General features: G+C 58.5%; 46 protein-coding genes and 1 pseudogene. 19 read left to right on the top strand and 28 right to left on the bottom strand.

Going from position 1 to position 49,449, the window contains the following annotated elements:
- Positions 1-507: 507 nt before the first annotated feature.
- From ACFOFO_RS07460 to dacB, 4 genes are all read right to left on the bottom strand, one after another.
- Positions 508-894: an ankyrin repeat domain-containing protein gene (locus ACFOFO_RS07460; RefSeq protein ID WP_390327900.1), complete on the bottom strand. Its 387-nt coding sequence runs from the start codon at positions 892-894 to the stop codon at positions 508-510.
- Positions 895-1,039: 145 nt separating this feature from the next.
- Complete coding sequence (locus tag ACFOFO_RS07455; protein WP_390322723.1) at positions 1,040-2,131, bottom strand: M48 family metallopeptidase; 1,092 nt, start codon at positions 2,129-2,131, stop codon at positions 1,040-1,042.
- Complete coding sequence (locus tag ACFOFO_RS07450) at positions 2,128-3,375, bottom strand: YjgN family protein (RefSeq protein WP_390331278.1); 1,248 nt, start codon at positions 3,373-3,375, stop codon at positions 2,128-2,130. The genes ACFOFO_RS07455 and ACFOFO_RS07450 overlap by 4 nt, the downstream gene beginning before the upstream one ends.
- A 488-nt stretch (positions 3,376-3,863) precedes the next feature.
- Entirely contained in the window at positions 3,864-5,261 is a 1,398-nt protein-coding gene (gene dacB, locus ACFOFO_RS07445) for a D-alanyl-D-alanine carboxypeptidase/D-alanyl-D-alanine endopeptidase (protein WP_390322722.1), read from the bottom strand.
- A 428-nt stretch (positions 5,262-5,689) separates the two neighbouring features.
- Between dacB and ACFOFO_RS07440 the strand changes: the two genes are divergently transcribed.
- Entirely contained in the window at positions 5,690-5,980 is a 291-nt protein-coding gene (locus tag ACFOFO_RS07440) for a co-chaperone GroES (protein ID WP_390331277.1), read from the top strand.
- Positions 5,981-6,133: 153 nt separating this feature from the next.
- Positions 6,134-7,786 (top strand): chaperonin GroEL, encoded by a 1,653-nt coding sequence (gene groL / locus ACFOFO_RS07435; RefSeq protein WP_390331275.1) that lies wholly within the window; start codon positions 6,134-6,136, stop codon positions 7,784-7,786.
- A gap of 191 nt (positions 7,787-7,977) precedes the next feature.
- On the opposite strand, the gene ACFOFO_RS07430 is transcribed toward groL, so the two are convergent.
- The gene (locus tag ACFOFO_RS07430; protein ID WP_390322721.1) at positions 7,978-8,304 is read right to left on the bottom strand and encodes a hypothetical protein; all 327 of its coding nucleotides are present in this window, start codon (positions 8,302-8,304) and stop codon (positions 7,978-7,980) included.
- 108 nt (positions 8,305-8,412) lie between these two features.
- Between ACFOFO_RS07430 and ACFOFO_RS07425 the strand changes: the two genes are divergently transcribed.
- Together ACFOFO_RS07425 and sbcB are read left to right on the top strand one after the other, a co-directional pair.
- Positions 8,413-8,940 carry a hypothetical protein gene (locus ACFOFO_RS07425; RefSeq protein WP_390331273.1) on the top strand — a complete coding sequence of 176 codons (528 nt, stop codon included), beginning with the start codon at positions 8,413-8,415 and terminating at the stop codon, positions 8,938-8,940.
- A gap of 65 nt (positions 8,941-9,005) precedes the next feature.
- Positions 9,006-10,469 carry an exodeoxyribonuclease I gene (sbcB, locus tag ACFOFO_RS07420; RefSeq protein WP_390322719.1) on the top strand — a complete coding sequence of 488 codons (1,464 nt, stop codon included), beginning with the start codon at positions 9,006-9,008 and terminating at the stop codon, positions 10,467-10,469.
- Between the two features lie 58 nt (positions 10,470-10,527).
- On the opposite strand, the gene ACFOFO_RS07415 is transcribed toward sbcB, so the two are convergent.
- Positions 10,528-11,586: a gamma-glutamyl-gamma-aminobutyrate hydrolase family protein gene (locus ACFOFO_RS07415; RefSeq protein ID WP_390322718.1), complete on the bottom strand. Its 1,059-nt coding sequence runs from the start codon at positions 11,584-11,586 to the stop codon at positions 10,528-10,530.
- Between the two features lie 495 nt (positions 11,587-12,081).
- Between ACFOFO_RS07415 and ACFOFO_RS07410 the strand changes: the two genes are divergently transcribed.
- The 7 genes from ACFOFO_RS07410 (at position 12,082) to ACFOFO_RS07380 (ending at position 18,141) form a co-directional block, all read left to right on the top strand.
- On the top strand, positions 12,082-12,480 hold the full coding sequence (locus ACFOFO_RS07410; RefSeq protein ID WP_390331272.1) for a hypothetical protein: 399 nt from the start codon (positions 12,082-12,084) through the stop codon (positions 12,478-12,480).
- A gap of 66 nt (positions 12,481-12,546) precedes the next feature.
- The gene (locus ACFOFO_RS07405; RefSeq protein WP_390322716.1) at positions 12,547-13,068 is read left to right on the top strand and encodes a hypothetical protein; all 522 of its coding nucleotides are present in this window, start codon (positions 12,547-12,549) and stop codon (positions 13,066-13,068) included.
- Between the two features lie 321 nt (positions 13,069-13,389).
- Positions 13,390-14,781, top strand: coding sequence for a class II fumarate hydratase (gene fumC, locus ACFOFO_RS07400; protein WP_390322715.1), 1,392 nt, complete (start codon positions 13,390-13,392; stop codon positions 14,779-14,781).
- Between the two features lie 86 nt (positions 14,782-14,867).
- A complete protein-coding gene (gene ypfJ, locus ACFOFO_RS07395) occupies positions 14,868-15,758 on the top strand; it encodes a KPN_02809 family neutral zinc metallopeptidase (protein ID WP_390322714.1) in 891 nt (296 codons plus the stop codon).
- Positions 15,759-16,236: 478 nt separating this feature from the next.
- Positions 16,237-17,343 (top strand): substrate-binding domain-containing protein, encoded by a 1,107-nt coding sequence (locus ACFOFO_RS07390; RefSeq protein ID WP_390331270.1) that lies wholly within the window; start codon positions 16,237-16,239, stop codon positions 17,341-17,343.
- Between the two features lie 144 nt (positions 17,344-17,487).
- Positions 17,488-17,703, top strand: coding sequence for an RNA-binding S4 domain-containing protein (locus ACFOFO_RS07385; RefSeq protein WP_390327898.1), 216 nt, complete (start codon positions 17,488-17,490; stop codon positions 17,701-17,703).
- A 141-nt stretch (positions 17,704-17,844) separates the two neighbouring features.
- The gene (locus ACFOFO_RS07380) at positions 17,845-18,141 is read left to right on the top strand and encodes a hypothetical protein (RefSeq protein ID WP_390322712.1); all 297 of its coding nucleotides are present in this window, start codon (positions 17,845-17,847) and stop codon (positions 18,139-18,141) included.
- A gap of 176 nt (positions 18,142-18,317) precedes the next feature.
- On the opposite strand, the gene ACFOFO_RS07375 is transcribed toward ACFOFO_RS07380, so the two are convergent.
- The 5 genes from ACFOFO_RS07375 to ACFOFO_RS07355 form a co-directional block, all read right to left on the bottom strand.
- Positions 18,318-18,581 carry a hypothetical protein gene (locus ACFOFO_RS07375; RefSeq protein ID WP_390322711.1) on the bottom strand — a complete coding sequence of 88 codons (264 nt, stop codon included), beginning with the start codon at positions 18,579-18,581 and terminating at the stop codon, positions 18,318-18,320.
- A gap of 155 nt (positions 18,582-18,736) precedes the next feature.
- A complete protein-coding gene (locus ACFOFO_RS07370) occupies positions 18,737-20,128 on the bottom strand; it encodes a sodium:proton antiporter (RefSeq protein WP_390327895.1) in 1,392 nt (463 codons plus the stop codon).
- A gap of 607 nt (positions 20,129-20,735) precedes the next feature.
- A complete protein-coding gene (locus ACFOFO_RS07365) occupies positions 20,736-22,889 on the bottom strand; it encodes a putative bifunctional diguanylate cyclase/phosphodiesterase (RefSeq protein ID WP_390322710.1) in 2,154 nt (717 codons plus the stop codon).
- A 332-nt stretch (positions 22,890-23,221) separates the two neighbouring features.
- Complete coding sequence (locus ACFOFO_RS07360; RefSeq protein ID WP_390322709.1) at positions 23,222-23,425, bottom strand: YjfB family protein; 204 nt, start codon at positions 23,423-23,425, stop codon at positions 23,222-23,224.
- A 164-nt stretch (positions 23,426-23,589) separates the two neighbouring features.
- Positions 23,590-25,014: an aminotransferase-like domain-containing protein gene (locus ACFOFO_RS07355; protein ID WP_390322708.1), complete on the bottom strand. Its 1,425-nt coding sequence runs from the start codon at positions 25,012-25,014 to the stop codon at positions 23,590-23,592.
- A gap of 175 nt (positions 25,015-25,189) precedes the next feature.
- Here ACFOFO_RS07355 and aptA point away from each other — a divergent pair, with 175 nt between their 5' ends.
- From aptA to ACFOFO_RS07335, 4 genes are all read left to right on the top strand, one after another.
- Positions 25,190-26,545, top strand: a complete 1,356-nt coding sequence (gene aptA / locus ACFOFO_RS07350) for an omega-aminotransferase AptA (RefSeq protein WP_390327894.1) — start codon at positions 25,190-25,192, stop codon at positions 26,543-26,545.
- Between the two features lie 187 nt (positions 26,546-26,732).
- The gene (locus ACFOFO_RS07345; protein ID WP_390322707.1) at positions 26,733-28,262 is read left to right on the top strand and encodes a CoA-acylating methylmalonate-semialdehyde dehydrogenase; all 1,530 of its coding nucleotides are present in this window, start codon (positions 26,733-26,735) and stop codon (positions 28,260-28,262) included.
- A gap of 356 nt (positions 28,263-28,618) precedes the next feature.
- The gene (locus ACFOFO_RS07340; RefSeq protein WP_390322706.1) at positions 28,619-29,359 is read left to right on the top strand and encodes a substrate-binding periplasmic protein; all 741 of its coding nucleotides are present in this window, start codon (positions 28,619-28,621) and stop codon (positions 29,357-29,359) included.
- A gap of 31 nt (positions 29,360-29,390) precedes the next feature.
- Positions 29,391-29,522 carry a hypothetical protein gene (locus ACFOFO_RS07335; RefSeq protein ID WP_390322705.1) on the top strand — a complete coding sequence of 44 codons (132 nt, stop codon included), beginning with the start codon at positions 29,391-29,393 and terminating at the stop codon, positions 29,520-29,522.
- 26 nt (positions 29,523-29,548) lie between these two features.
- Here the strand turns inward: ACFOFO_RS07335 and ACFOFO_RS07330 are convergent, their stop codons facing one another.
- Positions 29,549-30,844, bottom strand: coding sequence for an acetyl-CoA hydrolase/transferase family protein (locus ACFOFO_RS07330; RefSeq protein WP_390322704.1), 1,296 nt, complete (start codon positions 30,842-30,844; stop codon positions 29,549-29,551).
- A gap of 331 nt (positions 30,845-31,175) precedes the next feature.
- Here ACFOFO_RS07330 and ACFOFO_RS07325 point away from each other — a divergent pair, with 331 nt between their 5' ends.
- Entirely contained in the window at positions 31,176-31,628 is a 453-nt protein-coding gene (locus tag ACFOFO_RS07325) for an Hsp20/alpha crystallin family protein (RefSeq protein WP_390331269.1), read from the top strand.
- Positions 31,629-31,881: 253 nt separating this feature from the next.
- Positions 31,882-32,493 carry an NAD(P)-dependent oxidoreductase gene (locus ACFOFO_RS07320; RefSeq protein WP_390331267.1) on the top strand — a complete coding sequence of 204 codons (612 nt, stop codon included), beginning with the start codon at positions 31,882-31,884 and terminating at the stop codon, positions 32,491-32,493.
- Positions 32,494-32,637: 144 nt separating this feature from the next.
- Here ACFOFO_RS07320 and ACFOFO_RS07315 read toward each other — a convergent pair whose 3' ends face one another.
- Positions 32,638-32,889 (bottom strand): hypothetical protein, encoded by a 252-nt coding sequence (locus ACFOFO_RS07315; protein WP_390322702.1) that lies wholly within the window; start codon positions 32,887-32,889, stop codon positions 32,638-32,640.
- A 28-nt stretch (positions 32,890-32,917) separates the two neighbouring features.
- Here ACFOFO_RS07315 and ACFOFO_RS07310 point away from each other — a divergent pair, with 28 nt between their 5' ends.
- The gene (locus tag ACFOFO_RS07310) at positions 32,918-33,673 is read left to right on the top strand and encodes a hypothetical protein (protein ID WP_390322701.1); all 756 of its coding nucleotides are present in this window, start codon (positions 32,918-32,920) and stop codon (positions 33,671-33,673) included.
- 99 nt (positions 33,674-33,772) lie between these two features.
- Here the strand turns inward: ACFOFO_RS07310 and ACFOFO_RS07305 are convergent, their stop codons facing one another.
- From ACFOFO_RS07305 to ACFOFO_RS07235, 15 genes and pseudogenes are all read right to left on the bottom strand, one after another.
- A complete protein-coding gene (locus ACFOFO_RS07305; protein WP_390322700.1) occupies positions 33,773-34,636 on the bottom strand; it encodes an alpha/beta hydrolase in 864 nt (287 codons plus the stop codon).
- A 383-nt stretch (positions 34,637-35,019) separates the two neighbouring features.
- Positions 35,020-35,400 carry a tautomerase family protein gene (locus ACFOFO_RS07300; protein WP_390331265.1) on the bottom strand — a complete coding sequence of 127 codons (381 nt, stop codon included), beginning with the start codon at positions 35,398-35,400 and terminating at the stop codon, positions 35,020-35,022.
- A gap of 176 nt (positions 35,401-35,576) precedes the next feature.
- Entirely contained in the window at positions 35,577-36,002 is a 426-nt protein-coding gene (locus ACFOFO_RS07295) for a cupin domain-containing protein (RefSeq protein ID WP_390322698.1), read from the bottom strand.
- A gap of 600 nt (positions 36,003-36,602) precedes the next feature.
- Entirely contained in the window at positions 36,603-36,746 is a 144-nt protein-coding gene (locus tag ACFOFO_RS07290) for an SOS response-associated peptidase family protein (RefSeq protein ID WP_390322697.1), read from the bottom strand.
- 108 nt (positions 36,747-36,854) lie between these two features.
- Positions 36,855-37,784 carry an electron transfer flavoprotein subunit alpha/FixB family protein gene (locus ACFOFO_RS07285; protein ID WP_390322696.1) on the bottom strand — a complete coding sequence of 310 codons (930 nt, stop codon included), beginning with the start codon at positions 37,782-37,784 and terminating at the stop codon, positions 36,855-36,857.
- Positions 37,785-37,872: 88 nt separating this feature from the next.
- Positions 37,873-38,618, bottom strand: a pseudogene (locus ACFOFO_RS07280) (electron transfer flavoprotein subunit beta/FixA family protein).
- 214 nt (positions 38,619-38,832) lie between these two features.
- Positions 38,833-39,339, bottom strand: a complete 507-nt coding sequence (locus ACFOFO_RS07275) for an FUSC family protein (protein WP_390331263.1) — start codon at positions 39,337-39,339, stop codon at positions 38,833-38,835.
- A gap of 198 nt (positions 39,340-39,537) precedes the next feature.
- Positions 39,538-40,818, bottom strand: coding sequence for a TRAP transporter large permease (locus ACFOFO_RS07270; RefSeq protein ID WP_390331261.1), 1,281 nt, complete (start codon positions 40,816-40,818; stop codon positions 39,538-39,540).
- Positions 40,815-41,387, bottom strand: coding sequence for a TRAP transporter small permease (locus ACFOFO_RS07265; RefSeq protein WP_390331260.1), 573 nt, complete (start codon positions 41,385-41,387; stop codon positions 40,815-40,817). Before ACFOFO_RS07265 ends, ACFOFO_RS07270 begins: the two co-directional genes overlap by 4 nt.
- 129 nt (positions 41,388-41,516) lie before the next feature.
- A complete protein-coding gene (locus ACFOFO_RS07260) occupies positions 41,517-42,521 on the bottom strand; it encodes a TRAP transporter substrate-binding protein (RefSeq protein WP_390331259.1) in 1,005 nt (334 codons plus the stop codon).
- Between the two features lie 92 nt (positions 42,522-42,613).
- The gene (locus ACFOFO_RS07255) at positions 42,614-43,459 is read right to left on the bottom strand and encodes an HpcH/HpaI aldolase/citrate lyase family protein (protein WP_390331258.1); all 846 of its coding nucleotides are present in this window, start codon (positions 43,457-43,459) and stop codon (positions 42,614-42,616) included.
- A 16-nt stretch (positions 43,460-43,475) separates the two neighbouring features.
- On the bottom strand, positions 43,476-44,831 hold the full coding sequence (locus ACFOFO_RS07250) for an MmgE/PrpD family protein (protein WP_390331256.1): 1,356 nt from the start codon (positions 44,829-44,831) through the stop codon (positions 43,476-43,478).
- Positions 44,832-44,856: 25 nt separating this feature from the next.
- Positions 44,857-46,035: a CaiB/BaiF CoA transferase family protein gene (locus ACFOFO_RS07245; protein ID WP_390322693.1), complete on the bottom strand. Its 1,179-nt coding sequence runs from the start codon at positions 46,033-46,035 to the stop codon at positions 44,857-44,859.
- 11 nt (positions 46,036-46,046) lie between these two features.
- On the bottom strand, positions 46,047-47,213 hold the full coding sequence (locus tag ACFOFO_RS07240) for an acyl-CoA dehydrogenase family protein (protein WP_390331255.1): 1,167 nt from the start codon (positions 47,211-47,213) through the stop codon (positions 46,047-46,049).
- A gap of 50 nt (positions 47,214-47,263) precedes the next feature.
- Positions 47,264-48,118: an HTD2 family dehydratase gene (locus tag ACFOFO_RS07235; protein ID WP_390322692.1), complete on the bottom strand. Its 855-nt coding sequence runs from the start codon at positions 48,116-48,118 to the stop codon at positions 47,264-47,266.
- A 134-nt stretch (positions 48,119-48,252) separates the two neighbouring features.
- Between ACFOFO_RS07235 and ACFOFO_RS07230 the strand changes: the two genes are divergently transcribed.
- On the top strand, positions 48,253-49,200 hold the full coding sequence (locus ACFOFO_RS07230; RefSeq protein WP_390322691.1) for a LysR family transcriptional regulator: 948 nt from the start codon (positions 48,253-48,255) through the stop codon (positions 49,198-49,200).
- Positions 49,201-49,449: the final 249 nt, after the last annotated feature.

The raw sequence follows: 49,449 nt of genomic DNA, 5'->3' as shown, positions 1-49,449 counted from the left end.
AACAGACATCAGACCAACTGCGATAAAGATCGAATGGATTAACTATATTTGGCCGAGTGCTGTCGATGGCGGTCCCTATTACCAGACCTTGGGTGGACAGTCAGTATTCAGGTGCATGACATTAGCGCGCGCTCTCACTTTCCGAATCGCGTCTCCTGGACGGTGAGCAACTCAGCAATCTCGCGCAGGCCCATCTTCTCTGCTATCTCCCGCGGTGTTTCACAGTCGTCGATTCGTGTCCGCAGGCGCGGGTCCGCGCCGGCTTGCAGCAGGAGTTCCACCGCCCGCAGATTGCAACGGGCTGTGGCAAATCGCATATTCGAGGCACGCCCCGATCGTCAGCGGCATTGGGCCGTTCGGTACGCTGGCCGGATCATCGACAGCGGCCCGCAAGGCGGCTAGATCACCTGCGCGAAAGGCGGCATCGATCTGCTTGAACTTCTCGTATTCCGCACATCGCTCAGCGTCTGACTTCATCTTGTTGTCGATTGCTTTTTCGTCGATTATTCACGGTTTTGGCTGCAAGTCCACTGACAACTCCTGCATGCGGCGCTCCGCAGCAAGATCATAGGCTGTCTTGTCCGAGAAACCCGGACACCCCGTTCCGCGTAGTGAGAGATCGGCCCCGGCTTGCGCAAGAGCGCGGGCAACTTCCACCTGTCCGGCAATGACGGCGAGCATCAAAGCACTTAGCCCATACTTGGCAGTGATGTCCAGCTTGGCCCGATGAGCGATGAGTGTTTCGACGACTTCGCGATAGCCGGCATGGGCGGCCAGCATCAGGCCCGTCTGTCCATAGCAATTGCGGGCATTCACATCTGCACCTTGTCCTAGAAGTTCAAGGGTGATCGGAAGGTCACCGCGTTTTATCGCAGCTTCCCAAAGGGTGTTCACAATCAACGACTCCCGACCACAGCAATGCCTTTCAGTTCATCGGCACAGTGGCCAATACGCATCCCACGACCGCGGAAGAACTCACCTTGATATTAATGCGCTGTGCGCGGATTTCGCGGCAAAAAACTTAGCACTGCACAATCCCTTACCGGCGATCCGCCGCCTTCAGTCGCGCAATGCGCTCATCGTCGCTCGGATGGGAGCTGAAATACTCGAGCGGCGACACCGCTTTCTCCTTCCGCTTGCCTTTCGCCTTATCCGAACCTGGTGCGTGCTGCTGCTCATCCTGCTTGGACTGGTCCGCACGCCGTTCCGCCGTATGCATTTTTTCGAACAGATCGGCCATCGGCGCCAGCGGCAGCCGGTTGGCATGCATCATGTCGATCGCATATTGATCGGCCTCCCTCTCAAAATCCCGGGAATACTTTTGATCGAGCAAAAAGGTCGGCAGCGCCGCCAGTGCCGTCGATACGTCACCGAGCATGAAATGGATCGCAACGCCGACGCCGACGGTCTGGAACACGCGCCGTAGCGAGTGGCGCTGTTGCAGATGCCCCAGTTCATGCGCCAATACCGCCAGTACCGCCGGATCGTTACGCGCCAGCATCACCAACTGATCGGTCAGGATGATGGTGCCATTGGGGAGCGCGAAAGCATTCGGACCGATATTACTATGGCGAAATACCAGCTCGTATACCATTGCGCTGCCCTGCGACTGCGGCAGCTTCAATGCGGCAAAGCTTGCCTTCAAGCGGGCACGGTCGACCGGGTCCAGTTGGGTCGGCGACATGTATTGCGCATCGATCAGCTTCAGCTCTTCGTCGCCGATCTTTTTAGCGACCGAAGCCGGCGTGATGCGCGCCAGCTGCCCGGCAGCCCACGGCAAACCCCATTGATAGCTTGCCAGCAGCATGGCCAACAGGGCCAGCAGCGCGACCAGCGACAACGGCCAGTTATGCTGCCAGCGCACCACCCACGGATCGCGGTAACCATTTTTGGCCAGCAGTCGATCGAGCGCCGGATGCCACACCTGGATGAAGCCGTCGTCGGGAAAGCGCAGGATGCGTGGCGCCTGACTCAGGCGTTCCGAAATGGCCAGTTGCGACAGCTTCGCGCTGCGGCTGACACAGTCGCCTCGTATGGCCAGAATGCCTTTATGAATCAGCAGAACGACAGGATACTGCGTGGTACCCTGCCCGTCGAAATAGGTGGCGTGGATGAGGTCTGGGTTGCTCATAAGGCGATATCGAGGTCGAATAGATCGCCGGCTTCCTGTCCCATGGCGCTGGCGCTTGCGTGTGATTGATCGGACAAGAATTCTTCCAGGTCACCCTGTGGAATCAAGCTCATCTGTTCGACCCGGTACTTGATCAGGCGGATTGTCGCAAACGGCTTGTACAGGCCGAGTGTGAGGCTGATCAGCACCAGGTTCGACGCATGGATCCACAATAGGTGGCGCGCGCTGGCAGTGCTGCGGAACTGATGGTCGGCCAGTTCGGTCTGGTTCCAGATCAGGTTTTGCAGACGGCTCTCCAGATACGGCCGCACGAACAGGTAAAACACATAGGCACTGGCCAGCCCGAACAACAGGCCGAATAGCCAGCCGAATGATGTCGCCCGCAAGAATAGCTGCATCCTGGCGGTCATCGCGCCGAAGATGCCGGCCACGATGGCGCCGACCACGATAAAGCCGAGCGCCTTGGCATAAGTCTTGAAAAAGCTGCTGGCGCGCGCATGAAAGAAGAACGGCGATTGGCCGAAATACGCATGATCATGCTGGTAGCGCTTGAGCAGATAGTGCGCCAGCGGCACCGTGCCGCCCAGCACCAGCAGCGGCAGCAGCCCGCTCAACAGGATCACGCCGATGCTCGGCCGCTGCGCAAACGAGGTGACGACGCTCCACAGGAAGAACCCGGTCACCGCAAACACGATCGGAAACATGATCAGGGTCCGATAGGCTTCGCCCGCGGTACCGCGAAAATGAAAGCGCAGGCCGCGATAGCTCGAGTTGTACAGCTTGAAATGAAACGAACGCGCCAGCAACCACGGCAGCAGGCATAGCAGCACCAATCCGATCGTGGCCGCCGCAGCCAACGAAAACCCGAGCGCCGTCTTGTACGCCGCCAGCAGCGCCAACGCCAGGATCCGGCCTTTCAGGATTGCCTTGGGGTCGCCGTGATAATCGAAAATTGCGCCCGCCACGCTGGTATTGCGATAAAAATACTGCAATCGTCGCACCTTGGCCCAGGCCGAATAAACGCCGAGCGTCACGATCGACAGCAGCAGGTTCACCATCCAGATCCGGAAGTATTCGGCACCGCTGCCGGTGAATGTAAATCGCTGCGGCCCGAGAATTTTAGGTCCGGGCACCGCTTGCCGTGTTGGTACCGCTGCGCCATCGCTGTGTGCCGCGGTCGGTGTTGACGTTGGCGCCGGCGCTACGCCTGGCGGCCGCGTCACGTCGAAACCGACGAGTGCCATGTCGTTCATCCCTGCCCTGTCATTTTTTTTAGTTATTGAAGATTGCTTTTTTCTTAGCCCGCTGCGTCGATTTCTTAGATCCGACAGTTCCAAGGGTATCTCTGTTGGGACTTACGCAAAAAATGCGTCCTTTCGTAGGATGGGTGCAACCCATCATCCACATTCACAACGCGTGGCCGGATCCATCCCCTTTACATATAGTAGGGAGTATAGGAATAAACAGTGCTCTATCCGCATATAAACAAAGCACATTTAAAAATACTATAGCCAGTATCGAAAGATTGGCGAAACCCATCATTGACCGTCGAGGAAGAAAGATGGGTTCCACCCATCCTACTTTCTCGTTTGCGTAAGTCCCTGTCCATGAATCGGCGAGCGGGTCAAAGTCAAGGTCAAGCTCAAGGTCGAGTCGAGCAGAGGAATCGTACGAATTGTCGGTGAGCATCGGAGGCGCGAGATTGAGGAGTGTAGATTGATAGCGATACCTATCAGCCATGCTCGTAAATCCATTCCAGCAGCAAATCCTGCGCTTCCTGCCCACGAGCGGCGTTGGCATGATTGATCAGGTTCACCACCACGTAGCGCCGACCCGATGCCGCCAGCACATAACCGGCCAACGCCCGCACTTCACGCAACGTGCCGGTCTTGATGTGCGCGTAGCCTGCCACGCCCTGGTCCTTGAGTCGTCTGCGCATGGTACCGTCGTAACCGACCAGCGGCAGCGACGACATGAATTCCGGCATGGTCGGCCCGCGGAAAGCCGCCACCAGCATGCGGCCCATGGTGCCGGCCGCAATCCGCTCGGTACGCGACAGGCCGGATCCGTTCTCGATCACCAGATCCGGCGCATCGATATGCTTGTCGGCGAGCCAGGTCCTGATCACCTGCGCCGCGCGCTCGCTGGTGGCCGGCAATTGCGGCTGGCCGCTGGCCAGCGTCAGCAACAACTGGCGCGCCATCACATTATTGCTGTACTTGTTAATGTCGCGGATCACTTCAGGCAAGGTCGGCGACTGCCATTCGGTAATCAGGCTGGCGGCGGGCGGGGTAACGCCTTCCCTGACCTCACCGCTCAGGCTGCCGCCCAGATCACGCCACATCTGACGGAACACGGCATCGAAATATTGTGTATCGGTCATCGTGTACGGCAGCACATGCCAGCTCTGTTCCCCGCAGGACAGCGGAAAGACGCCGTCAAAACTGGCGCCGTCGCCCTGAATATTCGCGCGCAAGCGCCCCTGCCAGTCGTCGCATTCGCCATCGGTCAGAATCGGCGCAACCACCTTGTATCCTGCCAGCGGAGGGTCGAGCACCACGTTGACGTTGCCGTGCGCGAGGTCCGGTACAAAGCGCATACCAAATGATTTGTAATTAAGCAACAACGCGTCGGGACCGGCGTTGTAGGACTTCAACGGTTCGCCATCGAACTGTGCCGCATTGTGGGTGGCGACCGCAAACGCGCTGCGGTCGAGCAACAGATCGCCGCGAATATCGCGGATGCCGCGCGCCCGGATCTGGCGCAGAAACAGCCAGAAGTTCTCGATCACCAGTTTCGGATCGCCGCTGCCGCGGATGACCAGGTCACCCTGCAAGACCTCGCCGTCTTGCAGGCCATTGGCGTAGGCCTGGGTCTTCCAGGTAAAGGTCGGGCCCAGCAATTCCAGTGCGGCGTCGGTGGTAAGCAGCTTCATGGTCGAGGCCGGATTGAACGGCGTCGTCGTGTTAACCGCAACCACCGGGGCCACACTGCCCACTTCCTGCACAAAACTGCCCACCGCGCTGGGTGGGATGCCGGCGCGCTTGAACGCGGCCGCCACCACGCCGGGCAACTCCTGGGTCTGGGTCTGCGTCCGAGCAGCGGCGCCGGCCGGCCAGCCACAGAGCAAGATTTCAATCAGAAAAATACAAGCGGCGGCCTGAGATCTCGGGAATATTCGCATAACAATCGACAGTGAGTGAGCGCTGCATTATCCCACGCGAATATAAACGAACTGACAAGATTTGCACCGCAGTCTGGCTTCCGGGACCGCTCTTTTCAGCGCATGCCGGGACGGTGGCCAGAGCGTTTCTTGGCAACTACAGCGCCAAAGCAGACAGCGCGTTTGAACTTACTTCAACTCGTATTGAACATCGCACCTTGAAAATCCTTGTCTTCGTCCCTATAATTAGCACTCGTTAGGGGAGAGTGCTAATTCCTTCCCTGGCCTACCAGCTTTCCAGTGTGGCGTGTCCATTGCAGCCCGCACAGTGAAGATTGATTTGCAGCAAAGTTGCCGCAAGAAAACAATAACCCATTGAAATTAAAGGAGTTTTTATGAATCTTCGTCCTTTGCATGATCGCGTCATCGTAAAACGTCTCGACCAGGAAACCAAAACCGCTTCCGGCCTGATCATCCCTGAGGCTGCCGCTGAAAAGCCGGACCAGGGTGAAATCTTGGCGGTGGGCAACGGCAAGATTCTGGAGGACGGCAAGGTGCGTCCGCTGGCAGTGAAAGTCGGCGATCGCGTCCTGTTCGGCAAATATTCCGGCCAGACCGTCAAAGTCGGCGGCGACGAATTGCTGGTGATGCGCGAAGAAGACATCATGGCGATCGTTGAAAAATGACGCGGATGTCCAGGCGCCTGGCGCTTGGCAACAGCCACGTCGTCCCTGCCCTTCGGCAATCTCAGGATAAATTGGCCGACGGCCACGCAGGGATCCAGTGACTTTAAGCATTTAAGTTAAGCACTTTCCACGAATAATCTAGGAGTTACAAACATGGCAGCTAAAGAAGTTATTTTCGGCGACGCAGCGCGCGCCAAGATGGTTGAAGGCGTCAACATCCTCGCCAATGCAGTTAAAGTCACACTCGGCCCTAAAGGTCGCAATGTCGTTCTGGAGCGCTCGTACGGTGCGCCGACCGTCACCAAGGACGGTGTCTCGGTGGCCAAGGAAATCGAACTCAAAGACAAGCTGATGAACATGGGTGCGCAGATGGTCAAGGAAGTTGCTTCCAAGACCTCCGACAACGCCGGTGACGGCACCACCACCGCAACCGTGCTGGCCCAGGCAATCGTGCGCGAAGGCATGAAATTCGTTGCCGCCGGCATGAATCCTATGGATTTGAAGCGCGGTATCGACAAGGCAGTCACAGCGACTGTTGAAGAACTGGCAAAAATCTCCAAGCCTTGCACCACCACCAAAGAAATCGCGCAAGTTGGCGCTATTTCCGCTAACTCCGATTACTCGATCGGCGAGCGCATCGCTGAAGCGATGGAAAAAGTCGGCAAGGAAGGCGTCATCACCGTTGAAGACGGCAAATCCCTGAACGACGAACTCGACATCGTCGAAGGCATGCAATTCGACCGCGGCTACCTGTCGCCGTACTTCATCAACAATCCGGACAAGCAAGTCGCGCTGCTCGACAATCCGTACGTACTGCTGTGCGACAAAAAAATCTCCAACATCCGTGATCTGCTGCCGGTGCTGGAACAAGTCGCCAAGGCTGGCCGTCCGCTGCTGATCATCGCCGAAGACATCGAAGGCGAAGCGCTGGCAACCCTGGTAGTCAACAACATCCGTGGCATCCTGAAGACCTGCGCCGTCAAGGCACCGGGCTTCGGCGACCGTCGCAAGGCAATGCTGGAAGACATCGCGATCCTGACCGGCGGCCAGGTTGTGGCTGAAGAAGTCGGTCTGACCCTGGAAAAAATCACGCTGGAACAACTGGGCGAAGCCAAGCGCATCGAAGTCGGCAAGGAAAACACCATCGTCATCGACGGTGCCGGTGAGCATGCGGCGATCGAAGCGCGCGTCAAGCAAGTGCGCGTCCAGATCGAAGAAGCGACCTCCGACTACGATCGTGAAAAGCTGCAAGAGCGCGTTGCCAAACTGGCCGGCGGCGTTGCCGTCATCAAGGTTGGCGCTGCCACCGAAGTCGAAATGAAGGAAAAGAAAGCCCGCGTTGAAGATGCATTGCATGCAACCCGCGCTGCGGTTGAAGAAGGTATTGTTCCTGGCGGCGGCGTAGCCCTGCTGCGTGCACGTGCCAACATCAACATCAAGGGTGACAACCCTGACCAGGAAGCCGGCATCAAGATCGTACTGCGCGCGATGGAAGAGCCGCTGCGGATGATCGTCCAGAACGCCGGCGATGAGCCATCGGTCGTGGTCGCCAAAGTCCTGGAAGGCAAAGGTAACTTCGGTTACAACGCCGCCAACGGCACCTACGGCGACATGGTCGAAATGGGCGTTCTCGATCCAGCCAAAGTTACCCGTTCGGCACTGCAGAATGCAGCCTCGATCGCTTCGTTGATGCTGACCACCGATTGCATGGTGTGCGAGCAGACCGAAGACAAGCCATCTGCTGGCGGCATGGGCGGCGGCATGGGTGGTATGGGCGGCATGGGTGGTATGGACGGCATGATGTAATTCCGCAAGGAATTGCGTCGCAGCTTGTCTGCAACAGCAATGATGAAAAGCCCTGCGACGCAAGTCGCAGGGCTTTTTTCTTGGTCGGCGCCGATGGATTTTCCGCCTTGCGCCTTCCCGATTTTCAGGGGTGGACTGGTCCGGATCGATGCTTAGGTGCCGAGCCGGACGTTTTGATGTCTGATCACCAATTAAGCCTGCCAGACGCCGTAGCCAGCTTCGCGCAGACCGATCGCCAACTCCACTTCCATGTCACAGGCGCCGCCGTAGGGCATCGGGTTGTACATCTCGTACAGTGCGGGCAGCAGCCGCAGGCCATGCTCGAATACGTATTTGTTCGACTGAATCCCGGCCTTGTGCTTGTCGAAGCGCTGGTCTGGGCTGAGGCCCGTCATGCCGACGTAGACGCACGGCTTGCCGCTGACATAGTCCGGGTTGGCCTTCTTGAAGCGGGCCTCGTACAGCACGTCTTTCGATAATTCGACGACGTAGACGTTGTGGTGGTAGCGGCGGGCCATGGGTGCTTGGTGGGAGGAACAAATCTGCGCCGAACGCGCAGATTTTGCCGCGGCGGCGTACGAATGTAATAATTGTCGCCTATTGTCGTCCGGCGCAAGGCCATTGCCATGAAAAAAAAGACCTATTACTCATACATCATCCTGGACCAAGCCGTCAAAGAAAAGGTGCACGCCGTCATGATGTGCGCCAATAACCGCGAGCAGGCGGTCGGCTTTTTTCGCGCCACGCTGGGTCTGTACTACCTGTCGAAGATCATGGTCGAACAGGAGCTCGATTTCAAGAAGATCGACCAGGAGTTCAACGTTTTCATTTACCGCACCCTCGGCAAAGGGCATAGCATCACCAGCATCCTGCAGTACATGAGCAGCAAAAAGGTATTGTGGGTACTCGATGCGAAATCCTTCATCCCGACCTTTCTGAATTATTTCCCCGACATCCCGTTTCGCAATATTCCGCTGCTGCTGTCGATCAATCTGTCGGTCTCGAAGAAAATCTCCGGCATCGCGACCGCCGGACCGGTGCAGGACTGGACCCTGGAACAAACCAGGCGCATCGCGCAGGCCGAAAGCGGCGCAGCGCAGCAACCGGATGCGCCACCGGATCGAACCACCGACGACACATCGGCGCCGGCCTGATTGGCTCTTTGTCAATCGCTGCCACCACCATCACGCCCACAAGTCACGACTACAGAAATCAACCGATGCATACCTTCCTCTGGCACGATTATGAAACCTTCGGCATCAATCCGCGGCGCGACCGGCCGGCCCAGTTTGCGGCGATCCGCACCGATGCGGAACTGAACGAAATTGGCGAGCCGATCATGCTGTACTGCCAGCCGGCGCCGGATTTTTTGCCCGATCCGCAATCCTGCCTGATCACCGGCATCACGCCACAGCTGTGCCTGCAGCGCGGCGTGCCGGAGTATCAATTCGCCGCCACGATCGAGCAGGCGTTCGCGCAGCCGGGCACGATCGGGGTCGGCTACAACACGATCCGCTTCGACGATGAGGTGACGCGCTTCCTGTTCTGGCGCAACCTGATCGATCCCTATGCGCGCGAGTGGCAGAACCAGTGCGGACGCTGGGACATTCTCGACCTGGTACGCACCGCCTATGCGCTGCGCCCGGATGGCATCGTGTGGCCGACCAATGACGAAGGCCGCCCCAGCTTCCGGCTCGAACTGCTGACCGCCGCCAATGGCATCGGCCACGAGGCGGCGCACGATGCGCTGTCGGATGTGCGCGCGACGATTGCACTGGCGCGCCTGATCCGCGCGCGGCAACCCAAGCTGTTCGAATTCTGTCTGGCGCTGCACAAGAAAGATCGCGTCGCCGATGAGATCGGCCTGCACTTTGCGCCGGCAGCGCGACGGCCGTTTCTGCATGTATCGGGCATGTTCCCGGCCGAGCGTGGCTGCCTGGCGCTGATGTGGCCGCTGGCAGCGCATCCGACCAACAAGAACGAAGTGATCGCGTGGGATTGCGCATTCGACCCGAGCGAGTTGCTGGCACTCGATGTCGCGACATTGCGCGAGCGCATGTTCAGCAAGGCCGATGCGCTGCCGCAAGGCGTCACGCGGCTGCCGATCAAAACCATCCATTTGAATAAATCACCGGTGGTGATCAGCAACCTGAAAACCCTCGGCGCCGAGATGGCGCAGCGCTGGGGACTGGACCTCGCGCTTGGCTTGCAGCACGCGGCGACGGCCGCCGCGACACCGGCCCTGACAACCCGGATGGAGCCGCTCTGGCGCGAGGTATTCCAGCGTCCGGCCACCGCCACAGACATGGCATCACCGGACGTGGATGAGGATTTATACGGTGGCTTTGTCGGCAGCAACGATCGCCGCCTGTTGAATCAACTGCGTGGATTGACGCCCGAGAAACTGGCCGACGCCCGCGCCAGCTTCGACGATGCACGGCTGGAAGAGCTGCTGTTTCGCTACCGCGCGCGCAATTTCCCGCACAGCCTGTCGGAGCCCGACGCGCAGCGCTGGGAAGAGCTGCGCATCGCCCGTTTATTCGACGGCGAAGGCGGTGTCCGCAGCGTCGATATGTTGTTCGGCGAAATCGATCATTTGTCTGAAAACGCAGATCAGCGCGGCGAGGAAATCCTCGGTGCGCTGTACGACTATGTGGAGATGATTGCGCCGTCGCGCGACTAGCGCTGGCGGACGCAGCTCGGGCCTGCGTCCGCGAAAGCAGTCTTCAGAAGCGCGCCAGTCAAAACCGCGTATCGCGCGCCGCGCGCAGGAAGCGGTCCAGAATCGGCGTGCAGTCGAGCAGCTGATGGCCACCGGCGCGATGGAATTCAGGATGCCATTGCAAGCCCATCACGAACGGCGCCTTGCGGTAGCGCACCGCCTCGATGATATTGTCGGACGCCGACACCGCTTCCACCACGATGTCACGGCCCAGAGTCTTGACGGCCTGATGGTGGATCGAATTGACCAGTGGCGATGGCTGGTCGCCAAGCTGGCCGGCGAACAGGGTGCGCAATGACGATCCGGCCGGAAACTGGATCGCATGAAAATTACGGTCGTATTGCTCGCTGACATGCGCGATCGCGGCCGGCTCGTCGGTGGCGATGTCCTGGTACAGCGTGCCGCCGAAGCCGACGTTGATCAACTGGCAGCCGCGGCAGATGCCCAGCACCGGCTTGCCAGCCTCGACGAACTCGTGCAGCAGCTCCAGCTCATACATGTCGCGCGCGCTGTCGCCATTCCATTCCGGCCGCGTCGCCTGTTCCGAATACGATTGCGGCGAGACGTCGGCGCCGCCTTGCAGCACCAGTCCGTCCAGGTGGCGCGCATAATCGCGCAGCCGGATATTGCTCGGATGCAGCCGGCCCTTGGTATTGACTGTCGGAATCATCAGCACCAGGACGTCGCGCGACATCACCCATTGCGCGATCGATTCTTCCAGGTATTGCAGAGTCTTGCTGCGTAGCCCCCTGCCCTCCTGTTCCGGATGAAAGATACGCGCCGAGATGCCGATTTTCAGCGTGCGATGCGTGGCGCGCCGTATCGCCTGATCCGACAACGCCTTGATGCGGGCCGACACGATGCGCCAGGCATGCATCCATGGACCGTCGTTCAGGTCCTGATATTGGGGCGTTTCGGGGTTTGGTGGCGGCGCGCTCGGCTGCGGCGGAACCGCGGTTGGCTGTGGCGTCGCGCCCGGTGGGCTGGCCGCGGCGCCTGCAAGGGGGGCACCGTTGGTGGCCGAATTATTTGCGGGAATCTGGCCGCCGCTACTGTCAGGATTTTCTGGACTGGACATGGCTCTGGTCGCTTCGGCGAACATTGACGGAATCTCACGCTCCTGCCAATGTGTCAGCTGCACCGTATCAATTGAAGCTTCCTATTTTACGACGGTGCTGGTGGAGTATAGCCTGATTTACATTTGATTACATGCGCATATTGGCATATCGCCATTGCAGTATCTGCAACAATGGCTGCTGTACGGCACCGTGCACGCTGGTCCCGCGCCGGTTGCCGGTTCGGCGCACTGGTTCGACTTACTCGTCCTGCACCACGCTGGATCGGCTGCGCCTGCCGCCATCAGGCTCACGCCAAGCGCCATATCCGGCACCGATTGTTTCTGCCAAGATTCATCGGTTACGAATTGTTACTTGTTCTTTTATCTTGTCCCAAACCTGCAATACTGTAAGTAGGTTATAAGCGGCCTGGTCACGTTGTTTGGCCCTTGTGTTTAGGATTTGTTTGGACTGCTTTACAAGTATTTTTATTGCTATCGAGGTCTATCGTGAAATCGATGAAGTTGCTTAAAGTGCTGATGCTGGTACTGGCGCTGCTTGGTACTGCCGCCACCAGCACGGCGTGGGCCCAGCGTGGTCATGGCGGACATGGGGGCCATCGGGGCGGACACGGGGGCGCCCATGTCGGCCTGTTTATCGGCGCGCCGCTGTTATGGCCGTATTTCGGCGCGCCTTACTATCCCTATTCCTACCCCTACTATGGGTATGGCTATGGATATGGGTATGGGTACGGCGTGCCGGCCCAGCCGCAGGTCTACGTGGAACAGACACCAGAACAGTCGTCGGCCCAGAACTACTGGTATTTCTGCAACAGTCCTAAGGGTTACTACCCATATGTGAAACAGTGCCCACCGGGCTGGGTCCAAGTGACACCACAGGCGCCCGCCGGTAATTGAACTTGATTAAACCTGACCGAACCTGATTGAGCCCGACGAACCAGTTATTCAGCGAAAGCAAACACCATGTCCAAGACCTTCAAGCTTACCCCGATCCTGGCCGTATTGCTGCTCGGTGCGTGCACCACGATGCCGTCCGGACCGAGCGTGATGGCGCTGCCGGGCAGCGGCAAAAATTTTGACCAATTCCGCGGCGACGACATGATGTGTCGCCAGTACTCGCAGCAGCAGATGGGCGCTTCGCCAGAACAGGCGGCGGTCGATAGCGGCGTGCGCAGCGCCGCGGTGGGCACCGTGATCGGTGCGATTGCCGGTGCGGCGATCAACGGCGGCCGCGGTGCCGGCGTCGGCGCCGGCGCCGGTATGGCGCTGGGCGGCCTGTCAGGCGTTTCCGCGGGTAATGCATCGGCCTATAACGTGCAGCAACGCTACGATTTCGCCTACCAGCAGTGCATGTATGCGCAGGGACACAAGGTAGCGGTGTCCGGCCGCTTCATGTCGGATTCGCGGCAATCGGCGCAACCGCCGCGCGGCTCGGGTAATTACTATCCGCCGCCGCCCAATACGGCGCCGCCACCGGGCTATTGATCCGGGGTGGATACAGGAACAGGCCGCGCCGCGAGGTTTGCGGCCTTTTTGTTGTGGCGCGCGGTCCGTGCGGCGTTTGCTTGCCGATTTAATACCCGAATCAATACTACCTACCAGTATTTTTTAATCCGTAATAAAATCGGGGGCAAACGCACCATTTTTTCATATACTCCGTCAAATTGCTCATAATTCGAGACAGGCCGTGCACGCCATCCTGCTGACGCCCGATGGCTATCCTATGATGTAATTGTCGCCGGCCAGTGCTGCGGGCCGGCAGGTGTTTGATGCAGCCAAACCGGGTATCAGCCAACGAGGACGGACATGAATGTCAGAACAGAACGCGACAGTTTCGGCGACATCGAGGTGCCGGCCGACCAGTTGTGGGGGGCGCAAACGCAGCGCTCGCTGGAATTTTTCCGCATTTCAACCGAACGCATGCCGCCGGAACTGATCCTGGCGCTCGCGGCGCTCAAGCGCGCCTGTGCGCTGGTCAATATGGAATTGGGTCTGCTGCCATCGACCAAGGCCGGCGCAATCATGCAGGCCGCCGACGAGGTGCTGGCGCGCCGGCACGATGGCGAATTCCCGCTGTCGATCTGGCAGACCGGCTCTGGCACCCAGAGCAATATGAACATGAACGAGGTGCTGGCCAATCGCGCATCCGAACTGCTGGGCGGCGCGCGCGGCGCCGAACGGCTGGTGCATCCGAACGACGAGGTCAATCTGGGCCAATCGTCGAACGATATCTTTCCGAGCGCGATGTATCTGGCGGCCGCCACCAGCCTGACGCACGCGCTGCTGCCGGCACTGCGTCACCTGCGCGCGACGATGGAGCAAAAATCGACCGAGTTCGCGGACATCGTCAAGATCGGTCGCACCCATTTGCAGGACGCCACGCCGCTCACCTTGGGCCAGGAATTTTCCGGTTATGCGGCGCAATTGCTGTACGCCGAAACGATCATCGTCGCCGCGGTACCGGCGCTGTGCGAGCTGGCGGTCGGCGGCACCGCAGTGGGCACCGGCCTCAACACCCATCCGCAATTTGCCGACAAGGTCGCGGCCGAACTGGCCTGGCGCCACCATCTGCCGCTGAAAAGTGCGCCCAACAAGTTCGCCGCACTGGCCGCGCACGACGCACTGGTGGCGGCGCACGGCGCCTTGAAGACACTGGCCGCGGCGCTGATGAAGATCGCCAACGACGTGCGCTGGATGGCATCGGGGCCGCGCTCCGGCCTCGGTGAAATCAGCATCCCGGAAAACGAGCCGGGCAGCTCGATCATGCCGGGCAAGGTCAATCCGACCCAGTGCGAGGCGCTAACGATGCTGTGCTGCCAGGTGTTCGGCAACGATGTCGCGATCAATTTCGGCGGCGCCTCCGGCAACTTCGAGCTGAACGTGTTCAAGCCGCTGATGATTCACAATTTCCTGCAAAGCGCGCGGCTGTTGGCCGACGGCTGCGCCAGCTTCAATAGCCATTGCGCACAGGGCATCTTGCCGAACCGCGACCGCATCGCCGACCTGATGGCGCGCTCGCTGATGCTGGTCACCGCGCTGACGCCGCACATCGGCTACGACAAGGCGGCACAGATCGCGAAGAAGGCGCACCATGATGGCAGTACGCTCAAACAGGCGGCGCTGGCGCTCGGCTATGTTACCGAACAACAGTTTGAACTATGGATGCAGCCGCTGCAGATGACGCATCCCAAAGCGTAAACCGAGTGCAGCGTGGGCGACTTAATGGGTGCATCAATTCGGTTATCCTAGCGATTATCAAAAAACGCCACCAGGAGTGAATCGGCATGAAATTGGAAGAGGAAAGCGAGAACGTGGAAGACCGGCGCGGTGAAGGCGGCGGCGGCGGTGGATTTTCGTTCGGCGGCGGCCGCGGCATCGGCATTGGCACGATCGCAATCGCACTGCTGGCATCCTATTTTTTTGGCATCAACCCGATGACGGTGCTCAATATCCTGAGCGGCGGCGGGCAAGTGGTGGCACCGACACGGCAAACCCAGCAGGCGCAGGGTCCGGCACATGCGCCAACGGCCAACGACCCGATGAAACACCTGGTTGCACAGGTGCTGCGTGATACCGAAAAGACCTGGACCGACCTGTTCAAACAAAACGGCGCCATCTACGTCAAGCCGAAACTGGTGCTATTTACCGGCAGCACGCCGACCGCCTGCGGCACCGGCCAGACCGCGAGCGGGCCGTTCTACTGTCCGGGCGACCAGAAGGTCTACATCGACCTCGCCTTTTATCAACTGATGAAAGACCGATTCCATGCTTCCGGCGACTTCGCCCAGGCGTATGTGATCGCGCACGAAGTCGGCCATCACGTGCAGAACCTGCTCGGCATCATGGACAAGGTTGACCAGACCCGCCAGCACACGTCACAGGTACAGGGCAACGCGCTGTCGGTACGGCTGGAATTGCAGGCCGACTGCTTCGCCGGTGTCTGGGCCTTCCATGCCAATGAGGCGCGCAGCATTCTCGAAGCCGGCGACGTCGAAGAGGCCTTGAGTGCCGCCAGCGCGATCGGCGATGATGCATTGCAGCGCCAGGCGCGCGGCGCAGTGGTGCCCGATTCGTTCACGCACGGCACCTCGGCACAGCGCACGCGCTGGTTCAAACGCGGCATCGACAGCGGCAAGATCGGCGACTGCAATACGTTTGAGGCGCGACAGTTGTAGCGAGCACTGAGCGGCGTACCGGCCACGGCCGGGATCCTGACAACCAGCTGATCGACCGCAAGGCGGACCACAACATGATCCAGCTTGGTATCGGCGCACTGACCACCGCGCCGGTCGATATAGACGAAAACCTCTAATACCGATAGTGCCAAAGGCGCCATGTTTTTACATGGCGCTTTTTTTCGCGCCGGGAGTTCCGTTGCCCGATAATACTCCCGTGAGTAAGCGAGCAGCACTGACAACTATTGGACATACTTGTCATATACCCATCAAAGATATCGAAAAATCAGATTCTTGCGCAGCAAATCGCCCTGCCGACATGGGTAAAAAAACGTCGCGGTGAAAATCCGGCTGTTTTCTGTTTTGCATATATTTGTTGCAACAATTTACATTTCGGCTTATATACTTTCCTTGCGGCAAAAGTGAACAATGCCTGGTTTCCACCCTGCGTATCAATCCACTGATCTCCCAAAAAAACATGAAAATAACCACTTTTTCCAGGCTGGCCGCGATGCTGGCGGTGTTGGGTTTGAGCATTCCAGCTTTCGCAGAAGACGACGCAACCTTGTTCATGAGCCGTGCCAACGCACGTATCGCGAAGGCCATGCGTTTTCAAAACCGCTGGGACGGACCGACCACCGGCGTCAAGATCTCGCAGAAACGCAATGTCATCCTGATCGGCTCCGACCTGCATGACCCGAGCCAGAGCAGCATCGCCAGCGGCGTCAAGGAAGCGGCACAAACGGCCGGCTGGAACCTGATGACCATCGATTGCTGGGGCTCGACCAGCCGCCACGCCGAGGCGTTCAGCCGCGCGCTGGCACTGAATCCAGACGGCATCGTGGTGGCCGGTATCGATACCGCGGCCATCGGCAAGGAACTGGCCGCTGCCGCCAAGAAGAAGATTCCGGTGGTGGGCTGGCACGCATCGCCCAAGCCCGGCCCGGCCGCAGGACTGTTCGCCAACGTCAACACCGATCCGAAAGAAGCGGCGCAGATTGCGGCGCTGCTCGGCGTGGTCGAATCCAAGGGCAAAAGCGGGATAGTGATATTCACCGATTCCAGCAACGTCTATGCGATGGCGAAATCGAACGAGATCGTCAGCATCATCAAGCAATGCCAGACCTGCAGTCTGCTGGCGGTGGAAGATCTGCCACTGGCGGATGCGCCGAAAAAGATGCCGGACGTGCTGGCCGCGCTGGTCAAGCGTTTCGGCAAGAAATGGACACAAACCATCGCCAGCAGCGATCAGTATCTGGACCTGATGGCGACGCCTGCAGCGAGCGCAACCTTGGCCGGCAACAGCCCGCAGGCGATCTCGGCCGGCGACGGTTCGGAGTTGTCGTATCGGCGCATCCGCGACAAGAACCTGCAGATCGGCACTGTGCCTGAGCCATTCCAGATGCAGGGCTGGCAGTTGCTCGATGAACTGAACCGCGCAATTGCCGGCGAGAAGCCGAGCGGCTACGAGAACCAAAGCTATCTGGTGACTGCGAGCAATATCTCCTATCACGGCGGCGCCAAAAACAACTTTGATCCGGATAACGGCTACCGCGCCGAGTACAAGAAAATCTGGATGAAATAACGCGCAACATGAGTCTTGGCCGCCGGTGTACCATGGCGGCCGGCAAACGGGCCGACCGGATCATGGATCCGGCCGGCCCTTGTTTTTTGTGAGGACAGCATGGTAACCAAAACGACGCGACAGCAGCATCCAAAGGCACGGCCATTGCAGCAACTGCGCTTTCAACTGGACGGCGAATTTGTTGAACTGAATCAATTACTGAAACTGGCCGGACTGTGCGACAGCGGCGGCGCCGGCAAAATGCTGGTGGCCGGCGGCGGCGTCACCGTCGACGGCAAGCAGGAGTTGCGCAAGACCTGCAAGATCCGCGCGGGTCAGGTGGTCGGCATCGGCGACGTGCGGATCAGCGTGCACACCTGAGCGCGCTCGACCACTCCACCTGTCGATTCGATCTACATCAGACGTGGACGATTTGCTCCGGTAAAGCTTGCGGTGCCACAAGTTACGCGCGCCACACCTGTCTATATTGACAGTTATGCAAGCAACCTGTCGGAGTCAGTGATGGATGCCAACCAGCCAGGACAGCAAGGAGAACGACGCCGGTCGCCGATGCCTGAGCGCGAGATGCTGTTCAATGAATTGCGACGCGCGATCGGCCGTGCCGAAAGCCTGCTGCAAGCGACGTGCCAGCGCGGCGACCCGTCCTGCGCCGACGCCCGGGAAAGGCTGGAAGCGATCCTGCGCGCGGCGCGCATGCAACTGGCGCGCTATGACGATGGCAAGATGGACCATTCCGGCACGAGCGCGAGCGGCGAGGCCAAAATATTCAACTGCTTTAACGCCGGCACCGACAACTAGGAACGGCTTGCACCTTCAGTCGGTGCTGATGTGCGCTTGCCGCCCGTGGTGTCCGCACACCCGAGGCCGGGCGCGATGCGCTCGCATCCCCGCAAAAGAAGAAACCCTGAGCCACGGTTGGACGGCGGGTCAGGGTTTCGAGGTGCGCTTGCTCGCGCTCGTTGCGGGTGGACCGCTTATTTCATTGGTGCGCCTTCTGCCTTCTTGGGGTGCACCGTCTTGTGCGCTTTTTTCTTGCTGTATTTCTTGTGCATGCTCTTGTCAGCCATCGGCGCGGCCGCTGGTGCGCTGACAGCAGCCGGCACCGACGGCGGCACGATCGGCACTGGCGCTGGAGCTGGTGCCGATGGCGGCACGATCGGCGCCGATGCCGGCGTTTGTGCGAAAGCCGACCCCACGGCAAAGGCAGCGGCGGCGCAGGCGGCGATCAGTTTTTTCATTCCATGTCCTTTTTTTTTGGCGGTCCGTAGTGTCCACGTATCGTCATAACGCATGCGACCGGCACGGTGTTGACACGATATGCGCGCAAAACGCGATTTGATCAGCCATGATGTGCTGCAAGTTTGCCGGATGAACTCCGCACGCTGCCCCGTCACTAACGGAAAAAAACCCAGCTCACCAGCAAGAAGCAGGGCATCAGGCAGGCCAGCGACCATCCCATGTAGGCGAAGAACCCCGGCATCCGGACGCCCTGATGCACTGCGACCGCGCGCACCATGAAATTCGGCGCATTACCGATGTAGGTCAAGGCACCCATGAACACCGCGCCGGCCGAGATCGCTTCCAGCAACTTTGCGCCGGCGCCCATCAGATGCGCCGGATCACCACCGGCCATGTTGAAAAACACCAGGTAGGTCGGCGCGTTGTCGAGGAAGGCCGACAGCAGGCCGGCGCACCAGAAATACAGCGCCGGGACCGGTTGCCCCCGGCTGTCCGTGACCAGCCGCACGACATCGCCCAAGGCGCCCTGGTCGCCTGCGCGCAGGATCGCGATCACCGGGAAGATCGTCAGAAAGATGCAGGCAAACAGCTTGGCCACTTCCTGCATCGGAAACCAGTTGAACTCGTTGTCGCGCCGCACCGGCGCCGGTGTCAGCGCCAGCGAAGCGAGCGCCAGCAGCATCAGCAACCCGTCCCGCAACAGGTTCTGCCATTCGAGCGGGGTGCCGAGCAGCGACAGCGACCGGCCGGGATTCCACAATCCCGACATCAGGACCGCCGCCACCGACGCCGCCAGCAGCAGAAAATTGATCTTGCCGTCGATCCGGACCTTGCCGTCCAGCGCGTAACCGGATGGCTCGGTCGGCGTCTCACGGCGCATGAAGTAGGTATCGACCGCAAAGAACAACGCAAACAGCAGCGCGCTGACCATCAAGGTCGGCAGCAGCAGGTATTGCGTGGTCCAGAAGAAGTGCACGCCCTGCAGGAAGCCGAGAAACAGCGGTGGGTCGCCGAGCGGCGTCAGCGCGCCGCCGACGTTAGCGACCAGGAAGATGAAAAACACCACCACATGAGTCTGATAGCGCCGCGTCGCGTTGGCCCGGATCACCGGCCGTATCATCAGCATCGCCGCGCCGGTCGTCCCCATCACGCTGGCCAGCGCGGTGCCGATACCGAGCAGCGCCAGATTGGTGCGCGGCGACGCGCGCAAATCGGCGGCGACATGGATACCGCCGGCAATGGTGTACAACGCAAACAGCAACACCATGAACGGCAGATATTCGAGCAGCAGCGCATGCGCGATCTGATGGGTGGTTTCAGTCAGGCCGAAACGCAGCGCAAACGGCAGCAGCAGCCCCAGCGCCCACAGTCCGGCGATCTTGCCGAAATGATGATGCCAGAAGTCCGGCGCGATCAACGGCACCGCAGCGATCGACAGCAGCACGCCGGCAAATGGCAGGCCCCACCACAGTGTCAGTTGCTGAGGGTCGAGACCGGCAGCGCAGGCCGGCGTGCAGCACAACCACAGCAGGCCGGGCGAGGACAGGGACAACAGACGGCGTGCAAGCGATTTCACGTACGGCTCCAGCGTGATAACGGCGCACCAAGGCCGGACAATTGCATGGAAATGGTTGCTGGCTAAGGCTTCTCGCCCCTTCCCCTTTGCAGGGGGAAGGTTGGGATGGGGGTAGGACGGTCGATTGACAACGTACATCATTCTTCGACCGCACTACCCCCACTTGCAGTGCGCATATCCGCTTGCAGGCGGATACCGCTACGCAGGCAGGAGGCATGCCTCCTGCATTCCCTGCTCCGCCCCTACTCCTCCCCCTGCAAGCATGTCCTGAGCTTGTCGAAGGAGGGGAGGGAACTCAACCAGGCCGCACCAATGTTCGTGCGGATCCTCATGCGCTTGCCCTGGCACACCAGTGCGCCATCGATTATTTTGGTTAGATAGGGAGTATAACGAAAAATTGGGCGATTCCCCTTGGATTCATTGGGCATCTATAAATACATGACCCAGTATGAATTTACCGCCAACACTTATTCAGGATGCGAACGATCGACGCCTGCGGTCGAAATCGAAGTCCAGGCTGAGGCGAAGTTTGGCACTGCCCCCCAAGCCCGCCGACGACACCGCCGTCAGCGAGCCGCTACAGCCGCCGCCCCGACCGGAACAACTCCGCTATCTGGTCCGCCGGCTGCGGCCGGCTGAAGTAATAGCCCTGCATCTGGTCGCACTCCTGCTGGCGCAGGAAATCAAGTTGCTCGATGGTCTCGACGCCCTCCGCGATCACCTTCAGCTTCATGCTGTGCGCCAGCACGATGACCGCTTTCGCGATCGCGGCATCGTCGGTGTCGGTAGTCAGGTCGTGCACGAAGGACTTGTCGATCTTCAGCGAATCGATCGGGAAACGCTTCAGATAACTCAGGCTGGAGTAACCGGTACCGAAGTCGTCGATCGACAGATGGATCCCCATATCGCTCAGCTTGTGTAGCGTCTGCGCTGCCAGCTCCGGATTCTCCATCACGATGCTCTCGGTAATTTCCAGCGCCAGGAAGCTGGCCGGGTAATCGGTGTCCTGCAGCACCTGCGTCACCATCTTGGCGATATCGTGCTGCTTGAACTGGCGCGCCGACAGGTTGACGCCCATCCGCACCGGCGGCAAGCCAGCCGCCTGCCAAGCCCGGTTCTGGGCGCAGGCGGTGCGCAGCACCCATTCGCCGATCGGCACGATCAGGCCGGTTTCCTCGGCGATGGAAATGAATTCGTCGGGCGGCAGCATGGCCTTGCCCGGTGGCATCCAGCGCAGCAAGGCCTCCATGCCGACGATATGACCGGACCGGATATCGATCTGCGGCTGATAATGCAGCACGAATTCCTCGCGCTCCAGCGCGCGCCGCAGTTTGCCTTCGAGCTTGAGCCGATCGAGTGCGCGCGCATTCATTTCGTGCGCATAGAACTGAAAATTATTGCGGCCGGCGGCCTTGGCGCGGTACATCGCGGTGTCGGCGTTCTTGAGCAGGGTCGCGCCGTCGTGGCCATCTTTCGGATACTGGCTGATGCCGACGCTGGCGCTCGGATAAAATTCGTGACCTTGCAGCATCAGCGGTTGCGACACCAGTTCCAGTACGCGCTGCGCCAGCATGGTGACGTCCTCTTCGTCGGCGTCAGACAGCAGCAGCACGAACTCGTCGCCGCCCAGCCGCGCCAGGGTGTCGCCGTCGAGCGCCTGGGCCGCCAGTCGGCGTCCGATTTCGATGATGATCAGGTCGCCGCTTTCATGGCCCAGGCTGTCGTTGATGTTCTTGAAGCGGTCGAGATCGATCACCAGCACTGCCATCGCACGCTGCATCCGGTTGGCATAGCCGATCGCCTGCGACAGCCGGTCCTGCAGCAGCGAGCGGTTCGGCAAGCCGGTCAGCGAATCATGGTTGGCCAGGTGCTGCAGCTCCAGCTCGACCCGCTTGCGGCGCGAGATGTCCTCGATCACGGTGCTGAAATATTTCGGATTGCCGTCTTCGTCGCGCACCAGCGAGTTGGTCAAATTAACCCAGATGTAATGGCCATCCTTGTGCAGGTATCGTTTCTCGCGCGATTTTTCGTGAATCTCGCGCGCCCGCATGCGCCGTGCCAATTCGAAGTCAATCGGCAGGTCTTCCGGATGAGTCAGCTCCTGAAACCGCATAGTCAGCAGTTCTGTCTGCGAATAGCCGACGATCTCGCACATCTTCTGGTTCGCCATCAGCCAGCGCCCATCCGGCGCGACGTGGGCCAGGCCAACGGCAGCCTGGCTGAAGGCGACGCGAAAGCGCTCTTCGCTTTCGCGCAGGGCGACCTCGGCCTGCAGCCGCGCGCTGATGTCGCGTACCACGGCAACCACGATCTGTCGCCCTTCCGACAGCATCGCGCGCAGATAAACTTCAACCGGCAGACGCGTGCCGTCCTTGCGCTGGTGCACGGTCTTGATCATGCCAGTCTTGCTGGCCGAACGGATCACTTCGTCGAAGCGCTTGATGATCTGGTCCAGCTCCCCGGCGTCAGGCTTCAGGTCCTGCGGCCCGAGTTGCAACAGTTCGCGATGGCTGTAACCGAGCGTCGTGCTCGCGGTTTCGTTGGCATCGATGAAACGCATCTGCTCGCGGTCGATCAGGTAGATCGCGTCGATCGAACTGTCGAGCGCGACGCGGAAGCGACGCTGCTGCTCGTGCGAATAGACGTGGGAGACGTGGGGGTCGGCGTCCGCGTCCGGCTCCGGTGTCACCGGATCGGCCTGCCACGCGAGTTCATCACCCCTGTTGTCCATACAGTCGTCTCGTCGTTATTATCGTTATCACCTCGGCAGCTCAATGGCCGCCAAGTGTGCCCGGTAGTGTCCACGGCAATGCCGTCGCACGGTGAAGGGAATTTTAGCCGTCTATTGTAATAGGATATCGACCCGACGCTATAGCTATTGCGCGTGCCGCCGAAAGGTATTTCGTCACAAAAAAGGTACAGCGAAATCCGGCCGAATGGCCTCCCGCTGATAGGGATTCCAGCGCCCGTGCCCGCTAATGGCGCCGCGACCAGCGTCATCACGGCCATCCATTGCAGTGCGCAACGACGCAACGCGGAGCGGGCTGCCCGACGCGCGCCAAGTCAAGCCTTGGTGTTGATGTTCTGGCCGAGATGGGGCGGCAGATTGTTCGGCAGGCTGGTCGGCGGCGGCAGTGCGGCGACCAGCGCGGCGGCGCTGCTGGCGTCGATATCGATCGCTTTCTTCAGCACCGCAAGATCGACCTCGCGTTTGGTGCCGGTGTCGGCAATGCTGGTTGCCAAATTGCTAATGCCGGAAATATCCATGATCGACTCCATGCAGACGTAATTTCAATTAACTTGTTTACGTCATGCCGGCAAATTTCTTGAGCCGCGCTCGCTGTAATTGGCGACGCCTGGAATTTATACGGAGTATGCATCTATTTGCTTTATATTTACTGCGAAACAACGCAGTATCACGATGAGTATATCTACGAGTTAATGCCGCCCTGCAGCAATTGATCGAGAAACCGGTATAGCCGTGGGTCGTCGGCATAGGCCACGTTGAAGCGCAGCCAGGGGCTGGCGCGGTTTTCCACGCTGAACAGTCGACCCGGTGCCAGCATGATGTCGGCGCGCGCGGCCAGCCGCGCCGCTTGGTCGGAATCGAGCTGTCCCAGGCTGGCCCATGCAAACAAGCCGCCGGTCGGGCGATGAAACAGCGTCAGGCCGGAATTGGTCAGCGCATCACCCACCTGCTGCTGCGCGCGGCCCAGCCGTTCACGCAGGCGCGCCAGGTGCGAGCGATGGCGGCCATCCGTCAGGATCGCATGCACGATCTGCTCGTTCAGCTCGGAACTGGTCAGTCCGAGCGCCATCTTGATATGCGCCAGGGGTCGCGCGATCGCGGCATTGCAGACCAGGAAGCCGACCCGCAGACTGGGCGATATCGTCTTCGAAAAGCTGCCGATATACAGCACCCGACCCAATTGGTCGAGGCTGGCCAGGCTGGGTGTCGACGTCTGCTGCAAGTCGGCGAAAATGTCATCCTCGACGATGTAAAAATCGTGCTGATCGGCGCTGCGCAGGATGCGGTGCGCGGCGTGCGGGTTGCAACTGGTGCCGGTCGGATTGTGCAGCGTGGTATTGGTGAAAAACGCGCGCGGCTGATGGCGCGCCGCCAATTCTTCCAGCGCCACCGGATCCGGGCCGTTGGGCGTGCGCGGCACCCCGACTGCCTGCACCCCGGACAGCCGCAACAAGGGCAGCAGATTGGCATAGGCCGGATCGTCGACCAGCACCACGTCGCCCGGATGCAGCAGATATTGACAAGCCAGACTCAGCGCCTGACTGGCGCCGGCGGTCAGCAGGATTTGCTCCGGCGTCGCCTCGATGCCGCGCGCCGCCAGTACGTCCTGCAAGTGACGGCGCAGCGGCATATAACCATAAGGATTGCCGTAGCGCACCAGCGGCGCCACCGGTTTGCGCGACAGCGCGGTCAGGCCGTGCTTGATGCCGTCGGTGTCGAGCCAGCTTTCCGGCAACCAGCCGCAGCCGGCCTTGACGATGGATTGCGTATCCTCGAACACATATTGCAGCAGCCACGATTCATCGACCGGTGCGTCGGCCAGCGAAAACGCCTCGCCCGGCACCAAACGGGCCGCTCGCGTCGGCCGGGTGGCGACGAAATAACCGCTGGCGCGGCGCGCCTCGATCAGGCCCTCCGCCACCAGCCGGTTATAGGCATTGGTCACGGTCAAGGTGCTGACCGCGCAGCTATCGGCCAACTTGCGCACCGACGGCAGGCGCATGCCGGAGTTCCATGTGCCATCCTCGATACGCAGCCTGACGGCTGCGATCAGTTGCGCGACCAGTGACAGGTTCGCATGACGCTCCAGTTCGATGGGTGTGGCCACTGTATTACTCCAATGATAAGTACAGTTATAGCGACAATCGACACAACTGCATATATACAATGGCTCCATTCTCGCTTAAATTGAGCCCCATCACAATGCCCTCGCCAGCTAGGCGTATAGTCAATTGAATGCCCACCGGAGAAGCCCCATGAACGATAGCGTGAATTCTGCCCACATGGCCCCAGCTAGCACATCAGCGGGCGCATCACCGACCGCATCCCCGACGACGACCAGCCTCGATCATTACTGGATGCCGTTTACTGCCAACCGCTATTTCAAGACGCATCCAAAACTGGTCACCAAGGCCGAAGGCTCCTACGTGACGTTTGCCGACGGCCGCAAGGCATTCGACTGCCTGTCCGGCCTGTGGTGCAGCCCGCTCGGCCACGCCCATCCAAAGCTGGTGGAAACCGTCAAGCGGCAGGCCGAGACAGTTGATTTTTGCGCGCCGTTCCAGATTGCCAATCCATGGGCGCACCAGCTGGCCGGCAAGATTGCCGGCATGGCGCCGGCCGGCATGAATCGCGTGTTCTTCACCAACTCCGGCTCGGAAGCGGTCGATACCGCGCTGAAAATCGCGATGGCCTATCACCGGCTGCGCGGCGAGGCCGGCCGCACCCGCTTCATCGGCCGCGAGCGCGGCTATCACGGCGTCGGTTTCGGCGGCATCTCGGTCGGCGGCCTGGGCCCGAATCGCAAGATGTTTTCGCCGCTGACGCTGCCTGGCGTCGATCACCTGCCGCACACGCATAACCTGAAGGAAATGGCCTTCACCCGCGGTCAGCCGACTTGGGGCGCCCACCTGGCCGACGAGCTGGAAAGAATCGTCGCATTGCATGATGCGTCCAACATCGCGGCCGTGATTGTCGAGCCGTTCGCCGGCTCGACCGGGATCCTGGTGCCGCCGGTCGGGTATCTGCAAAGGCTGCGCGAGATCTGCACCAAGCACGGCATCCTGCTCATTTTCGACGAAGTCATTAGCGGCTTCGGCCGCCTCGGCAGCAATTTCGGCGCCCAGCATTATGGCGTCACGCCGGACCTGATGACCTTCGCCAAGCAGGTCACCAACGGCGTGATCCCGATGGGCGGCGTGATCGCGAAGCAGGAAATCTACGACACCTTCATGACCGGTCCCGAGCATGCGATCGAGTTCTCCCACGGTTACACCTACTCCGGCCACCCGATGGCGGCCGCAGTCGGGCTGACCGTGCTCGACCTGATGCAACAGGACGGCCTGATCCAGCGCGCGGCCGAGATGGCGCCGGTGATCGAGGACGCCTTTCATTCGCTCAAGGGCGAACCCGGCATCCTCGACATCCGCAACGCCGGGTTGTCGGCGGCGGTCGAGCTGGAACCGATCGCCGGCAAGCCGGGCCTGCGCGCGCTGAACCTGTTCGAAGCGGCGATCGACGAGGGCCAGCTGTTCCGGGCGGCCGGCGATACGCTGGCGGTAGCGCCGCCGTATCTGGTCAGCAAGGATGAGATCGGCCGCATGGTCGACACCATTCGCAAGCTGGTGCGGAAGTGTTGATGACGCAACCAAGTCATTTGTCGCTCCAGCTCTTCGACAGGCTCAGGATAAACCGGCCTGCGGCCACGCTGGAGCCCAGCGTCGTCAACACTAGATGCAACGATGCGAGAGCCAACGGCACTGGGTCCCAGCTTTCGCTGGGACGACTCACTAAATTTCAACTGTCACTGAACAATCGAGGTAACCCATGATCGCCAACCCATCAATACTGCACGCCGAACCGACCATGCTGGCACACTGGATCGGCGGCAGACTGGTCGCCGGCACCTCCGGTCGCCATAGCGATGTCTACAACCCGAGCGAAGGCAAGGTCTGCGCGCATCTGCCGCTGGCCAGCGAGGACGAAGTCGATGCCGCAGTGCAAAGCGCCAAGGCGGCGCTGCCCGCCTGGGCCGCCACCACGCCGCTGCGCCGCGCCCGCATCATGTTCAAGTTCAAGGATTTGCTGGAACAGAACGCCAACCAGATCGCCGCGATCATCTCGCGCGAACACGGCAAGGTACTGTCGGATGCGCACGGTGAGCTGCAGCGCGGCATCGAGGTGGTCGAATTTGCCTGCGGCGCACCGCAGCTGCTGAAAACCGAGTTCGCCGAAAACGTCGGCGGCGGCATCGACAGCTATTCGCTGCGCCAGCCGGTCGGCGTCTGCGCCGGCATCACGCCATTCAATTTCCCGTCGATGGTACCGCTGTGGATGTTCCCGATGGCGATCGTCTGCGGCAACACCTATGTGCTGAAACCGTCCGAGCGCGATCCGTCCACCGCGCTGTTCCTGGCCGAACTGTTCAAGCAGGCCGGCCTGCCGGATGGCGTGCTGAACGTCGTCAACGGCGACAAGACCGCGGTCGACGCGCTGCTGTCGCACACCGACGTGAAGGCGATCGCCTTCGTCGGCTCGACCCCGATCGCCAGTTATGTATATACCACCGGCACCGCCCACGGCAAGCGGGTACAGGCTTTCGGCGGCGCCAAGAATCACATGGTGGTGATGCCCGATGCCGACGCCGAGATGGCGGCCGATGCCTTGCTCGGCGCTGCCTATGGCTCCGCCGGTGAGCGCTGCATGGCGATCTCGGTCGCGGTCTTCGTCGGCGACAAGATTGCCGACGACGTGATCGCACGTGTACGACGGAAAATTGCCGGCATGAAGGTCGGCACCTCTACCACCGCCGGCGCCGAAATGGGCCCGCTGATCAATGGCCCGCACCGCGACAAGGTCAAGGGCTACATCGACAGCGGCGTCGATCAGGGCGCTCAACTGCTGGTCGACGGCCGCGAGTTCAGCGTCGCCGGCGCCGAGAACGGCTACTTCGTCGGCCCGACCCTGTTCGATCATGCCAACACCGACATGAAGATCTATCAGGAAGAAATCTTCGGCCCGGTGCTGACCTGCATGCGGGTGCCGACCTTCGACGCCGCAGTCAAGCTGATCAACGACCACCAGTACGGCAACGGCACCGCGATCTTCACGCGCGACGGCGACACCGCGCGCGCCTTTGCCCATGGCATCGAGGTCGGCATGGTCGGCATCAACGTGCCGATCCCGGTGCCGGTCGCCTACCACAGCTTCGGTGGCTGGAAGGCCTCGATCTTCGGCGACCACGCGATGTACGGGCCGGATAGCATACGCTTCTATACCCGCCTGAAAACCATCACGCAGCGTTGGCCTTCGGGCATCCGCGCCGGCGCGGAATTTGTGATGCCGACCAATAAATAGTCTCCATTATTGCTGCCGGTCACGGATGGCACCGCCCACGAGGCGGCTGCGGCTGTGCCCGGCTTCTTTCGTCCCGGTCTCCGGCGTGCGCGCTGCGAGAGCCGAGTCGATTTTGCGGCGCGCTTTGCCAACGGCCCTCACCTGCGCATTCCGATCAGCGATGTCGCGCGTGCCGCGTGTGCTCCCTCGATTCGTATGCGAAAATAAAGCAACGCGTCAGGCGCATATTACGCAGTTGCCGCTCGTACTCATGCCTTCCCCGCACCCGGATAGTGTTCATCTGATTTGCCGGGTCGGATTATCATTCCTATGCTGAACATTTGCGGCCAGCAAGCAAACAGTTCTATCCAGCGCATATGAAAAGTCGCTACTTACTTGGAATTTGTGCACTTCTGTTCAGCGGTTTCGTCCATGCGACGGAGCTGACCGCCGTCACGGAAATGCTGCCACCATTGAACTATGAAGAACAAGGCGTGGTGACCGGGTACTCGACCGAGTTGCTGCAGGCGGTACTGCAAACCGCCGGTCTGAGCGCGCCGATCAGCATACTGCCCTGGGCCCGCGCCTACCAGACCGCGCAGACGCAACCGAACACCATCATTTATTCGATCGTCAGGACCGCCGAGCGCGAACCCTTGTTCGACTGGATCGGCCCGATCAGCAAGCGGCAGATTTTCCTGTTCAAGCTGCGCGCACGCAAGGACGTTGAAGTCAGCACCTTGTCGGATGCCCGCAAGTACCGGATCGGCGCGGTCCGCGAGATGGCCGCTACCCAGCAATTGATCAAACAGGGATTTAATCCAGAAGAAAGCCTGGATCTCGCGCCGACCGACGAGTCCAATGTCAAGAAGCTGTTCCTGAACCGCGTCGATCTGATCGTGGCACTCGACTGGTCGGCGTATTTTCTGGCGAAACAGAACGGTCATTCCGTCACCGAACTGGAGCCGGTACTGCTGCTCGACAATAGTCATGCCTACTATTTCGGCTTGAATAAGCAAAGCGATGCGGCGCTGACCGGCAAGCTGAATCAGGCGTTTGAACAAGTGCGGGCGTCCGGGCAGATGGATAAACTGAAAAGCAAATACGTGCGGGATTGAGCGAGTTGGGTGCGCACGGCGCACCCTACGCTTGCGGTCCGGCACCGCGCACCAGCGTACCAAGCAGGCGCTACAGGTGCCGGAGCTGGAAGGCTTGCTGAAACTCGATGACGGCGGCATCCACATCCAGAATCTGCACGGGTTGCGCAAGTTCCGCACCTGAGCTTGCAGGCGCCGCGGCGCCAGCGCTTACAGCAGGTGCATCTGTCTGGCCGCTGCGGTCAGTTCGGCACGGAAATCCGGATGGGCAATCGCGATCAGTTCCTGGGCGCGCTGTTTCGCCGTCTTTCCGCGCAGCTGCGCGACACCGAATTCGGTGACGGCGTAGTTGATGTCGTTCTTGCTGGTGCTCATGTGGGTGCCGGGCGTGAGCGTCGGTACGATGCGCGTAATGCTGTCGTCCTTGCAGGTCGACGGCAGCACGATGAACGCTTTGCCGCCGCGCGAACGGTTGGCGGCGCGCACGAAATCGACCTGGCCGCCGGTGCCAGAATACGGCAGGTAGCCGAGGCTTTCGGAGCCGCACTGGCCGAGCAGATCGATCTGCAGCGTGGCATTGATCGCCACCAGCTTGTCATTTTTCGCCGCCAGATAGGGGTCGTTGGTAAAGTCGACCGGGTGTATTTCGAGGGCCGGGTTGCGTTCCATGAACTGGTACAGTTTTTTCGAGCCGAGCGCAAAAGTGGCGATCATTTTCCCCGGCATATAGGTCTTTTTGCGGTTGGTGACGGCGCCGCTGTCGACCAGCGTCAGGATGCCATCGCCGATCATCTCGGTATGGATGCCCAGGTCGTGCTTGCTGGTCAGTTGCATCACCACCGCATCCGGGATGCCGCCGTAGCCGATCTGCAGCGTCGAGCCGTCCTCGATCATGTCGGCGACATATTTGCCGATCGCTACCTGCACCGGGCCGATTGTCGGCAAGCCCACCTCCAGCACCGGCTCGCTGCTTTCGACTAGCGCCGTCACTTGCGAAATATGCACATGGCAATTGCCGTTGGCGAACGGCACGTTCGGGTTCACTTCGAGCACCACCGCGCGCGCGTTGGCGACCGCTGCCATCGTGTAATCGGCACCCAGGCTGAGCGAAAAATAGCCGTACGAATCCATCGTCGACGCCATCGAAAACACGACGTCGGCCGGAATCTGGCCACGCTCGATCATGCTTGGCATTTCCGAGAAATAGCTCGGGATGAAATCGATCCAGCCGTTCTGGCCGCCGGCGCGCGAGGCAGCGCCAAAGAAAAATGCGACATGGCGCACATGGTCGACCGTATCCGGGTCGATGTAGCCATATTTGCGCATCGGCAGAATCTGCGCCACCTTCACATCATGGAAGCGGCGCCGCTGTTCCGACAGCGCTGTCAGCAGAGTCGGCGGCTCGCCGACACCGGTTGGAACAATGATGAAGTCGCCGTTTTGTACATGGCCGATCGCGTCTTCTGCGGTGGCCCGCTTTTGTTGGTAGAGGTCCAGGACTGACATGCTGCGCTACGCTCCCTATCTGGTGGTACGTCGATGTGCATCCTGCAGCCGGGCATTGCAGTCGAAGCAGGGTGGTACGCGCACTCGTGTTGATGACATGTAAATAGTACCTCACCCTGCCGTCTGAATAATTCACGAGTTCGGTATCGGCTACTTTGATAAGCATCATGCACGGACGAGAAGATGGTTGTATTATTTAATATGGGATGGGAGGTGTCCACGAAACTGTGATGCATCGTTCATTCCATTGGGAAAATGCAGCAATGATTTCCTAGCTGGAAAGGATTGTCTCAGCAAATTTCTGATCATCTCCGGTAACGAAAGGAGGTTGATGATGGCTAGTAATTTAATGCGGTTCGATCCATTCGGCGACATCGCGCGCGCCGAACCATTTCATAATATTGAAGACTTGTTTAAGGATTTTGGTATGTTCCCGACGTTGCGTAACCTTGAATCGCAACAGAGAATTCGGATGGATGTTTCCGAAACAGACGACGCTTATATGGTGAAAGCAGAAATGCCTGGCGTCAAAAAGGATGACATCAAGGTCTCCATTAATGGCAATCAAGTTTCCATTAGTGCAGAGGTGAAGGAACTAAAAGAGGATAAACAGAACGGGACCGTGGTGCGAAGTGAACGTTATTACGGACAACAGCAACGTACTTTTACGCTGGCCCAGGAAGTCGATGACGCCCGCGCAGAAGCGAAGTATCAGGACGGCGTGCTCGAATTGTTACTGCCGAAAAAACCGGAAACGGGTGGCAAACAAATTGCCATTCATTAAGCCAATTTGAGCGTTCCGAGACAGCCCCGGTTGCATATCGGGGCACGCCTTTTGCGACACACGGCGCAACAGACAACCAAAAGCCCGCACTCTCATTGCAAAGAAGGCGGGCTTTTACAATTATTCAAATTTCAACAAGCCACTGTGGACCGTACCGGAACGAGCTGGCACTGGACCCAAGTCATTTCCCCTGCCGCGTGTGATCTATGCGATACATGCGCTGATGTGGTGTCACTATAGAAGGGAAGTACTCATGAAGATCGCGATTATTGGAGTCACTGGACGCGCCGGCTCGCGCATTGCCGCAGAAGCCCTTCGCCGCGGTCACAGTGTCACGGGCTTTGTCCGTTCACCAGAAAAAGCCGATGTGCCTGAAGGCGTGACTGTGCACAAAACTGATGCCACGCAACCGGAACAGCTGACCCCGTGTCTGCGCGGTCACGACGCTGTTATCAGCGCGGCCACGTTTCAAGTGCTAAAGGCGGCCCCACTGCTACAGGCTGTCAAAGCATCCGGCGTGAAGCGCTTGCTTGTCGTAGGGGGTGCTGCGAGCCTGGAAGTCGCTCCGGGAACTCTCCTGCTGGACAGCCCGACTTTCCCCGATGCGTACAAGGTGGAAGCCGTCCCGGGCAAGCAATTCCTCGATGACCTGCGCTCCGAAACGGAGCTCGACTGGACCTTCCTATCCCCTCCTGCAATGTTTACGCCGGGCGAGCGTACCGGCAAGTTCCGCGTTGGCCAGGACCAGTTGCTGTCAGATGACAGCGGTCAAAGTCGTATCTCGATGGAAGACTACGCTGTCGCCATGCTCGACGAACTTGAGCACCCGCAACACGTCCGCCAGCGCTTCACGGTCGCCTATTGAGAATAAAAAAGGATTGAACATTGAGCAGCACGGTCAATGAAGCAATGGAAAGTCCGCGGCCGTAAGGCTGCGAACTGGTGATAACCGTGAGCACCATGAATCGGCCTATTGAACGGCCTATTGAATGGCCTATTGAACGGCCAATTACTTGGCCGGCGCAGGAGTCGCAGCGGAAACCGTAGCTGCTTGCACTTTCTGTTCGGCAGCTTTTTTGTTGGCGAGGTGTCGCCCCACGACACAACCACCAACCGCGCCAGCCACAGCATGATGGCCGGCGTAATGCCCGCCAACCGCACCTACCGCTGCACCTTTCAAACAGCCTTTAGCATTGGCCAATCCAGACGCGCCAGCCAGTGCGACTGCGCATAGCATTACAGTAACGATTTTCGATTTCATGGTTTTCCTTTAAGAAATGATGACGACGATGTCTGCCGGACATCCATTAACGCCAGAAGCACAACGAATGGTTGACGACGTTTTGACGACGTTACAAAAAAGAGAGCCTAGCCTGATAGATGAGTTGAGTTACAACTACTTACGCTTGATACAGCTTTCGTACGGGCGGGTCGATGGATCGGACGTTAATCTCTCCATACGCCACATTGACGGCGGCAACTCGGAGCAAAAAATGGAAATGAATCAAACGTCGAATCGCATCCACCCTTTGATGGCAGGTGCTGCAGCGTCAGTCATGCTGGTCAGCTTGGTTGGTGCAGCCGCAATCATTGGCGTGCTGCCGAATTCGCACAGCACCGTCGCACCGATGGCATCTGCTGCACCGACTGCTGTTGCGGCAACAGCCAACGTTCCGGCAGTTGCCGCAACGCCTTACCAGTACGCTGCGCAGGCCCCGGCTGTGGTGACCCCGGTTGTGCATCACAAACATGTCACGCATCATGCGGCCACGGTTTATTCCCAAGCTGCGCCGTCCACACAATACGCGCAAGCCTCTTCGAATGATAGTCAGCCGTATCCGCAGCCCGTGCCACAACCAATCCAGCAACCAATTCAGCCGCCAGCCGCGCAACATAGTACGGTGGGCATTGCGACCGGCGCCGTGCTTGGCGGCCTACTTGGCAACCAAGTTGGCGGCGGAAACGGACGCACGCTTGCGACCATCGCGGCTGCAGTTGGCGGCGGTTACTTGGGCGACGTAGTTGGCAAGAAATACGGTTACTAAAATTCGAATATTATGGAAAAACATGCGCGAATCTGGCGCACCATGCCGATTGATTTGTGCGGGCACAGACTTGCCGGTGTCGGTTCGTTCGACTGATGATTAAAGCGTGCTGGTAGTGAGCCTCGCGGCCACTTCGCCGAATTTAACCGTGAGGAAGTCGGCAATGCGTTGCTGGGTTGCTTCGAGGTAGGGGATGTTGCCATGGTCGGAGCCAAGGATGGTTTCGTCCTGTGGAGGCGTCGTCAAGGTGGCTACCAACAAGTCGGTGTGCGAGGCGGGCACCACGTCATCCGTGGCTGCGCGAATGATAAAGGTCGGGGCGGATAACAATGGCGCATGTTTGACTGAGTCGAACCGATGCTGGAGAACGAAACCTGGTACGGACGGGAAGCGACGCTTGGCAAGAGCCAGCAGCGAGTCGTAAGGCGTAATCAATACAACGGCTGCCACTGGCCGGCTTACAGCAATCTGTACTGCCACGCCCGAGCCAAGACTGCGTCCGACTACGGCGATTTGTCCCGCAGTGATATGGCGGTGCTTGGCTAACCAGTCAAAAAGCATGTGAGCGTCTTCCACCATTTGACGCTCGCCCGGAATACCTTCCGAGTCGCCATAGCCTCGGTAATTAATTGCAAGAACTGTCATGTTGGGAAACATGCGCCACGCATCACGCGCCACCCAGGAAACTTCCTCCGAACGACCTCCGAAATACACTACGGCTGGATGGGGGCCGGGCGTGCGCGGCGTCAACAACCATCCTGAGAGTCGTGTGCCATCGGTGCTGCGCAACACGACAGGTCGGGTCCGATGTCCGGCGCTACGCGGACGCTCGACTTCTTTGGCGCGCATTGGCTTGAAAATCAGCTGACGTTGGCCTATAGCGACTATGGTGGTAAAAGTCAGCCATGCCAAGGCAACAGCGCCGCCCATGCCAGTCATTTTTCTGTATTTGATAGGTTTCATAACAATTGCAATTGCCGGTCGTACTCAGCTCCTACGTATGGTGCGGACAATCAGTGTTAACGTATTGTAACGGCTGAATTTGCTCGCCGTCTCTTTAATGTTGTTACCGCGAATGTAGCATCTGAAATTACCCACATATTGTGTGGATAACTGGCGCGGACAATGGCAAACAGACACCACAAACAGAAAAGGACCCGAAGGTCCTTTTGTGTTCCGTCACCGGAGCGAATTATTTTTCCTCTTAACCTGATGATCATGTCGATGCAGGCAACGAACTGCATGGATAACACCTATCCCTCACAGCAACTCTATCGATCAGTTTTTATGCCTTCTGGGAATCCGTTTAGAATGGGTTAGGCCTATTTATTGGCAGGTCAGGCAGGTCACGTGTGAAGGAGGCGGCCACCGCCGAATGACCAGTTTTCCCACGATGTTTCCTTGAAGCAGACCATGACGTGCTCTGTGTCGAAGCCGGCATCAGCCAGAATTTTCATGAGTGCTTCGAGGAACTTCTTCTTCACTTTGACGCTGCGGCCTACTGACCAAAGTATTTCAATGAGAACGAAGTCATTGGTGCGCTCTGTCTTTAGATCAGGGTAGCTCGGGTCGAAGCAGAAGTCATCGGCGTCAAGCTCGATGACCCGCTGGAACTTGTCTGTGAGCGGGACGCCGGAGGAGACCAGCGCGGCATGTACAGCGTCGAGCACGGTGGTTTTGAACCGGCTCGGCTTCGGTTTGCGGACGGTAATCGTGACGAGAGGCATGGCTGCTCCTGAAGTGCCTAGCTTGTTTATAAATTGCCAAGCGCCAATTTAACATGGGAAAGTAGCAAGCCGACACCACAAAAACAAAAAGGACCCGAGGGTCCTTTTTAAATTTCCGTCACTGGAGCGAAGCATTTTTATTCTTCGCCTCCGGATGGCGACGAGGCAGCGTCCGCCTAATTCCAGGGCATCATCACCGCAGGCACCTCGCAGACGGCGTCGACCGGTATCGTCTTGAAGTCCACAGGGCTCACGATTTCCAAGTATTCCATGTCTTCGGAATAGTCGAACAGATAGTGCTTGATCCCCGGCCTCTGGTGAACGCAGTCGCCGGCGGCGACCAGGGTTTCCTTGTCCTCGTACATGAAACGCGCCCACCCTTTCAGCATGAACACGATATGGAAGTCCGCCTCGTGACGGTGCCAACCGGTGCCTTGCTTCGGCGCAATGTTTGCCTTGACGAGTTGCGCGAGAACCCGGCCGCCGGTGGCCGCAGCGATGCCGAGATCTTTGTAGAGGAAGAAATCACGCAGGCCGTTGCCCAAGTATTGCGTATCTTGCGGCCGGACGTGCGAAAACTTGGAGAGGGGAGAGTCCGACATGGCGAAGCTCCTTATTGGCGTGCATCGATCTATTTAAGCACGAAACCATTCCTCAGGCGTGCTCATATCGCCGTTTCGATGAGGTTGCCGAAGCCGTCGAGAGGCCCGGCTCTGGTTCTGTTGCAACGTTCTCGACTGACCGTTCAAAAGACGCGAATGCAAGTGCACCTCACGCTCCAACCGGTTGATCAAAGTTGCCCTTCATACTTGAATCTGCGCGTGTTTTTTAACGGGTCCTCGCACGCCCATACCGACCAGACCGGATGCGCGTCAAAAGGAAGCAGTGATAATCTTTCCTACCTTCCCCATCGATTGGAATAACGCCATATCCGACCGCACGCTGGACTTAGACGATACTCTGTATCAATACCTGTTGGATGTGTCCCTGCGTGAACATCCGGTCCTGGCCGAACTGCATGCGGTCACGCACAAGCACCCGCTCGCTCGCATGCAGATGACCGGCAGCTCGTGGCCGATTTCCGCCGGTCGCAGTTGTTCGAAAATAGATCTTGAGCGTAGAACTGATTCGACATCCTCTGTCCGATCAAATCATGTTTACTATAGTTAAAATCGGCCGCAGTTTGCGGATCTGCCCCCCGTTCAAATAGGCTCGACCAGGTGCGCATCGTGTATCTTGTAACCGTTCACGTCGCGGCTCACTTGGTGCCATTCAAACGCTTCCTCGCCAAGTGAATTTTCCCGAGCAATGCTTTCGGCTTGCTCGTAGCTGAAGGACAGGTCCATTTCAAGTCTTTGTTGTGCCGAAAGCCGATAAATCCGGAGGTTTAGACTGATAACGGGGGATATGCGACGAAATCCTTGTGGGACGGGTTCGTTGCAAGCCTGAGTGTTTTATCCGAGCTCAGCCACCAGTTGTGGCACGATCTCGAACAAATCGCCGACGATGCCGTAATCCGCGACCGAGAAGATCGGCGCTTCTTCATCCTTGTTGATGGCGACGATGGTTTTCGAATCCTTCATGCCGGCCAAATGCTGGATCGCGCCGGAAATGCCGACCGCGATATACAGCCGCGGCGCGACGATCTTGCCGGTCTGGCCGACTTGCCAGTCGTTCGGCACAAAACCGGCATCGACCGCCGCACGGGACGCGCCCATCGCAGCGCCGAGCTTGTCGGCCAAGGACTCCAATATCTTGAAATTTTCCGCCGAACCCAGGCCGCGCCCGCTGGAAACGATGACTTTGGCCGCCGTCAGTTCAGGCCGATCCGACTTGGCCAGTTCGCGCGAGACAAACGCCGACTTGGCGAAATCGGCTGCCGCGCTGATGTTCTCGACCACCGCCGTACCGCCGCCGGCCGCCGCATTGAAGCCGGTGGTCCGGACGGTGATGACCTTGATCGCATCGACCGACTGCACGGTGGCAATGGCGTTACCGGCATAGATCGGACGCTCGAAGGTGTCCGGGCTGTCGACTTTGACGATTTCGGAAATCTGGCCGACATCGAGCCGGGCGGCGACGCGTGGCAGGATGTTCTTGCCGTAGGCGGTAGCCGGCGCCAGGATGTGGCTGTAGCTGGCGTCCAGCGCCAATACTTGTTCGGCGACGTTTTCAGCCAGGCCGTCGGCAAAATACGCAGCGTCGGCGACCAGGACCTTGGTGACGCCGGCGGCTTGCGCAGCAGCCTGCGCAGCCGCGCCGCAGTCTTTGCCGGCAACCAGTACGTGGACTTCGCCGCCGCATTGTGTCGCAGCGGTGATGGTGTTGAGGGTGCTGCCCTTGAGGCTGGCATTATCGTGTTCAGCTATGACGAGAGCGGTCATGGTATCTCCTGATGATGAGGTGTTGCGGTCGCCTGCAAGTGCGTGCGGCGGACCGCTGTATCTGTTTGGTGGTAAGAGTGGTCGCGGATCAAATGACTTTGGCTTCGCCACGCAGCTTGGCCACCAGCGTGGCGACGTCCGGCACCTTGATCCCGGCGCTGCGTTTTGCAGGCTCGACCACTTTCAGGGCCTTCAGGCGCGGCGTGACATCGACGCCCAGATCGGCCGGCTTGAACACATCCAGGGTTTTCTTCTTGGCTTTCATGATGTTCGGCAGCGTCACGTAACGCGGCTCGTTCAGGCGCAAGTCGGTGGTGATGATCGCCGGCAGCGTCAGCGCCAGGGTTTCCAGGCCGCCGTCGACTTCGCGCGTGACGGTGACTTTGCCCTCTTCCAGCACGACCTTGGAGGCGAAGGTCGCTTGCGGCCAGCCCAGCAATGCGGCCAGCATCTGGCCGGTCTGGTTGCAATCGTCGTCGATCGCCTGCTTGCCCAGGATGATCAGTTGCGGTTGCTCTTTCTCCGCAATCGCCTGCAACAGCTTGGCTACCGCCAGCGGTTGCAAATCGGCGTCGGACTCGACCAGGATGGCGCGATCGGCACCGATCGCCATCGCGGTGCGCAGCGTTTCCTGGCACTGGCGCCGCAGGAAATCGCCACCACCTCGGTGACCTTGCCGCCTTCTTTCAGGCGCGTGGCTTCTTCCACCGCAATCTCATCAAACGGATTCATCGACATTTTGACGTTAGCAATATCTACATCGCTGCCGTCCGACTTGACCCGCACCTTGACGTTGTAGTCGACTACACGTTTGACTGGAACTAAAATTTTCATCTGTTTCAGTCTCTTTCTCAATAGTGATTCTTAATACAATGGCCTCGTTACCCAAAACGCCCTTGTCATTCGGATTTGGAATCAAATCCTTCCATCCAGAGACACCGCCCCCAACATAACGAGTGCGTTTTCTCTTTTGCAATTATTCAAGCAACTTGCTGGTGTATTGCTCGAAAAATTTCCATGTCTCATCACCATATTTCATACGAAGGTATTAGGAGGACGGTGCAAACCGTTTGAGCATGTATGAGTAGGCTAGCGATTGCAATAACGCTACCGCACTTCCCGCGAGTACCTCACCGACCCGCAATAAGCCGAAATGCAGTTCCTGCCTCAGCTCGCTACCGGAAGCCGCGGCAGACATCACAATAACCACGGTGGCAGGACCTAGTCGCCAGTTTGATGGATAGCTTTCCAATAGCATGGCGACTAGCATCGCTACAGTCAGAGCCGTTAGGATTGAAAAAAGGCCGGTGCCGAAGACGATAAGTGCCAAGCCAGCTGCCATGCTGCCGCTAATAGTATTAATCAAACGTGCGTTGAAATTCGCCTTGGCTATTTTGACATCGGGTTCGGTAACGATAATCAACGAGATCATGGCCCAGTATGGATCGGCAACGCCGAGGGCGTGCAGTCCAAACCAGAGCATCACCGATCCAGTGATGATCTTAACAATGTACACCAGCGCGTTTTTTCTTGGACTAACGAAGTGAAATGCCATTGGATGATGGTGAAATAAATTTCAATAAATCTGGTTGATCACAGTGGAGTGATTGCCCGACATTTTTCTACCACGGGTGCACAGGCGGCATGGTGCGAATACACTTCGCCGGCCCCAAGTTTGCCGCCCTTAACATCGACATAGTCCATCACTCAACGGACTGGATCGCGTATTGATCCAGTATCCAAATAGCACGACTTATTTATAAAAAAGATTTGGAAGCCATAAGGTGATTTGCGGCAAGTATGTGATCACAACAAGGAAGACCAGCATCGTCAGCAGCCACGGCATGACCGCCTTCGTCAATTCCGTAATCCCCATTTTGGTAATGCTTGAGGCGACATACAGATTTAAGCCAACCGGTGGATGACACATGCCGACCTCCATGTTGACGATCATCATGATGCCGAAATGTATCGGATTGATACCAAGCTTAGCGGCAACCGGGATGAGAATCGGCGCCATGATCAAAATGATCGAAGACGGCTCCATCACATTGCCGGCTACTAATAACAGTACGTTGACGACAAGCAGGAAGCCTACGGTACCCAATCCCATATGCAGAATAATCTCCGTCAGCGCCTGAGGAACATTCTCGGACGTCATGAGGAAAGAGAACAGAGTTGCATTCGTGATGATATAGAGCAGCATGGCTGACATTGCGGCCGAATCGAGCAATACCTTGGGCACGCCCTTCATGGTCATGTCTTTATAGACAAAAATGGATACCAGGAAGGCGTACACCGCACTCATGGCAGCAGCTTCCGTTGCGGTAAATATGCCGCTGAAAATACCGCCGATGACGATCACCACCAGAAATAGTCCCCACGCACAATCGCGAAATGCATCCCAACGTTCGCGCCAGCTGGCCTTGGGCAAACGTGGGTAATTATTCTTCCGCGCGATATTCCACGTCGTCAGGCAAAGCATCGCGGTGAGGATAATGCCCGGGATCAGGCCAGCGATAAATAGCGCCCCAATTGAAGTGTTGGTTGAGACCGCATAAATCACCTTGATAACCGATGGCAGCATCAAAATGCCGAGTGCTCCGGAGGTTGCAATCACGCCGGCACCAAACTTCCTCGGAAACCCCTGCTTGACCATTTCCGGCAATACGACAGAACCGATCGCAGCCACTGTTGCCACGCTTGAGCCGCATACCGATGCGAACAACGCGCAGCCAATGACGCCGGCCAGGCCGATACCGCCATGCCAGTGGCCAACCATCGTCGTCGCAAATTTGATCATTCGCTTTGCGACACCGCCATGCGTCAAAAAGGTGCCCGCCAGAAGGAAGAACGGAATCGCCATGATCTCGAAGTTCTCGATGCCAGTGAATAATTTCAATGCCACCGATTCGATCGGCACATGGGTCATCGTGAACAAGAAGGTCAATACGGTCAAGCCGAGCGAAATCGAGATCGGCATGCCGGTCAACATTAATGCAAACAACAGTACGAAGATAATCAGGGCATTCATGCCTTGGCCCCTATGTGTTCTAAATCGGCAGCGTCTTCGACACCATCAACATGCGCGTGATCATGCTTCGGAAGTTCGCCGTTTTTGACGAATTGCCATGTCACTTGCAAGAAACGGAACGACATCAGGTACGAACCGAGTGGCACTGCCAGATACACAATCCACATGGGAATTTCGAGGTCGGCGGAAACCGCATCTGTGTGGGCTATTCCCCATACAAATCTTGCCCCCAACGTACCGATGACGCCGGTAAAAATGGCACCGGCCAAAAGACCGAAAATAATGAATTTATTGCGCCACGGCGTGCTCAATTTATTGATCAAGACATCTACACCGACGTGGATACCGACACGCACCCCATAGGCGGCACCGAATTTCGCCATCCACACAAACATGTAGATGCATAGCTCTTGCGCCCAGCTGGAGTTGATTTTGATAAGCTCATCCTGGACCCAGGGAATCGGCAGTCCCGATGCATAGCGATGCACCACGGCAAGGAAAATAAGAAAGGTTGCCATTGCCATCAACGATGCAATCAGCCACTCTTCCAAATGATCGAGGTATTTCATGGAATCTCCATATAAATCGAGGGGGTAAGAAGCGCCAATCACAGCTTCTGAAATAATCTCGGATATGCATCCGACCAGGCAGGCGCTTTGGCCTGCAAGGCCGCATATCTAATTAGGTGACCTGATTATTTATTTGTACCCCTGCATTGCCGCTTCCTTGTTAACTGCTGCGATCAAATCCTTTCCGATACGCCCTTCCATCTGTTTCTGCACCGGCAGCAGCGCTTTGCGCCAGTCCGCTTTTTCTGCGTCACTTAGTTTGTAGATCGTGGTTTTTCCGGATTTGCGGATAGCTTCCAGCGCCTTCTCGTTATCTTGTTGCGCAACGGCATTGGCGTACTTGGTCGCGTCCCTCATCGCTGCTTCAAGCGCGGTCCGAATATCGGCAGGCAAACCATCCCAAAATTTCTTGTTAACCACGACCGCATAGCCGATATAGCCATGGCCGGAAGTTGTCAGATATTTTTGTACTTCGTACATTTTCTGTGTGTAGATATTGGACGGTGTATTCTCCCCTCCATCGACCACGCCGGATTGTAGAGCCTGGTAAACCTCGGAAAATGGAAGCACTTGCGGATTTGCACCCAGTGTGCGCATCTGCGCGTCCAACACTTTAGACGACTGAATCCGCATCTTCAGCCCTTTGAAATCAGCAGTGGTCTTGAGTGGCTTGTTGGCCGACATCACCTTAAAGCCGTTATCCCAATATGCCAGGCCAGTGATGCCTTTCGGTTCCAATTTCTTGAACAGCTCCTTGCCGATCGGCCCCTCGGTCACACGCGTGAGCACTGCATTGCTCGGGAAGATGTACGGCAGGTCAAACACCTCGAATTCCCTGATGCCGAGCGGCCCGAACTTCGACAGCGAGGGTGCGAGCATCTGTACCGCGCCCATTTGCAGCGCTTCCAATTCTTCCTTGTCCTTGTAGAGCTGACTGTTTGGGTAAACCTCCACCTTGACACGACCATTGGTGGCTTTTTCAGCCAATTCCTTAAACCGCTGAGCACCCTGTCCCTTTGGGGTGTCTTGGGCAACGACGTGACTGAATTTAATCACGATAGGGGCTTGGGCGAACACATTGGTGCACACAATGGCAGTGCAAGAAAGTGCGAGTAGCAGGGTTTTCAGTTTCATTCATGTCTCCAGATAAGTGAAAGTAATAGGTTTTTTGAATTTCCCCCGTCGAAGCTTTTTATGGATTGAATATCTTCTTGGGACGGAGGAAATTATTTTTGTGTATCCGGCATGACGCCTTGTACAAAAGAATTCCAGCGTTCCGATTCGTCCAGGATTTCCTGCGCCTTGTGTATCACCGGTCGGTCGACCATCTTGCCGTCGACGGCGACTGCGGCACCTTGTGCTGTCGAAGCGGCCTCCAACACGCGCCTGGCCCAGGCAACATCGCTTTTGTTGGGGCTGAAACCCTCGTTCACCTGACCGACCTGCTTGGGATGGATGCAGAGTTTTGCGCCGAAGCCTAGGCGGCGGGCGCGCAGCGTGTCGCTGCGAAGTTGTTCGTGGTCATCGATCGCCGTGCTGACTCCATCCACCGGCGCCTGAATCCCGGCAATGCGGGAAACCAGAACCAGTTGCGAACGGAAATACAGCAATTCTTCATTGTCGCCGTTAATGCCGAGATCGAGTTGGAAGTCAATCGAGCCGAACACCAATCGTTGCACCCGGGGCGCTTGCGACAGTGCCTTCACATTCCAGAAACCTTGCGCACTTTCAATCAGCGGCAAAATAAAAGCTGCACCGGCGCGCTCGACCGACGCGATGTCGTCCACCCGCTCGGCCTTAGGCAGGACGATGCCGGCGACGCCCGGCAGCCGACACAGCGCCAAGTCGTCGTGGAACCATTCAGTGTCTGCGCTGTTGATACGAATCAGCGCCGGCTTGTCGATTGCAAGCCACGCCGCAACCGAGGCTCTTGCTGCCGCCTTTTCTGCAGGCGGAACAGCATCTTCCAAATCAACGATTACCGCACCGGCACCGGCTGCGCAGGCCTTGCCAAAACGCTCAGGACGGTTGCCGGGAACGAACAGATAGGAACGAGGAGTTAAAGGTTGCACAATAGTCTTTCAAAAACTACGCCAAGAATCGCTCAATCTTGTTAATTTTCGCGACCTGCCATATTTGCTCAAATACCGCATGCATTTCTGCGGCGGTGGCCGCGCCACTGAAGTGCGCCAGCCGCAACGCCTTCTGTTCCAGTTCGGCGCGCGTCAAGGTATTGCCCGGATCCCCTTTGGGCTCCTCGACGCGACCGTGCAACATGCGACCATCAACGGTTTCCACCGTCACCTTGCCAATCCAGCGCGCCGGATACGCCCGATCCACTTCGGTGTCGAGCGCCATCTGGACTTTGTCCCGAAATGCAGCGATACGGGCATCGTTGTAGTAAGCGTCGAATTCTTTCATTCCAGCACAGTGGAACTGCGCAATTAACCCCAGCACCGTACCCATCGAGAACTTCGCCTGATGCACAGTCTGTGGCTTGAGCACCGGACCAAGCACATCGATGGCTCCCTGATGCACGTATGCAGTCACGCGGGCAATCTGCTCAGGGACCAAGTCGTGCACGCTGATCACTTGCAGCAAGGCGTCCGCCGCCGGATGGGTATGACGGCAGGAAGCATGGTATTTGAACGAGGTTTCCGCCAGGGCCCAGCGCTCTCCCAAACGATCGGTGAGCTTGGCCGGATCGGCATCGCTGGACATGCCGGCGGCCATGCCCTGCGCCCCTTCGAGGATGCGTCTGGCACCTGTGAACCCCTGCCCCGCAAGATACGCCGACATCAGACCGTCAGCTGCTGCCTTGGCGGTGTGCAGTTGCTTCGAATCGGCGGCGTCGCGCAAAAACTCCCACAGCCCCGCAGCCTGTGTTCCGGCGGAACCGAATGCATTCAGCAGCTGCTCCGGGGTCAATTCCAATAGGCGGCCGACCGCTGCAGCCGACGCGACCGTGCCGGCAGTACCGGTGGTATGAAATATTTTGTAATGCGAGCGGCCAAGAAACTCGCCCACGCGTATGCCTACTTCATATCCCGCCACTGCCGCCGTGAGCAAATCGCGCCCGGAGCTGCCAAGGGACTGGGCCACGGCGAGCACCGCTGGAAAGACGACAGCGCCGGGATGAAATACGGAACCATTGTGCACATCGTCTTGTTCTGCAAAATGCGATGAAGCCGCGTTGACCATGGCGGCAAACAGAGGCGTGGTCTGGCGACGCGAAATCAGCACCTCAGATGCGCCGGTAGCCGGCCCCATCTGCTGGGCAAACCAGTCGATCGTTTCCACCGGCCTGCCACCCTTGCCGGCAAGGGTGGAGCCGAACCAGTCGAGAAACAAGTCTTCGGCGCGCCGGATGACCGGTTCCGGAATATCGTCGAAGCGCAGGTTTGCTGCAAAACTGGCCAGGGTTTGACTCGGATGATCAATCATGGAGATTATTTCCTTTATTTATTGACTAGACGGCATTCTGTAAACGCAGGCGGGCCACGGTGTCATTGGCATATCCGAGTTCCGCCAGAATCGCATCGGTATGCTGACCCAGCGCGGGGACGGCATCCATACGCGGAGTGTAGGTATTCGGAACGCCAGGTGGCAGCAGCGCCGGAATTTTCCCTGCAGGCGTATCGACTTCCATCCACCGTTGGCGCGATTTTAATTGCGCGTGCTCCCATAGATCGTGCATATCATTCATGCGCGCGTTGGCGATCTGTGCGGCGTCAAGCCTCTCGACCACCTGCTCTGCCGTCAGCCCTGCAAACGCTTCGACGATGATTGCGCGCAGCTCCAGACGGGCCGCCGTCCGACGCGAATTAGAAGAAAAGCGCGGGTCGGTTGTAAGCTCCGGCTGCTGCAGCACCTTGCCGCAAAAGACTTCCCATTCCCGTTCATTTTGCAGTCCCAGCATCACCGTCTTGCCGTCTCCCGCAGTGAATGGGCCATAGGGATAAATCGTTGCATGAGAAGCCCCGGCACGCGGTGGCGGCACGGCGCCATCCATCGCGTAGTACAGTGGATAGCTCATCCATTCGACCATGCTTTCCAGCATCGATACATCGATGTTGCACCCCTGGCCGGTCTTACCCCGTTGGATCAGCGCGGCAAGGATATTTGTATAGGCATACATCCCGGCTGCAATGTCGGCAATCGAGCACCCGGCCTTGGCAGGCTCGTCAGAGGAGCCGGTGATAGAAAGAAAGCCCGATTCGCTCTGAATCAGCAAGTCATAGGCTTTCTTGTCCCGATAAGGACCATCCGCGCCGTATCCGGAAATATCGCATACGATCAATCCGGGAAATTTTTCCCGTAATGATTCGTACGACAAGCCAAGGCGAGCGGCCGCGCCGGGTGCCAGGTTTTGCACCAGCACGTCGGCGCTCTCCAACAGCTTCGTTAAAATAGTGTTCGCTTCCTGATGCTTGACATCGAGTGTCAGGCTCTCTTTTGAACGATTTGTCCAGACGAAGTGCGATGCCAGCCCCCGCACGCGTTCGTCATAGGAGCGGGCAAAATCACCGACTCCAGGTCGTTCGACCTTGATTACGCGTGCGCCGAGATCGGCCAGTTGTCGCGTGCAGAACGGCGCGGCAATCGCATGTTCAAGGGTGACTACGGTAATACCGTCAAGAGGACGCATGGCCGGCTCCCTCAGAAAGACCGCGGCAGCCCGAGCAAATGCTCGGCCACGTAGGAGAAAATCAGGTTGGTGGAGATCGGCGCTACCTGATACAGCCGTGTCTCGCGGAATTTGCGCTCAATGTCATATTCGTTGGCGAAGCCGAATCCGCCATGCGTCTGCATGCAGACGTTGGCGGCTTCCCACGAGGCCTTGGCGGCGAGATACTTCGCCATGTTGGCCTGCGCCCCACACGGTTGTTGGGCATCGAACAATTCGCAGGCCTTGAAACGCATCAGGTTGGCCGCCTCGATTTCGATAAAAGCATCGGCAATCGGGAATTGCACTCCCTGGTTCTTGCCGATGGGGCGGTCGAACACAATGCGTTCATTTGCGTACTTAGTGGCGCGTTCGATGAACCAGTAACCATCACCGATGCACTCGGCGGCGATCAGCGTGCGCTCGGCATTCAAACCATCGAGGATGTATTTGAAGCCCTTGCCCTCTTCACCGATCAGGTTCTCCTCGGGAATTTCCAGATTGTCGAAAAACAGCTCGTTGGTTTCGTGATTGACCAGATTAGGAATCGGCCGCACCGTGAGTCCATTACCGATCGCCGCGTGCAAATCAACGATGAAAATCGACATCCCCTCGGATTTCTTTTTCACCTCGCTCAACGGCGTGGTGCGTGCCAGCAGGATCATCAGGTCCGAGTGCTGAACACGGGAAATCCAGACTTTCTGGCCATTGACCAGGTAGCGACCGTCCTTCTTCACGGCGGAGGTCTTGATCTTGGTAGTGTCGGTGCCAGTGGTCGGCTCGGTGACCGCCATGGACTGGATGCGCAACTTGCCGGCAGCGATCGCAGGCAGGTATTTATCCTTCTGGGCCTTGCTGCCGTTGCGCAGCAAAGTACTCATGTTGTACATCTGGCCATGCACGGCGCCGGAATTGCCGCCGGAACGGTTGATTTCCTCCATGATGACGGATGCTGCCGTCAAACCCAGGCCGGAGCCGCCATACTCCTCGGGAATCATGGCCGAGAGCCAGCCGGCGCCCATCAGCACATCGACAAAGGCCTCGGGGTAAGCGCGCTGCTCGTCGATCTTGCGAAAATATTCATCTGGGAACTGGGTGCACAAGCTGCGGATCGCGTCACGGATTTCCTGATGTTCATGTTCGTCAGGTGTGTTGAGCATGGGGTCTCCTGGTCTTTCTTTGGGTAATGGGTGCCGGTTATCTATATGGTTCACGCCAACGTGGCGCGGGCTTCCATCGTGAGTGCGCCGCCGGTATCGCGCGTCCATAGGTGGACGGTTTTGCCGTCTTCATTTGGCGCGCCACATACAGCGAATTCTTCGGTGTCGAACAGCGGCTTCGCGGCACGGAAGGAAAAGTCGCTAATTGTTGCTTCCGGACACTCGCGGCGCAGCAGATCGATCAACAGCGTGGCGATCAGCGGACCATGTACCACCAGTCCGGGATAACCCTCGACTTCGGTCACATAACTGCGGTCGTAGTGGATGCGGTGGCTGTTGAAAGTCAGCGCCGAGTAGCGGAATAGCTGCACGGGGCCGGGCCTGACCGTCCGTTCCCACGCTGCATCAAGCGGCGCGGGCTTGACCGCCGGGGGCTGTGCGCCGGGCTCGGCCGCTTCGCGGTAGACAATGTCGTGTTCTTCGCTTAGCGCCAGACCATGCGTATTGCTAAACGTGTGCTCCACCCGCACGAACACCAGGTCACCGCTGCGCCCCGCCTTGTGTTCGACGCTGAGCACGCGCGATTCGCGCTGGACGGTTTCGCCGACACGCAAGGGGTGGTGAAAGCGAAAGCGGCTTCCAGCCCACATGCGGCGCGGCAACGGTACCGGCGGCAAGAATCCACCCCGTTCGGCATGACCATCGGGCCCGACCTCGGACATCCGGTGGATAGGCAGAAAGTACAGCCAATGCCATAGCGGCGGCAGAGGCGAGCCATCGACGAAAGGCGGATCCTTGCGATCCAGGGTCGCCGAGAGCGCATTGGCCGGGAACGCCGCCAGTCGCTCGACACGGCCCTCGGATTTGCCGACCCATTGCTGTAAATGCGCGATGTCTACCTTCATGATCCCCCCCTGTCTTCGATGGCATAAAATATATCAGCGGGATAGCGTTCACTGAATCCGTATCTAGTGAAGACATCGTTCGGAATACCTGAACGCTCTCTGATACACTGGCGAGCAAGTAAAGGAATACCACCATGCACTTCGATCTCGCCGACCTGCGCCTATTCGTCCATATCGCCGAAGCGCAAAACCTGACCAAGGGGGCCGGCCGGGCCTGCCTGTCGCCGGCGGCAGCCAGCGCTCGGCTCAAGGCGCTCGAGGGTCAACTTGGCAGCCGCCTGTTCTACCGTGACAGCCGCGGGGTGGAGTTGACTTCGGCAGGCGAAACTTTGCTGCGGCATGCGCGCGTGATCCTGCGCCAGGTCGAGCATCTGAAGAGTGAATTTGCCGCGTATGGGGCCGACGCAGTCGGTTCTATGCGCATCTTCGCCAACACTACGGCAGTGACGGAGTTCATGCCCGAGGTGCTTGCGCATTTCCTGTCTACGCGCCCCGGCGTGACGGTCGACTTGCAAGAACGTTTGACGCGCGATATCGTGCGCGGGGTGGTGGATGGTTCGAGCGATTTCGGCATTGTCTCAGGGCCGGTGCCGGACGTCGGTTTGCAGGTGCTGCATTTCAGTACCGACCGACTGGTGATGGTCACACCGGTCGGCCATCCACTTAGTGAACAAAGCAGCATCGCCTTCAGCGACACGCTCGATTATGAGCAAATCAGCTTGCATGAAGGCAGCACGCTGCATGCTTTCCTGCGTGATCTGATTGAGCAGCACGGCCGCCCCCTGACGCTGCGCGTCCAGGTCCGCAGCTTCGAGGCAATGTGCAGGATGATCGAGGCCGGCGTCGGTGTCGGCTTGCTCCCGGAGTCAGCCGCATTGCGCCATCGGAAAACCATGCGCTTGCATATTGTCGAACTGCGCGATGCGTGGGCAGTCCGGGAGCGTAGTATTCTTGTGCGAGACCTGGAAGCGCTGCCCGGCTGCGCTCGCGCACTTATCTCGGAGCTGATGCTCTCGGGTTCGGGCGGGAGCGAGCACGTATCCTTGCCAGGTTCGGATCACTCCTCGCTGTTGCCGACCTAGGCTTCACACACTTCCATCGTTACCTGCAAGAACTTATCAATGTCCTCAGCTGAATTGCAGTGCAGCGGCGAAACCCTGACGGCACCATCCATACTCAACGATTCAAGCATCCTCTTTGAATACAGGCTAGCCGCCACTCTTTCATAGACGATAACACCCCCTCTTTTCATATTCCCTGACCGCTTGGGTATAACCTAGTGTAGTGTTGCATTCTTGATGCTTCGTATTGAAATTCCGCACTTGAAAGGC

The organism is Pseudundibacterium arcticum (assembly GCF_042646465.1).
Lineage (GTDB): Bacteria > Pseudomonadota > Gammaproteobacteria > Burkholderiales > Burkholderiaceae_D > Undibacterium_A > Undibacterium_A arcticum.
This window is presented reverse-complemented; position numbering and strand designations above follow the sequence as displayed.

What these genes read in the sequence shown, in the direction of transcription:
- ACFOFO_RS07455 (WP_390322723.1), bottom strand. Translation starts at nt 2,131, where the DNA reads ATGAGCAACCCAGACCTCATCCACGCCACCTATTTCGACGGGCAGGGT.
- ACFOFO_RS07450 (WP_390331278.1), bottom strand. Translation starts at nt 3,375, where the DNA reads ATGGCACTCGTCGGTTTCGACGTGACGCGGCCGCCAGGCGTAGCGCCG.
- ACFOFO_RS07440 (WP_390331277.1), top strand. Translation starts at nt 5,690, where the DNA reads ATGAATCTTCGTCCTTTGCATGATCGCGTCATCGTAAAACGTCTCGAC.
- groL (WP_390331275.1), top strand. Translation starts at nt 6,134, where the DNA reads ATGGCAGCTAAAGAAGTTATTTTCGGCGACGCAGCGCGCGCCAAGATG.
- ACFOFO_RS07430 (WP_390322721.1), bottom strand. Translation starts at nt 8,304, where the DNA reads ATGGCCCGCCGCTACCACCACAACGTCTACGTCGTCGAATTATCGAAA.
- ACFOFO_RS07425 (WP_390331273.1), top strand. Translation starts at nt 8,413, where the DNA reads ATGAAAAAAAAGACCTATTACTCATACATCATCCTGGACCAAGCCGTC.
- sbcB (WP_390322719.1), top strand. Translation starts at nt 9,006, where the DNA reads ATGCATACCTTCCTCTGGCACGATTATGAAACCTTCGGCATCAATCCG.
- ACFOFO_RS07415 (WP_390322718.1), bottom strand. Translation starts at nt 11,586, where the DNA reads ATGTCCAGTCCAGAAAATCCTGACAGTAGCGGCGGCCAGATTCCCGCA.
- ACFOFO_RS07410 (WP_390331272.1), top strand. Translation starts at nt 12,082, where the DNA reads ATGAAGTTGCTTAAAGTGCTGATGCTGGTACTGGCGCTGCTTGGTACT.
- ACFOFO_RS07405 (WP_390322716.1), top strand. Translation starts at nt 12,547, where the DNA reads ATGTCCAAGACCTTCAAGCTTACCCCGATCCTGGCCGTATTGCTGCTC.
- fumC (WP_390322715.1), top strand. Translation starts at nt 13,390, where the DNA reads ATGAATGTCAGAACAGAACGCGACAGTTTCGGCGACATCGAGGTGCCG.
- ypfJ (WP_390322714.1), top strand. Translation starts at nt 14,868, where the DNA reads ATGAAATTGGAAGAGGAAAGCGAGAACGTGGAAGACCGGCGCGGTGAA.
- ACFOFO_RS07390 (WP_390331270.1), top strand. Translation starts at nt 16,237, where the DNA reads ATGAAAATAACCACTTTTTCCAGGCTGGCCGCGATGCTGGCGGTGTTG.
- ACFOFO_RS07380 (WP_390322712.1), top strand. Translation starts at nt 17,845, where the DNA reads ATGGATGCCAACCAGCCAGGACAGCAAGGAGAACGACGCCGGTCGCCG.
- ACFOFO_RS07375 (WP_390322711.1), bottom strand. Translation starts at nt 18,581, where the DNA reads ATGAAAAAACTGATCGCCGCCTGCGCCGCCGCTGCCTTTGCCGTGGGG.
- ACFOFO_RS07365 (WP_390322710.1), bottom strand. Translation starts at nt 22,889, where the DNA reads ATGGACAACAGGGGTGATGAACTCGCGTGGCAGGCCGATCCGGTGACA.
- ACFOFO_RS07360 (WP_390322709.1), bottom strand. Translation starts at nt 23,425, where the DNA reads ATGGATATTTCCGGCATTAGCAATTTGGCAACCAGCATTGCCGACACC.
- aptA (WP_390327894.1), top strand. Translation starts at nt 25,190, where the DNA reads ATGGCCCCAGCTAGCACATCAGCGGGCGCATCACCGACCGCATCCCCG.
- ACFOFO_RS07345 (WP_390322707.1), top strand. Translation starts at nt 26,733, where the DNA reads ATGATCGCCAACCCATCAATACTGCACGCCGAACCGACCATGCTGGCA.
- ACFOFO_RS07340 (WP_390322706.1), top strand. Translation starts at nt 28,619, where the DNA reads ATGAAAAGTCGCTACTTACTTGGAATTTGTGCACTTCTGTTCAGCGGT.
- ACFOFO_RS07330 (WP_390322704.1), bottom strand. Translation starts at nt 30,844, where the DNA reads ATGTCAGTCCTGGACCTCTACCAACAAAAGCGGGCCACCGCAGAAGAC.
- ACFOFO_RS07325 (WP_390331269.1), top strand. Translation starts at nt 31,176, where the DNA reads ATGATGGCTAGTAATTTAATGCGGTTCGATCCATTCGGCGACATCGCG.
- ACFOFO_RS07320 (WP_390331267.1), top strand. Translation starts at nt 31,882, where the DNA reads ATGAAGATCGCGATTATTGGAGTCACTGGACGCGCCGGCTCGCGCATT.
- ACFOFO_RS07315 (WP_390322702.1), bottom strand. Translation starts at nt 32,889, where the DNA reads ATGAAATCGAAAATCGTTACTGTAATGCTATGCGCAGTCGCACTGGCT.
- ACFOFO_RS07310 (WP_390322701.1), top strand. Translation starts at nt 32,918, where the DNA reads ATGTCTGCCGGACATCCATTAACGCCAGAAGCACAACGAATGGTTGAC.
- ACFOFO_RS07305 (WP_390322700.1), bottom strand. Translation starts at nt 34,636, where the DNA reads ATGAAACCTATCAAATACAGAAAAATGACTGGCATGGGCGGCGCTGTT.
- ACFOFO_RS07300 (WP_390331265.1), bottom strand. Translation starts at nt 35,400, where the DNA reads ATGCCTCTCGTCACGATTACCGTCCGCAAACCGAAGCCGAGCCGGTTC.
- ACFOFO_RS07295 (WP_390322698.1), bottom strand. Translation starts at nt 36,002, where the DNA reads ATGTCGGACTCTCCCCTCTCCAAGTTTTCGCACGTCCGGCCGCAAGAT.
- ACFOFO_RS07290 (WP_390322697.1), bottom strand. Translation starts at nt 36,746, where the DNA reads ATGGACCTGTCCTTCAGCTACGAGCAAGCCGAAAGCATTGCTCGGGAA.
- ACFOFO_RS07285 (WP_390322696.1), bottom strand. Translation starts at nt 37,784, where the DNA reads ATGACCGCTCTCGTCATAGCTGAACACGATAATGCCAGCCTCAAGGGC.
- ACFOFO_RS07275 (WP_390331263.1), bottom strand. Translation starts at nt 39,339, where the DNA reads ATGGCATTTCACTTCGTTAGTCCAAGAAAAAACGCGCTGGTGTACATT.
- ACFOFO_RS07270 (WP_390331261.1), bottom strand. Translation starts at nt 40,818, where the DNA reads ATGAATGCCCTGATTATCTTCGTACTGTTGTTTGCATTAATGTTGACC.
- ACFOFO_RS07265 (WP_390331260.1), bottom strand. Translation starts at nt 41,387, where the DNA reads ATGAAATACCTCGATCATTTGGAAGAGTGGCTGATTGCATCGTTGATG.
- ACFOFO_RS07260 (WP_390331259.1), bottom strand. Translation starts at nt 42,521, where the DNA reads ATGAAACTGAAAACCCTGCTACTCGCACTTTCTTGCACTGCCATTGTG.
- ACFOFO_RS07250 (WP_390331256.1), bottom strand. Translation starts at nt 44,831, where the DNA reads ATGATTGATCATCCGAGTCAAACCCTGGCCAGTTTTGCAGCAAACCTG.
- ACFOFO_RS07245 (WP_390322693.1), bottom strand. Translation starts at nt 46,035, where the DNA reads ATGCGTCCTCTTGACGGTATTACCGTAGTCACCCTTGAACATGCGATT.
- ACFOFO_RS07240 (WP_390331255.1), bottom strand. Translation starts at nt 47,213, where the DNA reads ATGCTCAACACACCTGACGAACATGAACATCAGGAAATCCGTGACGCG.
- ACFOFO_RS07235 (WP_390322692.1), bottom strand. Translation starts at nt 48,118, where the DNA reads ATGAAGGTAGACATCGCGCATTTACAGCAATGGGTCGGCAAATCCGAG.
- ACFOFO_RS07230 (WP_390322691.1), top strand. Translation starts at nt 48,253, where the DNA reads ATGCACTTCGATCTCGCCGACCTGCGCCTATTCGTCCATATCGCCGAA.